General features: G+C 51.6%; 51 protein-coding genes, 1 pseudogene, 1 riboswitch and 1 other annotated feature (1 of these 54 only partly in view). Of the genes and pseudogenes, 24 read left to right on the top strand and 28 right to left on the bottom strand.

Annotation, left to right across the window (positions count from 1 at the left end; all coding sequences use genetic code 11):
- The 3 genes in view from BN54_RS07885 to BN54_RS07875 are tightly spaced (each overlapping or abutting the next) and all read right to left on the bottom strand, a layout consistent with a single transcriptional unit that may run on beyond the window.
- On the bottom strand, nucleotides 1-401 hold the 5' portion of the coding sequence (locus BN54_RS07885; RefSeq protein ID WP_019206646.1) for a Fur family transcriptional regulator. It extends 37 nt beyond the left edge of the window; only the first 401 of its 438 coding nucleotides appear in the window; it begins with the start codon at nucleotides 399-401; the stop codon falls past the left edge of the window.
- Nucleotides 402-971 carry a guanylate kinase gene (locus BN54_RS07880; protein ID WP_019206645.1) on the bottom strand — a complete coding sequence of 190 codons (570 nt, stop codon included), beginning with the start codon at nucleotides 969-971 and terminating at the stop codon, nucleotides 402-404.
- On the bottom strand, nucleotides 964-1389 hold the full coding sequence (locus BN54_RS07875) for a bis(5'-nucleosyl)-tetraphosphatase (protein WP_019206644.1): 426 nt from the start codon (nucleotides 1387-1389) through the stop codon (nucleotides 964-966). Before BN54_RS07875 ends, BN54_RS07880 begins: the two co-directional genes overlap by 8 nt.
- A 193-nt stretch (nucleotides 1390-1582) precedes the next feature.
- On the opposite strand from BN54_RS07875, the gene BN54_RS07870 reads away from it, so the two are divergent.
- From BN54_RS07870 to BN54_RS07860, 3 genes are all read left to right on the top strand, one after another.
- A complete protein-coding gene (locus BN54_RS07870; protein ID WP_019206643.1) occupies nucleotides 1583-2977 on the top strand; it encodes an APC family permease in 1395 nt (464 codons plus the stop codon).
- A 73-nt stretch (nucleotides 2978-3050) separates the two neighbouring features.
- A complete protein-coding gene (locus tag BN54_RS07865; protein ID WP_019206642.1) occupies nucleotides 3051-5450 on the top strand; it encodes a Xaa-Pro dipeptidyl-peptidase in 2400 nt (799 codons plus the stop codon).
- A gap of 64 nt (nucleotides 5451-5514) precedes the next feature.
- A complete protein-coding gene (locus BN54_RS07860; protein WP_019206641.1) occupies nucleotides 5515-6426 on the top strand; it encodes a proline-specific peptidase family protein in 912 nt (303 codons plus the stop codon).
- Nucleotides 6427-6429: 3 nt separating this feature from the next.
- Here the strand turns inward: BN54_RS07860 and BN54_RS07855 are convergent, their stop codons facing one another.
- Nucleotides 6430-6633: a hypothetical protein gene (locus tag BN54_RS07855; RefSeq protein ID WP_019206640.1), complete on the bottom strand. Its 204-nt coding sequence runs from the start codon at nucleotides 6631-6633 to the stop codon at nucleotides 6430-6432.
- Between the two features lie 274 nt (nucleotides 6634-6907).
- Here BN54_RS07855 and BN54_RS07850 point away from each other — a divergent pair, with 274 nt between their 5' ends.
- Complete coding sequence (locus BN54_RS07850; RefSeq protein ID WP_019206639.1) at nucleotides 6908-9034, top strand: LTA synthase family protein; 2127 nt, start codon at nucleotides 6908-6910, stop codon at nucleotides 9032-9034.
- 34 nt (nucleotides 9035-9068) lie between these two features.
- Here BN54_RS07850 and BN54_RS07845 read toward each other — a convergent pair whose 3' ends face one another.
- Nucleotides 9069-10067 (bottom strand): NAD(P)/FAD-dependent oxidoreductase, encoded by a 999-nt coding sequence (locus tag BN54_RS07845; RefSeq protein WP_019206638.1) that lies wholly within the window; start codon nucleotides 10065-10067, stop codon nucleotides 9069-9071.
- Nucleotides 10068-10237: 170 nt separating this feature from the next.
- On the opposite strand from BN54_RS07845, the gene BN54_RS07840 reads away from it, so the two are divergent.
- From BN54_RS07840 to BN54_RS07815, 6 genes are all read left to right on the top strand, one after another.
- Nucleotides 10238-11197, top strand: coding sequence for a nucleoside hydrolase (locus tag BN54_RS07840; RefSeq protein ID WP_019206637.1), 960 nt, complete (start codon nucleotides 10238-10240; stop codon nucleotides 11195-11197).
- A 409-nt stretch (nucleotides 11198-11606) separates the two neighbouring features.
- Nucleotides 11607-11694, top strand: a riboswitch (TPP riboswitch).
- Nucleotides 11695-11785: 91 nt separating this feature from the next.
- Nucleotides 11786-12346, top strand: coding sequence for an ECF transporter S component (locus BN54_RS07835; protein WP_019206635.1), 561 nt, complete (start codon nucleotides 11786-11788; stop codon nucleotides 12344-12346).
- A gap of 2 nt (nucleotides 12347-12348) precedes the next feature.
- Nucleotides 12349-13734, top strand: coding sequence for an ATP-binding cassette domain-containing protein (locus tag BN54_RS07830; RefSeq protein ID WP_019206634.1), 1386 nt, complete (start codon nucleotides 12349-12351; stop codon nucleotides 13732-13734).
- Complete coding sequence (locus BN54_RS07825; protein WP_019206633.1) at nucleotides 13731-14384, top strand: energy-coupling factor transporter transmembrane component T family protein; 654 nt, start codon at nucleotides 13731-13733, stop codon at nucleotides 14382-14384. Before BN54_RS07830 ends, BN54_RS07825 begins: the two co-directional genes overlap by 4 nt.
- Before the next feature lie 55 nt (nucleotides 14385-14439).
- Nucleotides 14440-14805, top strand: coding sequence for a hypothetical protein (locus BN54_RS07820; protein ID WP_019206632.1), 366 nt, complete (start codon nucleotides 14440-14442; stop codon nucleotides 14803-14805).
- Between the two features lie 61 nt (nucleotides 14806-14866).
- Nucleotides 14867-16804, top strand: coding sequence for a cation:proton antiporter (locus BN54_RS07815; protein WP_019206631.1), 1938 nt, complete (start codon nucleotides 14867-14869; stop codon nucleotides 16802-16804).
- 65 nt (nucleotides 16805-16869) lie between these two features.
- Here BN54_RS07815 and BN54_RS07810 read toward each other — a convergent pair whose 3' ends face one another.
- A complete protein-coding gene (locus BN54_RS07810; protein ID WP_040470074.1) occupies nucleotides 16870-17835 on the bottom strand; it encodes an alpha/beta hydrolase in 966 nt (321 codons plus the stop codon).
- A gap of 121 nt (nucleotides 17836-17956) precedes the next feature.
- Between BN54_RS07810 and BN54_RS07805 the strand changes: the two genes are divergently transcribed.
- The 7 genes from BN54_RS07805 (at nucleotide 17957) to BN54_RS10605 (ending at nucleotide 25181) form a co-directional block, all read left to right on the top strand.
- On the top strand, nucleotides 17957-18370 hold the full coding sequence (locus BN54_RS07805) for a helix-turn-helix domain-containing protein (protein ID WP_040470099.1): 414 nt from the start codon (nucleotides 17957-17959) through the stop codon (nucleotides 18368-18370).
- 3 nt (nucleotides 18371-18373) lie between these two features.
- Nucleotides 18374-19219, top strand: coding sequence for a hypothetical protein (locus BN54_RS07800; RefSeq protein WP_019206628.1), 846 nt, complete (start codon nucleotides 18374-18376; stop codon nucleotides 19217-19219).
- Nucleotides 19220-19466: 247 nt separating this feature from the next.
- A complete protein-coding gene (locus tag BN54_RS07795; protein ID WP_019206627.1) occupies nucleotides 19467-20468 on the top strand; it encodes a PTS sugar transporter subunit IIB in 1002 nt (333 codons plus the stop codon).
- Between the two features lie 11 nt (nucleotides 20469-20479).
- Complete coding sequence (locus BN54_RS07790; protein ID WP_019206626.1) at nucleotides 20480-21283, top strand: PTS mannose/fructose/sorbose transporter subunit IIC; 804 nt, start codon at nucleotides 20480-20482, stop codon at nucleotides 21281-21283.
- 19 nt (nucleotides 21284-21302) lie between these two features.
- Nucleotides 21303-22226, top strand: coding sequence for a PTS system mannose/fructose/sorbose family transporter subunit IID (locus BN54_RS07785; protein WP_019206625.1), 924 nt, complete (start codon nucleotides 21303-21305; stop codon nucleotides 22224-22226).
- Between the two features lie 84 nt (nucleotides 22227-22310).
- Nucleotides 22311-22694 (top strand): DUF956 family protein, encoded by a 384-nt coding sequence (locus tag BN54_RS07780; RefSeq protein ID WP_019206624.1) that lies wholly within the window; start codon nucleotides 22311-22313, stop codon nucleotides 22692-22694.
- Nucleotides 22695-22889: 195 nt separating this feature from the next.
- Complete coding sequence (locus BN54_RS10605; protein ID WP_019206623.1) at nucleotides 22890-25181, top strand: amidase family protein; 2292 nt, start codon at nucleotides 22890-22892, stop codon at nucleotides 25179-25181.
- An 83-nt stretch (nucleotides 25182-25264) separates the two neighbouring features.
- Here BN54_RS10605 and BN54_RS07770 read toward each other — a convergent pair whose 3' ends face one another.
- From BN54_RS07770 to BN54_RS07740, 7 genes are all read right to left on the bottom strand, one after another.
- The gene (locus BN54_RS07770) at nucleotides 25265-25678 is read right to left on the bottom strand and encodes an AzlD domain-containing protein (protein WP_019206622.1); all 414 of its coding nucleotides are present in this window, start codon (nucleotides 25676-25678) and stop codon (nucleotides 25265-25267) included.
- Entirely contained in the window at nucleotides 25678-26472 is a 795-nt protein-coding gene (locus BN54_RS07765) for an AzlC family ABC transporter permease (protein WP_081583837.1), read from the bottom strand. Before BN54_RS07765 ends, BN54_RS07770 begins: the two co-directional genes overlap by 1 nt.
- 191 nt (nucleotides 26473-26663) lie before the next feature.
- The gene (locus BN54_RS07760; protein ID WP_040470095.1) at nucleotides 26664-27806 is read right to left on the bottom strand and encodes a sensor histidine kinase; all 1143 of its coding nucleotides are present in this window, start codon (nucleotides 27804-27806) and stop codon (nucleotides 26664-26666) included.
- 23 nt (nucleotides 27807-27829) lie between these two features.
- On the bottom strand, nucleotides 27830-28519 hold the full coding sequence (croR, locus tag BN54_RS07755; RefSeq protein WP_019206619.1) for a response regulator transcription factor CroR: 690 nt from the start codon (nucleotides 28517-28519) through the stop codon (nucleotides 27830-27832).
- A gap of 793 nt (nucleotides 28520-29312) precedes the next feature.
- Complete coding sequence (locus BN54_RS07750; RefSeq protein WP_019206618.1) at nucleotides 29313-30467, bottom strand: RNA-guided endonuclease InsQ/TnpB family protein; 1155 nt, start codon at nucleotides 30465-30467, stop codon at nucleotides 29313-29315.
- Nucleotides 30468-30741: 274 nt separating this feature from the next.
- The gene (locus tag BN54_RS07745) at nucleotides 30742-31206 is read right to left on the bottom strand and encodes a hypothetical protein (RefSeq protein WP_019206617.1); all 465 of its coding nucleotides are present in this window, start codon (nucleotides 31204-31206) and stop codon (nucleotides 30742-30744) included.
- Complete coding sequence (locus BN54_RS07740; RefSeq protein ID WP_019206616.1) at nucleotides 31203-31607, bottom strand: hypothetical protein; 405 nt, start codon at nucleotides 31605-31607, stop codon at nucleotides 31203-31205. The genes BN54_RS07745 and BN54_RS07740 overlap by 4 nt, the downstream gene beginning before the upstream one ends.
- Nucleotides 31608-31711: 104 nt before the next feature.
- Between BN54_RS07740 and BN54_RS07735 the strand changes: the two genes are divergently transcribed.
- On the top strand, nucleotides 31712-32164 hold the full coding sequence (locus BN54_RS07735; RefSeq protein ID WP_019206615.1) for a universal stress protein: 453 nt from the start codon (nucleotides 31712-31714) through the stop codon (nucleotides 32162-32164).
- A 59-nt stretch (nucleotides 32165-32223) separates the two neighbouring features.
- Here BN54_RS07735 and msrA read toward each other — a convergent pair whose 3' ends face one another.
- The 5 genes from msrA to BN54_RS07710 all read right to left on the bottom strand — a co-directional run bounded on the left by msrA (nucleotide 32224) and on the right by BN54_RS07710 (nucleotide 38900).
- Nucleotides 32224-32748, bottom strand: a complete 525-nt coding sequence (msrA, locus tag BN54_RS07730) for a peptide-methionine (S)-S-oxide reductase MsrA (protein WP_019206614.1) — start codon at nucleotides 32746-32748, stop codon at nucleotides 32224-32226.
- A 61-nt stretch (nucleotides 32749-32809) separates the two neighbouring features.
- Nucleotides 32810-33664: a MetQ/NlpA family ABC transporter substrate-binding protein gene (locus BN54_RS07725; protein ID WP_019206613.1), complete on the bottom strand. Its 855-nt coding sequence runs from the start codon at nucleotides 33662-33664 to the stop codon at nucleotides 32810-32812.
- Between the two features lie 353 nt (nucleotides 33665-34017).
- Entirely contained in the window at nucleotides 34018-34629 is a 612-nt protein-coding gene (locus BN54_RS07720) for an NAD(P)H-binding protein (protein ID WP_019206612.1), read from the bottom strand.
- A gap of 149 nt (nucleotides 34630-34778) precedes the next feature.
- Entirely contained in the window at nucleotides 34779-37172 is a 2394-nt protein-coding gene (locus BN54_RS07715) for a phosphoketolase family protein (protein ID WP_019206611.1), read from the bottom strand.
- 318 nt (nucleotides 37173-37490) lie between these two features.
- Nucleotides 37491-38900: a Na+/H+ antiporter NhaC family protein gene (locus BN54_RS07710; protein WP_019206610.1), complete on the bottom strand. Its 1410-nt coding sequence runs from the start codon at nucleotides 38898-38900 to the stop codon at nucleotides 37491-37493.
- Nucleotides 38901-39433: 533 nt separating this feature from the next.
- Between BN54_RS07710 and BN54_RS10600 the strand changes: the two are divergent.
- The 3 genes and pseudogenes from BN54_RS10600 to BN54_RS07695 form a co-directional block, all read left to right on the top strand.
- Nucleotides 39434-39796 (top strand): annotated as a pseudogene (locus BN54_RS10600) ((deoxy)nucleoside triphosphate pyrophosphohydrolase); the annotation flags it as partial.
- A 60-nt stretch (nucleotides 39797-39856) separates the two neighbouring features.
- On the top strand, nucleotides 39857-40252 hold the full coding sequence (locus tag BN54_RS10595) for a YbgC/FadM family acyl-CoA thioesterase (RefSeq protein ID WP_040470091.1): 396 nt from the start codon (nucleotides 39857-39859) through the stop codon (nucleotides 40250-40252).
- A 79-nt stretch (nucleotides 40253-40331) separates the two neighbouring features.
- Nucleotides 40332-41516 carry a pyridoxal phosphate-dependent aminotransferase gene (locus tag BN54_RS07695; RefSeq protein ID WP_019206608.1) on the top strand — a complete coding sequence of 395 codons (1185 nt, stop codon included), beginning with the start codon at nucleotides 40332-40334 and terminating at the stop codon, nucleotides 41514-41516.
- A gap of 67 nt (nucleotides 41517-41583) precedes the next feature.
- Here the strand turns inward: BN54_RS07695 and BN54_RS07690 are convergent, their stop codons facing one another.
- The 4 genes from BN54_RS07690 to BN54_RS07675 form a co-directional block, all read right to left on the bottom strand.
- On the bottom strand, nucleotides 41584-42738 hold the full coding sequence (locus BN54_RS07690) for an ArgE/DapE family deacylase (RefSeq protein WP_019206607.1): 1155 nt from the start codon (nucleotides 42736-42738) through the stop codon (nucleotides 41584-41586).
- Between the two features lie 86 nt (nucleotides 42739-42824).
- Entirely contained in the window at nucleotides 42825-43526 is a 702-nt protein-coding gene (locus BN54_RS07685) for a methionine ABC transporter permease (protein WP_019206606.1), read from the bottom strand.
- Nucleotides 43523-44566, bottom strand: coding sequence for a methionine ABC transporter ATP-binding protein (locus BN54_RS07680; RefSeq protein ID WP_019206605.1), 1044 nt, complete (start codon nucleotides 44564-44566; stop codon nucleotides 43523-43525). Before BN54_RS07680 ends, BN54_RS07685 begins: the two co-directional genes overlap by 4 nt.
- Nucleotides 44567-44594: 28 nt before the next feature.
- Entirely contained in the window at nucleotides 44595-45446 is an 852-nt protein-coding gene (locus BN54_RS07675; protein WP_019206604.1) for a MetQ/NlpA family ABC transporter substrate-binding protein, read from the bottom strand.
- Nucleotides 45447-45543: 97 nt separating this feature from the next.
- Nucleotides 45544-45782, bottom strand: a binding site (T-box leader).
- 172 nt (nucleotides 45783-45954) lie between these two features.
- Here BN54_RS07675 and BN54_RS07670 point away from each other — a divergent pair.
- Complete coding sequence (locus BN54_RS07670) at nucleotides 45955-46350, top strand: hypothetical protein (RefSeq protein WP_019206603.1); 396 nt, start codon at nucleotides 45955-45957, stop codon at nucleotides 46348-46350.
- Nucleotides 46351-46411: 61 nt separating this feature from the next.
- Nucleotides 46412-47164, top strand: coding sequence for a flavodoxin family protein (locus tag BN54_RS07665; protein WP_019206602.1), 753 nt, complete (start codon nucleotides 46412-46414; stop codon nucleotides 47162-47164).
- A 79-nt stretch (nucleotides 47165-47243) separates the two neighbouring features.
- On the opposite strand, the gene BN54_RS07660 is transcribed toward BN54_RS07665, so the two are convergent.
- The 4 genes from BN54_RS07660 to xylA form a co-directional block, all read right to left on the bottom strand.
- Complete coding sequence (locus tag BN54_RS07660; protein WP_040470089.1) at nucleotides 47244-48068, bottom strand: histidine phosphatase family protein; 825 nt, start codon at nucleotides 48066-48068, stop codon at nucleotides 47244-47246.
- 216 nt (nucleotides 48069-48284) lie between these two features.
- Complete coding sequence (locus BN54_RS07655; RefSeq protein WP_019206600.1) at nucleotides 48285-49439, bottom strand: RNA-guided endonuclease InsQ/TnpB family protein; 1155 nt, start codon at nucleotides 49437-49439, stop codon at nucleotides 48285-48287.
- Between the two features lie 333 nt (nucleotides 49440-49772).
- Nucleotides 49773-51281 carry a xylulokinase gene (gene xylB, locus BN54_RS07650; RefSeq protein WP_019206599.1) on the bottom strand — a complete coding sequence of 503 codons (1509 nt, stop codon included), beginning with the start codon at nucleotides 51279-51281 and terminating at the stop codon, nucleotides 49773-49775.
- A gap of 301 nt (nucleotides 51282-51582) precedes the next feature.
- Nucleotides 51583-52932, bottom strand: coding sequence for a xylose isomerase (gene xylA / locus BN54_RS07645; RefSeq protein WP_019206598.1), 1350 nt, complete (start codon nucleotides 52930-52932; stop codon nucleotides 51583-51585).
- A gap of 374 nt (nucleotides 52933-53306) precedes the next feature.
- Here xylA and BN54_RS07640 point away from each other — a divergent pair, with 374 nt between their 5' ends.
- Nucleotides 53307-54686 carry a sugar porter family MFS transporter gene (locus BN54_RS07640; protein WP_019206597.1) on the top strand — a complete coding sequence of 460 codons (1380 nt, stop codon included), beginning with the start codon at nucleotides 53307-53309 and terminating at the stop codon, nucleotides 54684-54686.
- Between the two features lie 70 nt (nucleotides 54687-54756).
- On the opposite strand, the gene BN54_RS07635 is transcribed toward BN54_RS07640, so the two are convergent.
- Together BN54_RS07635 and BN54_RS07630 are read right to left on the bottom strand one after the other, a co-directional pair.
- Nucleotides 54757-55164 (bottom strand): hypothetical protein, encoded by a 408-nt coding sequence (locus tag BN54_RS07635; protein ID WP_155818347.1) that lies wholly within the window; start codon nucleotides 55162-55164, stop codon nucleotides 54757-54759.
- Between the two features lie 417 nt (nucleotides 55165-55581).
- Nucleotides 55582-57671 (bottom strand): mucin-binding protein (locus BN54_RS07630; RefSeq protein ID WP_191976455.1); only part of this gene is annotated, 2090 nt, incomplete at its 5' end.

Below are 57671 nucleotides of genomic sequence, written 5' to 3'. Positions count from 1 at the left end.
CCATACAATTCAAAATTATGGCCGGTAATCTTGGCCCCCGGTAATTGTTGCTCATAATAGCTGGGATCCCACTTCGGCATCTGAATCTCCAAGACCCGCCCGCACGTCTGGCAGATAAAGTGGTGGTGGTGGGGCCGCTCACAGCGAAATTTGACGGCCTGACCGTTGGACCGCCGCGTAATCTCCACTAATCCTAAGGCCGCAAACTCCGCCAAATTGCGGTAGATCGTGTTGTGACTGACCCCGGCAAAAGCTTGGCGCATCTGATCATCTAAGGTCGTAATATCGATGTAGTGTTCCGATTGCGCTGCCAACAAAGCCAACAAGTGGCGGCGTTGCTTAGTAATCCGGTAGTTGGCCTGCTTTAATGTCTGCAAAGCCGTTGCGATTGATTCACTCATTTATTTTCCCTTCAATCCCCATTGGGTGGCATACCGTTCTAATTGGACGACCGTGGCGGCCCAATCATCATTTCTTAAGATCAGGGCCTGGGCTTGTAAAGCTGGCGGCAGGGTCAAATCACGCTGAAATTCTTCGCTGGCCAGCCGGGAAGCGATCGCCGCGGGGGCATCCCCCCGGTGGGTCAAACGCTGCCGGAGTTGCTGGTGATCCGTCACCGTTAAAAAGAGCACCTTTACCTGATCCCCAAGCGCTTTTCGATAGGTCACGGCCCCTTTGGTATCCAAGACCATCACCGCCCCCGGATGATCAGCCAAGGCCCGTTGCAGGCCTTCTTGCGATGAACCATAGCGATAGTGATCGTACTCCACCTGCTCAAATAAGTGCAATTTGGCCATGGAAGCCGGCGTCTCAAAGTAATAGTCTTGCCCGGCCACTTCACCGGGGCGCGGCGGCCGGGTGGTGTGCGTGATCACCCGGGCTAAGTTAAAGCGCTGGCGCAAGTACTGCTGCACCGTCGTTTTCCCGGTTCCCGCCGCCCCACAAAGGATAATTACCGGTGGCTTAGGCATTGATTTGCTCCCTTAAATGGGCGTGGGCTTGATCTAAGAGTTGTTTCAAATTTTGATAGGTTAACCGTTGCCGCGCTTGTTCGTAAGGCAGCCAAGCAGCATTTTTGATTTCCGCCGCTTGCAGTTGCAAGGTCGTCTCCGTTGGGACCAGCGCGGTAAACAACGTCATTTCCTTGCGGTTGCCATTGGGCAAGTCGTACTCCGTGTAGACCGAAAAGGCCGGGTCGACCGTTAACGCGAGGCTGGTTTCTTCTTTGATTTCGCGGGTGGCGGTCGTAATTAAATCCTCGGCGCCTTCGACGTGGCCCTTCGGAAAGCCCCAAAAGTTCCCCCGGTTGGTGCTTTGTAACAAGAGGTATTCCAATTGGCCATCTTGCACCCGGTACACGACAGCGCCGCTGGTTTTTTCAATTGCCATAATTTCATTTTCCTTCCTGATTGTTGTCAGTTTGTCTTCGCCCTCTATTGTCAACGGATCGGCTTTAAAAAGCAACCATTCCGTTCAACCCCATAAAGAAGCGGTTTCACAAAACATTCTAATTGACTTCTCATTTAATTTTAAATAAAATTGGATTAGCAATTATCGCAGAATACCCACGGAGGACTTTCCAATGAAATTGAATATCATGCGTAAAGAAAGCCTCGATCGCTACTTGGGAACGGATAAAAACTTCGTCAAGTCGCTATCAGCTTTCGACTTAATGGCGCTCGGGATCGGGGCCGTCATTGGGACCGGGATCTTCATTTTGCCCGGGAACGTGGCCGCCGTTGATGCCGGTCCCGGCGTGATCCTATCCTTTTTACTAGCCGCCATTGTCTGCGCCTTGGCCGCCATGTGTTACGCCGAATTTTCTTCTGCCCTGCCCGTCGCCGGGAGTGCTTACTCCTACGGGAACGTGGTCTTTGGTGAAATCATCGGCTGGATTTTAGGCTGGGCCTTGATCTTGGAATACATGCTGGCCGTCGCCGCCGTTTCGACCGGGTGGGCCGCCTACTTCCTATCCTTGCTGGAAAGTTTTGGAATCCGGCTGCCCCATGCTTTAACCGGTCCCTTTGACCCGGCCCACGGAACGTACATCAACCTGGTGGCCGTTTTAATTGTCCTGGGGATTACCGCCATGTTGGCTCACGGAATGAAAGCTTCGGTCCGGGTCAACAACCTGGCCGTCCTGGTGAAGATCATCATCATCGTCGCCTTCGTGGCTGTCGGGGTCTTCTTTATCAAGCCCGCCAACTACCACCCCTTCTTGCCTTACAAGTTGGGTGGGGCCTTTACGGGGGCCACGACGGTCTTCTTTGCCTTCCTTGGCTTTGACGCCGTTTCTTCGTCAGCCGCTGAAGTGAAAAACCCTAAGAAAAATATGACCTTTGGGATCATTGGGACCTTAGTCATTGCGACCGTCCTTTACATGGCCGTTGCCGCCGTCTTGGTCGGAATGGTCAAGTACACCAAACTAGACGTCGCCAACCCGGTTGCCTTTGCTTTAAAGAGCGTCAACCAAGGTTGGTTGGCGGACCTGCTGTCCATCGGGGCCTTGGTGGGGATGTTCACCATGATGTTCACGATGATCTACTCCAGTTCCCGGTTGGTCTACTCAATCGGCCGGGACGGGATGTTGCCGACCTTCTTGGCGAAATTAGATCCTCACACAATGGTTCCCAAAAATGCCCTGTGGGTCGTGGCCGTGATCATCGCCTTCATGGGCGGGCTGGTCTCCTTAGATAACCTGACCAGCTTGGTCAACATCGGGACCCTGCTGGCCTTTACCTTCGTTTCCTTTGGGATTATCCCGCTGCGCAAGCGGACCGACATTGACAATTCGCAAGGCTTCAAGGTGCCGTTGTACCCGATCTTGCCAATTCTTTCCGGGATCGCTTGCTTGGCCATGATTACCCTGTTAAAACTGGAAACCTTCATCGGGGCCGGAATCTGGTTTACCTTTGGCTTACTGCTGTACTTTGCCTACGGTTACCAACACAGTAAATTGAACAAAACTGAAAATTAAGTTGATCATTACCCCCATTATCCGCGAACGTGCGATAATGGGGGTAATTATTTTAAGTTGAGGTGTCAGATCCATGCGAAACCATCAATTTGCAATCCAAGCGACCGACTTGGCAACCCAAGTCGCTGAATTAACCCGGCTAAAGTTCCTGCCAACGAATTGGGAACAACTTGCCCCCAAAGCCCTCTTGGGGCAATTATTGCTGAACAGCCACCCCGCTGCCCAGAGTGCGCCAGCCGGACAGCAATGGCTAGCCGGCCTGGCGATTGATCCGGCCACTTCGGCAGCTGATTGGCTTGCCAGCGAGCAATCCCTGACCACGGCGGCTTTTCACCTCTTAGCCCTCCAACTATTGGGCTTTGAAGCTGACGTTGATTATCAAGTCGAAGCGCCAAGTGCGGCCGTTGCCAAAATCAACCTCCCCCTGCCCAGCCCGACCAAGTGGACCGCTAAAGCCGTGGTTACCGCCTTCTATGCCCTGCTGGTCAGCCGAACCAAGCACGGATACCGCTACTTGGACCAACTGGCGACCCAAGGGGCCTTGGCTTGGACCTACCAACTGCCGGCCACTGAAAAACCCCTGACCTTCAACGGTCAGCCCATCGCATGCTTTGACCCGGCCCGCTTCATTCGCGAAGTCGTCTACATTGAAACCGACCTCGATACCGACTTTGACGGGCAAGCAGACCTCGTCAAGGCTGAAATTATGCGGCCGGCCGAATCCGACCAAGGACTGGCCGTCCCAGCTGTCTTTACGGCCAGCCCTTACAACCAGGGTACCAATGATCACTGGGGCCAACAGTTGACCCACCCAGTCAATCATCCTTTGACCCATAAGGAAGCTACCTTTCAGGCCCCAACCGAAATGGAATTTCCGGCGCCCAAGCACTACCGCACCGTCACCGGTGAAACCAGTCAAGCCAGTGAAACCTTTAGCGAAACGCCGGCTTACAGCTTAAACAACTATTTAGCAGCCCGTGGCTACGCCATTGTTTACGCCGCCGGGATTGGTACCAAGGATTCCGATGGGTTGCAAACCTGTGGGTCGCCTGAACAAACCGCCGCGATGAAAGCCGTGGTGGAATGGCTCCATGGCGACCGCCGGGCCTTTACCGACCGGACCAGCGGTCAAGTGATTAAAGCCCACTGGTGCAACGGTAACGTCGCCATGACGGGCCGTTCTTATTTAGGCACCCTGGCAACCGCGGTGGCCACGACCGGTGTGGCCGGCTTAAAAGCCATCATCGCCGAAGCCGCAATCTCGAGCTGGTATGACTACTACCGGGAAAACGGCTTGGTAATGGCGCCCGGTGGTTTCCAAGGGGAGGACGCCGACGTTTTAGCGGCCGAGACCTTTAGCCGGACGGGCAACTTAGCCGACTACCTCAAAATCAAACCAACCAACGACGTTTACCTCAAAGTGATGGCCGCCGCCCAGGATCGGCAAACGGGGAATTACAATGCCTTTTGGGCCAAACGCAACTACCGCCCCGCGATCAAAAACATCAAGTGTGCCGTCATGTTGGTCCACGGTCTCAATGATGACAACGTCAAACCCAACCAAGCCAAAGCCCTTTACGATGGTCTGATCGCCCAGGGGGCCCACCCGAAAGTGATTCTCCACCAAGGCCAACACATCTACATCAACGCCTTTCAGTCCCTGGATTTTGCAGAAATGGTCAACCTCTGGCTGGCCCACCACCTCTGGGGGCTGGCCAACGGGGCGGACGAATTATTGCCTAACTTCCTGGTCCAAGACAACCGCCAGCCGCAAACTTGGCACCCGGCGGACCAATGGGACGGTGCCGCCACTACCACCTACAACCTGGGTACCGGGCGTTTAACCCCCCACGCCGTTGAAGCTACTACCCAATTCTTTACCGATGGTCACCCTACTGCCACCTACCAAAAGTGGTGTCAGGATCCCGCGCAATGGCAACAAGCCCTCTTGGCCGATGATGGTACCTTTGCTGCTCATTTCCTGACCCCGCCGCAAACGCAACCACAAGTCTTTCAAGGGACCCCGGTCGTCCAAGCCCGGGTCAAGGTCAATGCCGACCACGGGCTGTTATCCGCCTTTTTGGTTGACCGGGGACAGGCCAAACGCTTAACGACCAGTCCGGTTGTCATCGCCCCGCGAAGTCTGCGGGCCGGGTGGCACTTCGGTAGTGATGACCTGCGGGAATTTGAACTGGCTAAGCAGCCGACGCCAGCCAAAGTGATCGCCTTTGGCCATATCAACCTGCAAAATCGGCATTCCGCCAGTCAAGTTGACGAATTGCGTCCCGACCAATTTGTCGACGTCACCTTCCCGCTGCAGCCGATCTACCACCACTTAGCTGCTGGTCACCAGTGGGAATTGATCCTCTTTGCCACCGACTACTTAATGACCTTGCGGGGCAATGAAGCCTTGACCTACACCCTCGACCTGTCCCATTGTCACTTGACTTTGCCCCACGCGGGACGGGATTAATTGTCGTTTTATGGTTTGAAGGCGTATACTTAATTTTATCGGGCAAAAGAGAGGATGATAATTTATGAAAACAGGGACAACCATTTTAACTTTGGATAACGGCTATCACTTGTGGACCAACACGCAAGGCGATGGCCCGATCCACTTACTCGCCTTGCACGGCGGTCCCGGGGGCAATCACGAGTACTGGGAAGATACGGCCCAGCAATTACAGGCCCAAGGCTTAGACGTGCAAGTTCATATGTACGACCAGTTAGGTTCGTTATATTCAGACCAACCGGATTACCAAGATCCCGCCATTGCCGCCAAGTATTTGACTTACGAATACTTTTTGGATGAAGTCGAAGAAGTCCGGCAAAAGCTGGGGATCGACAATTTCTACTTAATCGGCCAAAGCTGGGGTGGTTTGTTGGTCCAAGAATACGCCGTTAAGTACGGGCAACACCTCAAAGGGGCCATTATTTCTTCGATGGTTGATGAAATCGACGAATACGTCGCCCACGTCAACCAATGTCGGGAAGCTCTGTTGCCTGCCGCCGAAGTGGCCTTTATGCAGGAATGCGAAGCCAACAACGACTACGCCAACGCGCGTTACCAAGCCAACGTCCAAGCCTTAAACGAAGCTTACGTTGACCGCAAGCAGCCATCGAAGCTTTACCACTTGGCCGACATCGCTGGCTCAGCGGTTTACAACGCCTTCCAAGGGGATAATGAGTTTGTCATTACCGGGAAGCTAAAGGACTGGCACTTCCGCGACCAACTGAAGAACATCAAGGTGCCAACCTTGCTGACCTTCGGGGAACACGAAACGATGCCGTTGGCCACAGCCCAAACCATGGCTGACTTGATTCCAAACGCCAAGTTGGTCACGACGCCAAATGGTGGCCACCACCACATGGTCGACAACCCGGCCGTTTACTACCGGCACCTCGCTGACTTCATTCGCCAAGTCGAAGCCGGCACCTTTAATCAATAACCTTTACCTACCGTCATCACCAGCCCGGGGGGCTTGGGATGACGGTTTTTTTATGTCGGCAGCCGCGGTTGCCGCCTGCAAGCAAGCGGTATGTTCACTTAGCAAAAAGCCACCCCATTTCATTACCCCCGGGTCTTGGTAATCATGACCGAAAAACTGGGTCGCCATCGCGTGCGCTTGTTGATCATCATAAATTTTAATTTGCATTGTTGCACTCCCCCCGAACTAATTTTTATCAATATCATCATTTTACCACTAAACATCAACTTATGTTCGACTTCACCAACGTTGTCCCGCTGTTATTTTCTTTTTCCGGCTGCAAACCGTTAATTTTCTGCTACAATCCCCGCCGGACCCGACCAGCAATCTAGAATGTGATAAAATGGGGGACGTTGAACTATTTCCCGGGAAATCCCCGGTGAAAACTAGTGCCGCTCGGCCGTTCCCCGGCCGAAATTTAATGTTTGTGAGGATACCCGAAATGCGAAAACTAGGGAAATTCGTCAATACGCGGACGGGCTTTTTTGCCCTGTTGGTGGGCCTGTTTTGGCTCAAAACCCTGTTTGCGTACGTGATGGACTTTAAACTCGGTGATACCAGCTTTATCCAGGGCGTAATTACCTTTTTCAATCCCCTGGCCACCACGATCATCCTGCTGAGTATCGGCCTTTATTTCAAGCGTTCGCGCTTCTTTTACCCGGTCACCATGGGGCTTTATATTGCCAATACGGTCCTCTTGTACCTCAATGTGATCTACTTCCGGGAATTTACTGACTTTATGACGATCGCGACCATGACCGGTTATTCCAAGGTCAACCAAGGCCTGTCCGGTTCCTCGTTAGCCTTAACCAATGTCCACGACCTCTTGTACTGGGTGGACATCGTCATTATTTTGTTACTGATGCTAGGGAAAAAAATCAAGTTTGACCCGCGGGCCTTGGGCCACCGGCTGGCCTTTGCCGTTACTTCGGTCGGTCTCTTGATTTTAGGACTCAACATCATGGTCGCCGAATTTGATCGCCCACAGTTGTTAGGGCGGACCTTTGACCGGACCTACATTGTAAAATACCTGGGGATCGATACCTTTACTGGTTACGATCTGGTACGGTCCCAACACACTTACAACATGCGTAAGTCGGCTACGAAAGCCCAGCTGGAAAAGGTAAAGAAGTTTACCGATACCAACTACGCCAAACCCAACGACCAACTGTACGGGATTGCTAAGGGCCGAAACGTGATTGTGATCCACCTGGAAAGTTTCCAGCAGTTCTTAATTGATAAAAAGATCAACAACCAAGAAGTTACCCCCTTCCTAAACTCGCTCTACCACAGCAACAGCACCTACGCCTTTGCCAATTTCTTCCACCAAGTCGGTCAGGGGAAGACCTCCGATGCCGAAAACATGCTGGAAACCAGCACCTTTGGCCTGCCACAAGGCTCCCTGTTTGCGACGCTGGGCAACGACAATACCTTCGAAGGCGCGCCGGCCATCTTAGAGCAACGGGGTGGGTATTCGACTGCGGTCTTCCACGGCAACGTCGCCTCCTTCTGGAATCGTAATAACGTCTATAAGAACCTGGCTTACCAATACTTCTTCGACGCTTCGTATTACGATACTTCCGGCGACAAGGCCACCGGGTATGGCTTGAAGGATAAGTTGTTGTTTGCGGATTCGATTAAGTACTTGGAACACTTGCAACAACCGTTCTACGCCAAGTACATCACCGTTACCAACCACTTCCCGTACGAATTGGACAGCGAAGACAAGGACCCGAACTTCACGACTGTTGACACGGGTAATACCGCCGTCAATGACTACTTTGTCACTGCCCACTACCTGGACCAGTCGCTCAAGGAATTCTTTGCTTACCTGGACAAATCCGGCCTGGCAAAGCACTCTTTGATTATGATCTATGGGGACCACTACGGAATTTCCAACTCTGAAAACAAGTACCTGGCCAGTGTCTTAGGGCGTTCCAACGAAGATTGGACCGACTTCGACAACGCCATGCTGCAACGGGTTCCCTTGATGTTTGTCATCCCCGGAACCGACCAGGGGAAGATCTACCAAACCTACGGAGGCGAAATCGACGTCTTGCCGACCTTGCTGCACCTCTTGGGGATTTCCACCAAGCGCTACATTATGTTTGGGACCGACCTCTTCTCCAGTCAACACCGGCAGTTGGTGGCCTTTCGCAATCAAGACTTTGTGACACCAAAGTACACCAGCGTCAACGGGACGATCTATGATACGACCACGGGGAAGATTGCCCACTTAACGGCCAAAGAACAAAAGCAAGTCGAAGCCGACCAACGCTTTGTCACTAAGGAATTGCACCTCTCGGATGCCCTCAACCAAAAGAACCTCTTACGTTTCTACACGCCGAAGGGCTTTAAGAAGGTCAACGCTAGTGATTACAACTACTCCAACGGGTTGCAAAAACTGGAGCAAAAGGACCGCAAGCTCGGCAATAAATCCACCAGCCTCTTTGCGCAAAACGGCCAGAAGACAACCGCCGATCTCTTCTCCACCGATGCGCCAGAGTTGAACCACTCGTCAACCAGTTCCAACCGGATTAAGATTACCAACCCCGATGGCAACAATTAAGGCATAGAAAAAAGCCCCGCGGCGGGGCTTTTTTCTATGCCTTGATCTTCATTGATGAACTGTGCATCGCCAGGCGCTTATCGGGATAGAGCGCTTTGGCCAGGGCCGTTACGGCCACTGGCGCTTCCCCAAAGCCGTTGGCAATCAGCGCAACTTTCCCCGGGTAGGTTACCCCGTCCCCAATGGCGTACACGCCCGCCACACTGGTTTGCATCGTCGAATCAACCTGAATCAAATGGTGTTCACTCGCCAGGTCTAATTGCCAGTCCTTGAGGGCGGCATTATTGGAGGTAAAACCGTAATTGACCAACACCCGATCCGGGGTAAGGGTCAATTCTTCTTCGCTCTTCATTTTCTTGAGGGTCAAACTAACCTTGCCATCTGCTTGACTGCTGATTTCCTTTGGCAAATAGGGCGTTAAAATTTCTACCGCTGACGTTTGCAAGTCCGACACCATCTTAGGCAGCGCCCGGAACTGGTCGCGCCGGTGAACCAACTTAACGCTTTTGGCTACTGGTTCCAACATCAAGGCCATGTCGATCGCGGAATCCCCACCGCCGAGAACCACTACGTCTTGCCCCGCAAAATCGGCCTTCTGCGTGACAAAGTAGCTCAACTGCTGGTCATCAAGTTCAGCGGCACCCGGCAGCGCTAAGGACCGGGGGGTAAAAGCGCCCTTGCCAAGCGCCACTAAAACGGCTTTGGCCCGGTAGGTGGCTTGGTCGGTCGTAATCGTAAAGCAACCATCCGGATCTTTTTGCACGTTGGTGACCATCTGGCCGACCACCGTGTCCACCGGGGCAATCGCCATCTGGGCCGCTAAGTCCGCCGCAAGTTGGCGCCCGGTCACCCCCGCCTTACCGGCTACATCCCAGATTTGTTTTTCTGGGTACAGCGCGGCGGGTTGGCCCCCTAAGGTTGGCAAGGCTTCGATCAGTTGCGCGTTTAATTCGTGCAGCCCACAGTAAAAGGCCGCAAACATCCCCACTGGCCCGCCACCGACAATGGTGACGTCATACATCTTTTCGGTCATCTTTTTTGCCTCATTTCCGCTAATTTTCAGTAGTTTTATTGTAGCATTGGCCCCCCACCGGCGCAAAAAACCGCAATTGCCAATTGTATTCCCTTTCATGATTCGGTATGATTAAGGAGTAAAACGTTACTACTTGAACAAACGCATAGAAAACATTTGGAGGGACTAATATGGCTCAAAAGAAAATGATTCTCGACTTAGATACTGGGGTGGATGACGCTTTAGCAATCGCTTACGCCGTGGCCGCTCCCGACGTAGATCTGATCGGGATCGTTTCTTCTTACGGGAACAACTTGCTTGATGTTTGTGCAGAAAATAGCTTGAAGCTGTTGGAATTGTTAGGCCAAGAAGATGTACCGGTCTTCTTAGGTTTGCCACATTCCAGCACCAGCGATCACTTTGAGGTGATGCAAGTTTCCAAGGACATTCACGGTGACAACGGGATCGGCGACGTCGACCTGCCGGCCCCAAAGCGCCCCTTAGAAGAAATGTCTGGGGTGGACTTCTACATTGAAGCCGCCCACAAGTACGGCAAGGACTTGATCATCATCCCAACCGGCCCAATGACTAACTTAGCGGCGGCCTTAAAGAAGGATCCGGAAATTGCCCACTTGATCGGCAACGTTACCTTCATGGGTGGGGCACTGACTGTCGAAGGGAACGTGACGGACGTGGCGGAAGCCAACATCAACCAAGATGCCAAGGCTGCCAACGACGTCTTGACCAGTGATTTACCATTGACGATGGTCGGCTTGGACGTTACTTTGCGAACCCTCTTGACCAAGAAGGAAACCCAACAATGGCGCGACCTTGGCACGAAGGCCGGTCAAGCCTTTGCCGACATTACCGACTTCTACATCGATGCCTACTACAACTTAGACATCGACAAGAATGGTTGTGCTCTGCACGACCCACTGGCGGTTGGGGTTTCTTTGGACCCATCCTTCGTTCAAACGATCAGCCTCTTTATGAAGGTGATCTACGATGAACACAACTACGCCCGCACGATTGGGGACAAGGACCGGCTCAACGAACCGAACCCGAATGTGCAAGTCGCAGTCAACGTTGATAAGGACCGTTACCTGGCCACCTTTATGGACTTGTTGACTAACTTGTTCAAACAACACTAATCTCCGCTGAATCATCACAAGCTGAGCAATTCCCGCTCAGCTTTTTCTTTTGTCGTTAAAGTCACGGAACGTGGTATCAGCAGACGGGATATTTTCCCAGCCAATTTTTTAACCACATTCCGTGGTTTTGAAATTGGACTGATGGTTATAACTTATCCCCAACTTATCCCCAAAGTAACCGACTTATCCACCAAATCTTGGGGATAACTCCCACCTTTTCCACACCTTGCAAATAGCCTATCATTCTTATTATCCTCAATCCTTCACCATGTTGTCCCCAAATTTATCCACAGTCTGTGCATAATTGTCCCGCCGCTTTTCCCCAATTGCGTTAAAGCCCCGGTTACCACATTTAGTAGCTCCCTCGGCTTGATCTTTCCCGGGTGATTCGCTACAATGAAGGCATCAATTACCATGTCTGGGGTGCCTTTGGCTGAGATGATACCCATTAACCTGATCTGGTTAGTACCAGCGTAGGGAGTTACATTCGGTAGATCTTTGAAGACGAATTTAACCCGCGCTCCCAGACGAATGCTTGGGAGCGTTTTTACATGGGATTGAAATTTCTTTTTCCCAGGGGGAAGTATTATGTCGACACGTTATCACTTAAAGGATATTATCCTACTGGCGCTAATCGGGATCATCTTCGGGGTGATCTATTACGCCGGGGACTTTATCTACAATGGTTTTTCCATTCTCTTAACGCCCGTTGGTTTAGGCCCCATGGCCAATGATTTAACCATGGGCCTGTGGTGCATGGCCGGTCCGATGGCAGCCATGCTCTTACGCCGGCCCGGGGCGGCCTTTCTCGGTGAATTTCTCGGGGCCGCCGGTGAAATGTTTTTAGGTGGCCAATGGGGGGCCGCTAATCTGATCTCCGGCTTTGTCCAAGGGGTTGCGACCGAGCTTGGGTTCGCCGTTACGCGCTACAAGCATTACGATTGGCTCGGGCTGGCTTCATCAACTTTCTTTGCGACGCTGATTACCTTCGGGTGGGACTGGTTCCGGAACGGTTACGCCCACTTTAGCCTGGGGCTCAACTTGATCTTGCTAGTCGCACGCTTTATTTCCATGTTTGTCTTCTGCGGGGTGCTGGTTAAGTTGATTGCCAACTTACTGGAACGCGCCCACGTCATTAAACCCGCTTAATTATGACTGACCCAATTACGATCCAAAACGTGATCTTTAGTTACCAGGCCCACCAACCAGTGCTTCAGCTCGCCGACCTGACCATTCCCCGGGGCAGCTTTACCCTCCTTTATGGCCCCTCAGGCAGTGGCAAGTCGACCCTGTTGCGCCTCTTGGCCGGGCTGTTGCCAAAATACGGCGGTCACTTAAACGCGCAGGCCGCGATTAACTTGGCCCCACAAGAAACGGCGATGCTTTTTCAAGACCCGAGTCTCCAGTTTGCCCTGGATACGCCCCAACACGAGGCCGAATTTGCCCTCGAAAATCTGCAAGTTCACCGGCACCAAATGCGCCATCGCATCCGGGACGCCTTTGCGACCGTGGGCATCAGTGACCTGGCGGACCGCCAGTTTGCGACCTTGTCCGGGGGGGAAAAACAACGGGCGGCTTTAGCAGTCGTGATTGCTATGCACCGGCCCGTCATCTTATTAGATGAGCCCTTCGCCAGCCTCGATGCCAAGAACCGGGCCTTATTGTTAGCACAATTACAAGCCCAAGTGGCCGCTGGTAAAACGGTGATTATTGCCGACCACGACCTGGCCAATTACCAAGCGGTGCAACCACAAATCATCCGCTTTGACCGGGCCCATCAAGCAACCCAGCTGCCTGAAGCGGCGGCGCAAGCCCTCTTAACGGCCGCCGCTCAGCCGATTGCCCTGCCCACCCAAGCCGCAAGGACCTGGCCGGCCGCGATCGTGGGGCGCAAGCTGGTCCTTGAGCGCCCCCACCAACGCTTATTAGACCAGGCCAACTGCCAAATTCCGGCTAACAAAATTACCCTGCTGACTGGCGAATCCGGCAGTGGCAAATCGACGCTCTTAAAGTGCCTGGCCAAATTAGTTCCCTACCAAGGCGAATTAACCCTGCAGGGGCGCTCGTTGCAAAAGTATCGGCCCCGGCAATGGGGCCGGCAAGTCGGCTTGGTCTTCCAGCACGCCGCTGACCAATTCCTAAACGTCACCATGGCCGAAGAATTAGCCCTCAGCCAAGCGCAGGGACGCCACCCCTACTTCACCCCCGCCAACCTAACGGCAGCCATTGACCTACTAGGACTCACAGGGTTAGCAGACCGGGTCGTCTACTCCTTGTCCGGGGGGCAGCAAAAGAAGCTCCAATTATTAGTCATGCTGATGATGGGCCAACCGGTCCTATTGTTAGATGAACCTTTTGCCGGGCTGGATGCCGCCTCGGCCCAAGCCGTCCGGCAGTTAATCACGGCTTGCCAAGCCGTTCAACCGGCCACCATCATCGTGGTTTCTCACCAGTTGGCTGGCTTGGCGGGGTGGGTGGATTGTCACCTGCACTTAAGCCACCAGCAGCTCCAAGATCTTGCCGAGGTACGCTCATGAACCCAAGTCTCAAGTTATTATTAGTCCTGTTACTCTCGTTAGAAATCTCCTTTACCCAAAAATTGGTTGTCAACCTCCTATTGATCGCCGTGGGGCTCGGATTAGTCATCGCCACGCGGCCCGGGCTGCTAACCCTGCTGCGCTTACTGGTCGTGCCGGCCATTCCGGCAGCAACGCTCTCAATCACCATCGGGCTGTTTACCCCGGGGCACGATTGGTTTTTTGCGGCCGTATTGGCCAGCCGGGTCTACGTTTACGTCCTCTTGGGCAGCGCCGTGACCCTAAGTACCCCGCCCTTACGCTTGGCGCGGTCGCTCGAACAAAACGCTCACTTGCCAGCGAAATTTGCCTATGGCACCTTAGCGGCGATCAACTTATTGCCCCGGATCGTAACGGCGGTTAAAACGATTAAAGCCGCCGGGCAAATGCGGGGCGTAACCCTGAGTTTTTGGTCGCCACGTTTGTATTTCAAAGCAATCCTCAGCGCGATTACCTGGTCGGAACAATTAGCCCAAGCAATGGAATCGCACGGCTTTGTGGAAAATCAACCACGGACGGTGGCCCAACCGATCCCGCTTTCAAAAATTGATTGGTTGCGCTTTGTGGGGAGCTTCGGTTTGGCTCAGGTCGTCTTAATTGCCTTTCCATAATAATTTCGGTAAGATAGGAGTAGTTACTTTTATCACCCGAATTTTGGAGGCGCCAATGAAGAACCAACCTGTTATCATGGACACCCCCACGAAATTGTTGGCCTGCTTGAGCTACTTCAGCATCCTGTTTATGCCGGTGCTGTTCCCGTTAATTGCCTGGCTGGCAGCCACCCACATCCAGCAGCCCAACCTTGCGATTGCTTACCACGCGAAGCGGGCCTTTTGGTCGCAATTATTGCCAACTTTATTGGGCATTGCTGTCATTATCATCATTGCCGGTACCGGTTTGGCCGTTGGTGACCAGGGCTTTGGGCAAGTCGCTTGGCTCTGGCTGCTCTTATTAGGGCTCTTATTATTCGCTGGCCTGCTCTTTTGGCTCTACAATATCGTGATGGGGATTATTGTTTTATTGGATCGTTAACCAAAACGGCCGGGAAGTTCCCGACCGTTTTTCGTACATAATTACTATAAGGAGGATTTTAATGTCAACCATTTTTGGGGTCTTGACCCTGATTGTCGCGGTGGTCATTGCCAATATTGCCCACCTCTTTTTTCCCCGCCTTCCGCTGGCCTTTTACCAAATTTTCGTCGGGATTTTTTTGGCTCTGTGGCCAAGTATCTCGACCTTTACCCTGGAGCCGGAAACCTTCCTGCTCTTAATTATTGCCCCCCTCTTGTTTAATGATGGCCAAAACGCCTCCTTCCGGGCGATTTCGCGCAACGTGAAGCAAATTATTTCCATGACCGTTTACCTGGCGATCTTTACCGTCTTGGTCGCCGGGATTGGCCTGCACTTCGCCGTCGCGGCCTTCTCTTTACCATTGGCCTTCATGCTGGCGGCCATCATTACCCCAACGGATGCGGTTGCCGTCAAATCGCTAACCACTGGCGTCGCGATGCCTGCCAACGTCCACCGGACCTTAGAGCACGAATCGTTGTTTAACGACGCTTCCGGCTTGGTCCTGTTTAGCCTGGCCGCGTCAACCTTGGCCTCGGGACAATTTTCCTTAGTCCATGGTTTAACCACCTTCCTGTACGTCTTCTTAGGCGGGATTATTTTCGGGGCCCTGGCCGGCTGGCTAATGATTGAACTGCGCCTCTTTTTGATGCGGACCAACGTCGACATCGGTCAAATTGTCATTCCCTTGAACGTCATGACGCCGGTCATCGTCTACTGGTTGGCCGAAGAACTCCACTGCTCGGGAATCTTGGCTGTGGTAGCCGCTGGGATCATGCACAGTCTGCTCAACGACCGGTTGCGCTTAACGTCGGCCAAGGTCCAAATTGCTACGACCACCCTGTGGCAAATCCTCAGTGATACCTTAAACGGGATCGTCTTCGTCTTTTTGGGGTTAAGTCTCCCCGAAGCATTAGGCGCTACGACCCCCCAAAGCCTGGGTAACCTGACCTTGATCGCCATCTTCCTCTACCTGATCACCACGGGGATTCGCTACTTATGGGCGCGGCTGAACTTTGTCGATCTTAAAGGGTCCACCGAAGATCAGCGCAAGAATGCCCTCGTCTTAGCCCTGGGAGGGATTCACGGGACGATTACCCTGGCAATGGCCTTTTCCATTCCGACCCTCATCAACGGTCGGCCCCTGGCCCTGCGCAACACGATGATCTTGATTGCTGCTTTAGTGATTTTAATCAGTATCATCAACGGGGCCCTGCTCTTTCCTAAACTGTTGCCCCCTAAGCGCAATACCTACACGGCGACGGAATTTGCCAATGGTTTGATTGCCGCCGTCCAAACGGCGATTGGGCGAATTGAAGAAGCCGCTGCTCACCCCCGGGAACGCGCCGCGGTCATTGACCAACTCAGCTCGCAAATGACCTTAACCTACCAAGTGAACTCCGCCACCTACCAAAAAATCTTGGCTGACTGCCATGAGGTTGAAATGCAACTGATTGATGAACTCAGCCAGGAAGGGCAGATCGATCAGTTCTTACTTGATTTCTATCAGCACTTGATCACCCAAAGCGTAGTCAACCACACCAACCATGGCCTCCGTTCCTTTATCCGGACCTTTTATCACCGGTGGAAGTGGCGCCGCATTCGCCACAAGTTGCGCCAAGTCCAAGTGACGACCGCCACCGATGCCGTCCAAAAAGAAATACGGAATCTCTTGGCGCGGACCACTTGGGCGGTCAACAACCACTTAAACCAGGTTCAAACGTCAACGAATGTCAATGAAGTGGCAATGGTCCGTCGGCTTTACCTCAACCGGATTCGGGCCCTCAGTCGCCAACAGCGCTTGGACCAAGAGGTAATGCACCAGCTCTTCGTCAGCGCCTTCCAGGATGAACATAGTTTCATTCAACAAGCCCTCGCAGCGGGTGACATTAACGCCGATCTGGCCAAAGCCCTCAACGAACACATTTCGATTGATGAATTGGTCTACATGCAATCCAACTAAGCAAACGGGACGCTCCACCAACCTGGTAGGAGCGTCCCGTTTTAAGTTCCTTATTTCCCGGGAAATTATTTTACGTAACGAGCTAAGAAGGCTTGCAAGTGGGCCCGGTAAGCTGCCGGGCTCGTCGCATAGGCTTTGGCATGGCCCGCGTGCGGGACGACCCAAATTTGTTTAGGTCCCTGGGTGGCCCGGTAATTTTGCCACACCATCTTAGTTGGCACGAAATCATCAGCGGCCCCGTGGATCAATAGTAAGGGCCGGTGATTGTGATGAAGGGCCCGCGTGCTGGAGGCGCTTTGGGTAAAGAAGCCATTGGCCACCCGGTTGATCACACTTAAGGCCCCTTCAACCGGAATTCGAACTAACATTGGCAAGTGATACAAATGACCCGCTTGATAATCCAATTCTGCTTGCAAGCTGCTGTAGCCGCAGTCCGCGACCAGCGCCTTGACTTGAGCTGGCAGTTGCAACCCACTGGTCATCATCGTCGTGGCGCCACCCATGCTGACCCCAAAAATCACAATTTGACTTTTCGGGCCATGGTCGCGAATCAGTCGCTTGGCCCACTTACGGACGTCGTAGCGTTCCGGCCAACCATAACCAATGTAGTGGCCCTGGCTTTGCCCATGCGCCCGTGCGTCCGGTAACAAAACGTTGTAGCCTAACTGGTGAAACAGCGCCGCGTAGGCCCCCATGCTTTCCTTATTTTGCATAAAGCCATGTAAGATAATCACACTTTTCGTCGTTGGCTGCGCCGCCGGGAGGTAAGCCGCCACCAAGCGGGTTTTTCCGTCGGCCGCCGTCATCGTCCACTTTTGCTTAGTCGCTTGCTGAAACCAACGCTTTTGTTGGTAGAGCGGATCGCTCTTTTTAATCACCGTCGTAGGGTTGCTGACAAAGGATTTATGGCTCGGCACCATCGCCACGTGGAAAAAGTAGGCCCCCGCGGCCCCCCAAGCTACGAGCAGCATTCCCACTAGCGCCAGCCCCCAGCGCCACCACGAACGTTTCTTTTTATCTGTCTTATTCATAAACAACTACACTCTTTTCTCTCAAAATCTTAGTTAGTTTACCACATTTGGGAAATCGACGCGATTTGCCACGCTCCGTGGTGAAAAATGTTAAAATGAATTGGTAAAGGATGTGAGGATGATGTTCCCAGAACGACTACGGGCCTTGCGCCGCGGGCAAAAAATTACCCTGAAGGCGCTGGCCACGGAATTAAATCAAAACTTAGGGCCGAATGAAAAACCCAACACGGCCTCGCAAATCGGCAATTGGGAACGGGGCATTCGGACCCCGTCGTATGTGGAAGCCCGCAAATTGGCCGAATTTTTTGACGTTAGTCTCGACTACTTGACCGGGAAATCAGACCGGAACGATTACGATCTGGCGAAACTTTTCTTTTCCAGTCGCGACTTACGGTTTAACAATACGATTTTGTCCAGTGAAGATCGCTACGAAATCTTCCAATTAATTGACGGCTACCTCAAAGGTAAAGACAACCGGCGGGAAAGTGAACCGACCCAAAGTCAACAAGAAGAATTGAACCTCAAATTTAAGTAAGTTATGAAGAAAAAACAACTCAAAAAGCTAAAACAACGCGTTAAAAAGCACCGCCCAGCGCCTTATATCGCGCAACTGACCCAGTATGGGGAACTGTTTGATCCATTCCCGGTCATTAAGTATTTGGTGAATAACGTTTTAGAGGCTGACCGGCTCTTAAAGCGCGGGTTGATCCCCCAGGCCCTGCCCAAATTGTTGCTCCCTGATGACATTCAAGATCAAATTTTTACCGCCGTCAACGCCCAATACCCACGGGGGGATCGGCAAGGCGACCGCTTGTGGGAACAATATTCCAATGCTTTACCCAAGTTAGACCGACTCTTACGCAACTTTCGCGATTACTTAGAGACGACGTACGGGATGTGGTCTTACACCAACACTTCGTTTATCAGTGCCCTCAGTGACTATTTAGCTGGGGCGCCGGTGTTAGAAATCATGGCTGGCAACGGCTACCTGTCCAAAGGTTTGCGGGATCACAATCCCCTGCAAACGATTTTCACTACGGACAGCCAAGCCTGGGTTAAGGAAAACGAAACCGGCAAGCACCCGGTCACGACCATTGAAGCCCTTGATGCCCTGGCCGCCATCGAAAAATATGGGGACCAGGTCGACTACGTCCTCATGTCCTGGGCTCCGGATAAAGATGAAAACGATTATCAAGTGCTGGAATTGTTGCGAAAACGCTTCCCGGATGTTCGCCTTTTAGTCATCGGTGAACGCGACGGGGCCACCAATTCGCCGAAATTTTGGCACCTGGCCCAATTAAGCCAACCCGCTGCTCTAGCACCGGTAAATGCCGGTCTAAAGAGCTTTGACTTGATTGACGAACAGGTATACCTAGCGGAATAACGCCGTCGCATTGCATCTCGCTAAACCAACGAACTAAAATTTGGTTTAGCGAGATTTTTTTCGTTTTCAAAAATTCAAAAGCTGACCATTTGCCGATGATTTTTTTAATTTCCCTGCATTAATTCCCTTGTTTTGCGGTTTTTTATCCAAATTCCAGTCCATCGTTTAACAAATATGGTATACTACCTAATGTATTCGCTTCCATCACGAAAAGGATACGCTATCCATTCTCATTAAGGAGGACAACATGGTAGGAATTGTTTTAGCCAGTCATGGGGCCTTCGCCGATGGGATTTTCCAGTCCGGGGAAATGATCTTTGGCGAACAACCCAATGTGGCACACGTTATCTTAAAGCCTGATGAAGGGCCTGAAGACATTCACAAGAAGATGGAAGATGCCGTCAGTACCTTAGAAGATCAGGACCAGGTCTTATTCTTAGTTGACCTGTGGGGCGGGACGCCGTTCAACCAAGCCAGCGACCTCTTTGACCAACACAAGGACTCCTGGGCAATTGTTTCTGGGATGAACTTGCCAATGGTCATCGAAGCCTATGCTTCCCGTTTCTCCATGAACACGGCCCGGGAAATTGCGACCCACATCGTCGAAACGGCTAAAGAAGGGATCAAGACCTTGCCAGAAGAATTGATGCCTCAAGAAGAAGCGACCTCACAAGCAGCCGCCCAACCAGCGGCTCCGCAAGGGGCGATTCCTGAAGGCACGGTCATCGGCGACGGTAAGATCAAGTACGTCTTAGCTCGGATCGACACCCGACTCTTGCACGGGCAAGTTGCCACCGGGTGGACTAAGGCCACTAATCCCAACCGCATCATCGTGGTTTCTGACAATGTGGCCAAGGACAAGCTGCGCAAGAACATGATCGCGCAGGCCGCTCCGTCCGGGGTACACGCTAACACGGTGCCGATCAAGAAGATGATCGAAGTGGCCAAGGATCCCCGCTTTGGGAATACCAAGGCCATGCTGCTGTTTGAAACGCCGCAAGATGCCCTCGCTGCCATCAAGGGTGGGGTCGACATCAAGGAACTCAACGTTGGTTCGATGGCTTATAGTGACGGGAAGGTCAACGTCAACCAAGTCTTGGCCATGGACCAAAACGACGTCGATACGTTCAAGGAACTGAAGCAATTAGGCGTCACCTTCAACGTCCAAAAGGTCCCATCCAGTGGGAAAGAAAACATGGATGAACTGTTGAAGAAGGCGCAAACGCTGATTGACCAGCAAAAGAACTAAAGGAGATTATTATGTCTGCGATTTCAATGATTTTAGTTGTGATTGTAGCGTTCTTAGCCGGGATGGAAGGGATCTTGGATGAATTTCAATTCCACCAACCCCTGGTTGCATGTACGCTGATCGGTTTAGTTACCGGCCACCTGATTCCCTGTGTAATTCTCGGTGGTTCACTGCAAATGATTGCCCTGGGGTGGGCTAACATCGGGGCAGCCGTCGCCCCAGACGCTGCCTTGGCTTCGGTCGCTTCTGCTATTATTTTTGTTCAAAGTGGGGCCGCTACCAAGAGCATGGGGACGGCGACGGCGATTGCCATTCCCCTGGCCGTAGCGGGATTATTCTTAACCATGATTGTTCGGACGATCTCAGTTGCAATTATTCACATCATGGATAAGGAAGCTGCCAAAGGGAACCTGCGGGCCATTGACATGTGGCAAATCGTTGCCATCTGCTTACAAGGGCTGCGGATTGCTTTGCCAGCCGTTGCGCTGTTAATCATTCCAGCTGACCAAGTGCGGGCCGCTTTAAGCGCGATGCCAGCTTGGTTAAACGAAGGGATGACCATCGGTGGTGGGATGGTTGTGGCCGTTGGTTACGCCATGGTTATCAACATGATCGCCAACCGGGAAGTTTGGCCATTCTTTGCCATCGGGTTTGTCCTCGCCGCTGTTACGCAATTGACGCTGATCGCCATCGGGGCCTTAGGTTTGGCCTTCACCCTGATTTACCTGGACTTGGAAAGTAAGGCCGGGAACGGTGGTAACGGCGGCAACGGCGGTAGCGGTGATCCGCTCGGTGATATCTTAAACGATTACTAGAATTTGGAGGCAAAGACTAATGGCTGAAAAGAAAATTACGTTAACAAAGCGGGACCGTTGGAGTGTCTGCTGGCGTTCAACGTTCCTCCAAGGTTCTTGGAACTACGAACGGATGCAAAACGGGGGCTACGCCTTCGCTTTGATTCCCGCCATCAAGAAATTGTACAAGACGAAAGAAGACCGGGCAGCGGCTTTAAAGCGCCACCTGGAATTCTTTAACACCCACCCTTACATTGCCTCGCCAATTCTGGGGGTCAGCTTGGCCTTGGAAGAAGACAATGCCAACGGGACGCCGATTGACGCCGCCACGATGTCCGGGGTTAAAGTTGGGATGATGGGCCCATTGGCTGGGGTTGGTGACCCCGTCTTCTGGTTTACGGCGCGGCCAATTATCGCTGGGTTAGGGGCTTCTTTGGCCATCTCTGGGAACATCCTTGGTCCAATCCTGTTCTTCGTTTTGTGGAACATCTTACGGATTGCCTTTATGTGGTACACCCAAGAATTTGGTTACCGAACTGGGACCAAGATTACCGACGACGTATCCGGGGGCTTGCTGCAAAAGGTCACCCGGGGGGCCGCAATGATGGGGATGTTTGTCTTAGGGACCTTAATCGAACGGTGGGTTACCATCAAGTTCACCCCCGAAGTTTCCCGGATCAAGCAATCTTCTGGGGCTTACATCGACTGGGACAAGCTGCCTAACAACCCTACTGCCATCAAGACCGTCCTGGAACAATGGAACATGGGCAAAGGGATGTCCTTAACGGAATACAAGGTCACGACCTTGCAAGACAACCTTGACTCCCTGATTCCAGGCTTAGCGGCCTTGCTGCTGACGCTGTTGTGCATGTGGCTGTTGAAGAAGAAGGTTTCCCCAATCGTAATCATCTTAGGCCTCTTTGTGGTCGGGATTATCGGTCGGGTCATCGGCTTGCTCGGCTAAGCTGATTCCTTAATCATTAATGCGCCAGTACTTCATTGGGAAGGACTGGCGTTTATACATATTTCAGTCAGAGAGGAAGATTTTATGGTTGAATCATTGAACAAAAAAGCCGAATTAATCGCCAAGGGGACTTACTTTACCACTTTTAGCGCCTACGGTCAGATCATGATTGGCGACGAGGGGTTCGAATTTTACGAAGACCGCAACGTCCAAAACTTCGTCCAAATTCCGTGGGATGAAATTGACTTGGTGGTGGCTTCACTTCTGTTTGGCGGCAAATGGATCCCCCGCTTCAAGATCCAAACCAAACGCAACGGCAGCTTTATCTTTGCCGCCCGCGAACCCAAGCGGGTCCTAAAGGCGATGACCAACCATATCGATCCGAACCACGTCGTCCGCGCCCTAACCTTTACCCAGAACTTGACCCGGAACCTCAAGACCCTCTGGCACCGGCGCCAAAACAAATAATTTTCCCCCCGGTTCTCACGCACGTGCAAAACTGCGCAAGGACCGGGGCTTTCTTTATCCCCCGGCTGGCAATTAACGCCTCTGCTCGTGAGTTCCTGCACCATTCCACCGGCAAAAAATCCTGATCAGGTGATTGAAAACGCTTTCTAAAATAGTATAATTAAGCTAAAAATGACTATTTATGGGAGACTTATTATGCACAATCACCGAATTCGTAAATTATCCGCAGAAGCCTTAGCCGCCCTCCTGGTGGCCAGCGCCCTCAGCGGTTTTCCGCTGGCCGCCCACGCTGCCACGGCGAATGCCACCGCCCCAGCGGTAACGGAAACAACGTCGGCCCCGGCCGCAACGGCAAGCACCGCTCTCAATGATTCAAGTGAAACACCGACCCCAACGTCAACTTCGCCAACTGATCAAACACCCCCACCAAAGGACCCAAGCCCGGCACCGCAAGCTCCAACGCACACGCCCGCTGAACTCAAGGCCCTGACCCAGGGCAAATCCGCCACGGAAATGGCCGCCATGATCAAAACCGGTCAGGTGAGCGCTCAGGAACTAGTTGAGCAAGCCTTCCAGCAAATTAAGACGGAAAATCCCGCCCTCAACGACGTCATCTATACTGATCCGACTGGGGCGGCCGCCCAGGTGAAAGCAGTTGACCCCAACGCCCCCTTCGCTGGGGTCCCAATTCTGATCAAGGGCTTGGGCCAAGCGATGAAGGGCTACCCGGGGACCAACGGGTTAACCTTTGAAGCCGATAATAAGTACACCTACACCAAAAACTTCGTCCAACAATTACAAAAAATGGGCTTCATCATCCTCGGCGAAACCAACTTCCCAGAACTGGGCTTGATTAACGTAACCCAGTCTAACTTAAACGGGAATGCCGGCAACCCTTGGGACGCCACCCGGAATCCGGGCGGTTCCTCTGGGGGTTCGGCAGCCGCCGTCGCGGCGGGGTGGGTCAGTTTAGCCACCGGGAACGATGCCGGCGGTTCCTTGCGCATCCCCGCTTCATGGTCCGGGGTTATCGGCCTCAAACCAACGCAGGGCCTGATTCTTGGGGATTCGACCACCCCATCAGTGGTTAACTTTGCCGAAACCCGCAGTATTGCTGACACTCAAGCCCTTCTCACTGGCTTAATGAATCCTGCCCACCGGGACATGTTACAGCCAGTCCCGCAAGATTTAACCCAATTAAAGATTGCTTATTCCACCACTTCACCGGTCGGGACGCCAGTCAGCCCGGACGCTAAAGCAGCCGTCTTACAGGCGGTGGCCTTTTTGCGCCAGCAGGGTTTCCAGGTCGAAGAACACCCGGCTCCGGTTGATGGCGTGCAGCTGATGCAAGCCTACTTCTTAGGCGCCTTGTCCAATGGTTCCACCGCCAACTACCTGGCCAATCACTTCTTGCACCGCAATCTAACGGCTGATGATGTTACCAATCACGTCATCAGTCCGATGACCTACGCCCTGTACGAAGCCAGCAAAAAAGCCCCTCAGACCGTTGGGGCTGCCTTTAAAGGTGAATTGGCCTTAGTCAAGCAAGCGATGGATGCGTTTCACCAAGAATATCCGCTCTACTTAACTCCTACTACCGCCGTCGTAGCACCTTTAAACGCAGATCCGGCCTTTCTGCCGGCTGACGTGGAAAAATTAAAGGCCAGCGGTGACCTGCCGTTTGATCAACAGATGCAATTAATCTACGATGCTTGGCTCCACGGGTTAACCAAGACCCCGTTTACCCAGTTGGCTAACTTGGCCGGGGAACCGGCCCTCAGTCTGCCAACCTACCTTTCTGCGGCCAACTTACCCCTCGGGATTCAACTGCAAGGCGCCAAGGGCAGCGACCAGACCTTGCTGGCGGTCGGAAAGCTCTTTGAAGACCACCACCAATTCAAGTTGCTGGACCAACAGGTAAGCAGTGACGCTGATCAACCCACAACCAGCGAGGAGCCTCAACCACCAGCCACCCCTGCTGACCAAACCGTAACCGACACAAAGCAGGCGCAAACACAAACCGAACCTAGCCAACCGGCCGCAGAACAGCCTGGAACCACCCCTGACGAACCGCAAATTGCCACCCCAGTGGATCAACCGGCCACCACGGGACCAAAGTCAAGCAATGACCTGGTGTCAACCGGTCAAGCAAGCCAACCAGCTGATCACGAGCCGGCCATTGCAGTTAGCGAACAACCGACCCCAACTCTCACGGATCAGTTGGCCACCGCAGCCCAGCAGCCTGAGCGAATTGCCACTAAGCCAAATGTGACTGGAAGCCAAACCGAAACGCAAGGGGAAACCCTTGCCCGCAAACCGGCTGCCCTTACCACTGGGCAGCAGCCAAGCCGCACCCTGACCCCGGCAAGCGCAGTCCGCTTGCCACAAACCGGGAACCGGATCAGTCACCTGGCCTGGGCCCTGGGGAGCCTTGGTCTCTTCGCAGTCCTTAGTCACTGCTGGCTGCGCCGGCAACTTCGCCCCTAAGCTTTCCTTACTGGACTTTAAAAAGCGGCTGACGAGCCTTCACCACGCTCGTCAGCCGCTTTTGCTGGTTCATTCATTAATTTTTAAAGCACAAAGGTTAACAACCAGACGGCCACCAAGCCGACCACCACCGATGACAGCATCGAGCGGGTAAAGTAGGCCACAATTGCCACTAAGACCGCCGCAATCAAATAGCTGGCATGGCCAAAGACCGTTACATTCGTCCCCAGGGCATTGACCTGATCAAAGAAGTACTGGTACTTACCGTCCAAAAAGAGGGCCTTGACCACCAGCGCCGTAAACAGGCTGACGGGCACGTACTTCATCCATTCATTAAACCACTCCGGAATCTTCCGGTTCGTAAAGAACCGCATGGGGAAATACCGGGGTAAAAAGGCGGCCACCGCGGCCACCACAATCACAATCAAATGGTAGACCGTATTATGATGGCTGGGGACAAGCGACGCCACCGCTAAATTAGTCACAAACGTATCCATTACTCTTCTCCACTATCATTTGCTGCTTCTACTTGGGCGGCCTGTTGGGCCTTTTTTTCACTCAACATTTGCCGATCCTCGACGGTATGCCGGGTCATCGCCGGCCTAAAGAGCCGCTTTAAGACCCACGCGTTCTTCGGATCCTTGCTGTGCTTGCGGACCCAATCTTCAATGGCAAACCCAATCAAAGAGGCAATCAAAGTGGCAATAATGATCCCCAGGGTGCTCTTGGTTAACGTTAAGAAGAACAAGGAGAGGGCCGTTGAGGTCAAGCAAATAATCAAACTCAAGTGACTCCGCATCTGCATCACGATCATGTAAATGAATAAGGCCGTTAACGCAAAATCAACGATTTCTAAATCAATCGTGACCGTACTGCCGATTAAGCCCCCAATCAGGTTCCCACTCGCCCAAGAAATCAGCGAATAGTGCTCCACCATTAACGCATCTTGGGGAGTCCACTTCTTATCGGTCGCAAACTTCAGATAGTTAACCGCGTAGTTTTCATCGTTCATTGACGCTGAAAACAAGAGGACAAACTTCTGGCTTGAGGACCGGAAGTACTTGGAAAGGCTGGACCCCAGCAAGGCATACCGCAATTCTAGGAAGAACAGGGTCATAAAAATCGTACTGATTGGGGCGTCAATTACCAACAACGAGGCCAGGATAAATTGGGCCCCACCAGAGAACACCATAATCGAGATTAAAAAGGTAAGGACAAAGTTCATCCCCGCCGCGTGCAGCAAAATCCCACACGCGACCCCGATTGGCAGGTAACTCAAACACAGGGGCATCGAGATCCCCAAGACCTCCAGCCACCGCTGGTTCCCTGGATTGAATTGATGTGCTTTCTGTTGCAAGAAGATATTCCTCCAAATTATGTTGAAGTCGTCAGATTGCGGTAACCTTTTTACCGCTCACCTTCTATGGTAACATATTTAATTTTCGGTGAATATCTTCAAACACAATTCGCGGCGAACTTTGCTCACACTTGCGCAGCAACGGCCGTTTGGTGCAACGGCAAAATGACCGTAAAGGTCGTCACCTGCGGTGTGGACGTCACTTCGACTTCCCCGTGGTGCAAGTCCACGATACTTTTGACGATCGCCAAGCCCAGGCCGGTCCCGCCAGTATCTTTGGAACGCGAGGATTCGACCCGGTAAAACCGCTCAAATAAATGCCCCAAGGACGCGGCCGGAATCTGGGTCCCATCATTGGCAACTTCGATCACTACTGACGCACCGACCTGACGGGCATCAATTTTGATATAACTGGCACCATTGCCGTACTTTAGGGCATTGGCGACCAGATTGCTAAAAACCCGGCCCAACTTTTCGGGATCCGCATCCACCAAGAGCGGGGTCGGCTGCGTTGCCGAGCTAACCTCAATCCCCCGCTTTTGTCCTTCCAACTCAAAGCTGGCACTGACTTGCTCCAACAACTGGGAAAGATCCACGGTCATCATATTCACCGGCGCCCCGTGTTGTTGCACCTTAGTGTATTCAAACAGGTCATCCACCAGGGTTTTCATTTGTTTGGCCTTCTCGTAGGCAATATGGGAATATTTAACGATGTCTTCTTCAGAATGGTACTGCTTATCTTCAATCAACCGCAAGTAGCCGATAATGGAGGTCAACGGCGTGCGTAAGTCGTGACTGACGTTGGTAATCAATTCATCCTTGGATTTTTCAATCTGGCGTTCATCATTCATCGACTGGACGGCACTGTCGACCAGGGCATTGACACTGGTGATTACGTGTTGCTCACTCCCCTTCAAGCGAAAAGGAATCCGGTGATCCAAGTGGCCTTGGGCAATGTAGTGCAACTCGGCAATGATGTGATCCATTTGGTATTGGTGATAGCGCCGCTTGAGTCGCCACCAGACAACCCAACCGTCTAACAGCATCAACAGGCCGATCACGATCCGCTGATAGGACCAAATTTGGGTATGGTAAGGCCCAAACCACAGTGACTGCTTAATGATAAAAATCCCACTGGCCAGCCCCGGATTTGACTGAATGACCCCCTGAATGATCCCAATTACCGCCACGTTAATCAAGATCAGGAGGGCCACCGTCACGACGCCTTCAAAAAAAAGCGCGCTTTTTTCGCGCCCCGTTAGTTTCAACATGGTCTTCCTTTCTGCCTAGGCTAGTGCGCCGCAACCTTATAGCCAACGCCCCAAACGGTTTCAATCACCTTTTCGCCCCCGGTTGCCGCTTCGATCTTATCCCGCAGATGGCTCACGTGAACCATCACCGTCTTGGCTGACACGACGCTTTCTTGTTGCCAGACCCGTTCGAAAATATCATCCGCCGAAAAAACGCGGTTGGGATGACTGGCCAGCAAATACAAGATGCCAAATTCTAGAGCCGTCAGTTGGATCAAGTCCCCCTTTAAAGTCTTGACTTCGTGGGAATCCTTGTTGATTTGCAGTGGCCCGACGTTTAACACGTCCGGCTGGTCGTTGGTGACCGTTCCTTCGCTCCGCCGCAACAACGACTTGACCCGCGCCATTACTTCGAGCGGATTAAACGGCTTGGTCACGTAGTCATCGGCCCCGGAAATCAGGCCTTGAATCTTATCCATGTCCGCGGTCTTAGCTGATAAGATCAACACCGGAATGGCTGAGTCCTTGCGTAATTGCTTGATTACTTCCATCCCGTCCATCTCCGGCATCATCAAGTCCAAGATCACCAAGCCAATGTCGGGCGTCGTATTAAGCTTGGTCAAAGCTTCTTTGCCATTGTAGGCTGCCACGGGTTCGTAGCCTTCATTTTTAACGTAGATTTCCAAAAGTTGCACAATTTCTTTGTCATCATCGACCACTAAAATCTTCATTTTTGGCCACCCCTTTACGAAAGTTCATATTTTTATTATACCCGCAATTCGGGGGAAAACGGTCCTTAGCCCGGAGCTTTAAACAAAACTAAAAAAGCACCCGCCCCAGCTGGTGCTGGTTTGGGTGCAGTGTCTTGATCAATTTTTGATCGCAGGGGTGAAACGTCGTCCACTACGTTTCACCCCGAGCCCCCTGCAATCCGGCAGGTTATGGGCCCCACGAGAGTTTTACCGCGAATGCGGGGTTGCCATTTGGGTGACAACCAAACCTCTCAGCTCATCGCAACGTTTAATTTAACATATTTTGGGCGCATGGTAAAGTTCTACGCCCGCAACTGGTACCAAATTCCCACCGCCAACAAGCCGGTCCCGCAAAAGAAACCCGCCTGCAACGTTTCACCTAAGACCAGCCAGCCGAGCAGTGCTCCGACCAGAAGATAATTTATTATCTGAGATGTTGTTACGCTGGCCCTATCTAGGTAAATTGTAGCTAGTAACTCATTTAGCGATGAGCTGATGGGTGAAGTCTACAAGCCCCCGAATTTTATTCAGGGGTAACTTGACAGAACGGTGCGTAAAACACTTTCTGCTATATAAAATGTAGAACAACATAGAAGAGTAACTCTTTTATGCTGTTAGAAAGAATATAGTTTTCCTTTCTTAGATTTTATTCATCATCGTTAAAACGCCAGTATTCCCGCTCACCCAACTTGAGGTCAACGACAGGGACTGACTAGAATGACATCCAGGGGAAGTTACTTCCCCAGAGCCAATAGCCCGGCTCCATTCCAACTTAAAGCAAAGCTAATAAATTAGCGACCGCATTTGCATCGCGGTCCAACGTCGCGCCGCACTGATAACAGATATATTCATCATGCTTCGTGTGATACTTGTGATTACCAGCTAAGGTGACCTTATCATCACCTTGCTTGATATGGCCACAAACGGAACAGCGTTGGGTACTCGGGTAGAAACGATCCGCTACAAGCAAGGCTTTCCCGTACCAAGCACATTTGTAGGTCAGAACCTGGCGAAAATACCCAAACAGCGACCGATGTAAGCCTTTCGAAGCAACGTGACTCATTTGCATCTTTTTAACCGCTAAGTCCTCAATCACGATCTGATCGTAATTGCTGACCAATTGGGTCGTGAATTTTTGCATCAAGTCGTGCTGGACATTTGCCACCCGGCGGTAATCACGCTGCAACTTGGCTCTCATTTTGGCGTAATTTTTGCTTTGGATGGCTTGTTTGCCGTTGACCTTGCGCTTGCGAGCTAATTGACGTTGGTAATGCTTGATTCGCTTGTAGATTTTTTGCAAGTGACCAGGCAAGGTATTAATCCGACCAGCGGTGTAATCAAAATGGCCAACATTAACATCAACCGCTGTCTTGACCCCGGTTTTCGTTTTTTCCGGCACCATAACTTCAAAGGGCAGACTCGCCCAGTACTGACCGTTTTCCCGGTAAATCGAAACCACCTTTAACTCACCAGTCAAATTGCGGGCCCCTTTGAATTTGATATCAAACCACGGCGTCTTAACACCGAGCGGTTTGTCGAGCCGTAAGCGACCATTGACCAGCTTGGCCCGGTCGGTCTTAAAGCCCTGGCGGGGGGCTTTTTTCGACTTGAAGTGCGGCTTGCCCCAATCCGGTTGGGCCCGGTCAAAAAAGTTCTGCCACGCTTTACCCAGATCAGAAATCGCCAACTGCAGACACCGCGCCGACAGTTGATACTGCCAGTCGGCCTTATTAGCAACCAATTCATCCCGAACCTTGCGTTCGTTGGGCCGCTGCTTCTTATCAGCAAGAATCACTGAAGCATCATACATGTCATTCCAAAGGGCCAGCCCTTGATTCCAACAGTAGCGCCGGTAATCGCATAAATCATCGAGCACCTTTTTCATCGTTTGGTTTGGATATAACTTCACCTTTTGCGTGCGCAACATCACCGTCCCCACCTCTCAAACAGCCAACTTAGATACGTGTGAGCGATAAAGATCTAACAAAACGATCAAGAAATCGCATTGTTAACGCTTTAATCATCTCACTGTTCATTTTGTTTAGCAAGTTTTTCGCTGGCATGACGATGATAAATTTCTGTTAGCTAGTCCCCGAATACTCATGCCACATTTTGTCTTTCTCATAGACATTCGGGAAGGTTATTCAACATTATTCGACATTTTTATTAACAGTTATCTCCTCCCCACCTTTCGCTTAAAATTATTCCGCCGTGCGATTTTCCATCGTTTGCGCTAATTGCGCGGCGACCCACTCTTGCAAGCCCTTCACCAAAGTTGCCGGACTGGCGGTCGCTAATTGCGCCTCATCCGCCAATACATCAATTCGCAGACCGGACTTATTCAGCTCGTCGCCTTCCGCGACCATGTATAAGTTGACGCCGTAGGTGGGCTCGTTTTCCAACAGCTTGCCATCCAAGCGGGCGGCATCCTTAACCGGCACGTTGATCAGATTCATTTCTAAGCGAATGCTGACCGGCGTCCCCTTGCGCAAGCGCACGATCCACTCGTACTGGCCTAAGTAGCCACTGTTGAGCTGGTCCAAAACAAAACTCAGCCCCCGCTTTAAAGTCGCAGGCTGTTGGACTTTGGCGCCCGTGGTGGCTTCCTGTTGACTTTGCAGATGGGTTTCTAGTTGTGCTAAATATTGATCCTTCGTTAACTTCATTTCAATCGTTCCTTTAATTTCCGCGCGGTATAATTCTTGCGTTGGATAATCCCGTACCAAACACCAGCCAAGCTAGCTAAAAAGCCGCCGATCGCTATCAATTGGATCGCCAGGCCCCCCGGGCTCAAGCGGTCAGTGACCTGGCTGAAACCGCCAAAATTGGCCAAGGCACACAGCAACATGCCGACAATCGTAACGTAGCCATCAAAGCGCCAGTCGGCCAGGGCCAAGCCAATAATGAGCCCCACCAAAACCACCATAAAGGCGATCCGTCCCCAGACGGTCCCACTGGTTAAACTCACCCCGACCTGGTGGTACATAAACAGCTCAACGATGATCGTGGCCAGCCCCGCCAGCGTCGCCGCACCGATCACCTTCAGCGTATTTTCGTTTGTCTTCACTTTTCTCCGTCCTTTATTTTCGTTTTTTTCTCATTCTACTAGACTCACCGCCGAATGTACAATTTTGCTATAATAAAGGTAGCAAAACAGGGGAGGAAATTATCATGCTCAGTAATTCCTACAAACGAATCTTAGTCCCAATTGACGGCTCTAAAGCGACCCCCAAGGTCATGGAGACCGCGATTCAAGTCGCCCGGTTAAATGATGCCCACCTTGATATTTTAAATGTCGCCCAGGTCAACCAACTGGCGGATGGTTACGCCGATATTCTCGCGTTAAGTGAAGACCAAACCTTTGATTTGGTCCAATTGGTCACGGCCCGCCTGCGCGATTTAAAGGAAGAAGCCTTACAAGCCGGCGTAAAGTCCGTGGACATTCACGTCCGTTTTGGTAATCCCAAGCAAGTCATTGCCAAAGACTTCCCCTTGGATCACCAACCCGACTTAATCGTCATGGGGCGGACCGGTTTGACCGCCTTGGAACGGGTCCTTGTCGGCTCGGTTACCGCCTATGTGCAACGCTTTGCTCCGTGCGATGTCTTAACCGTCCGCATTTAACGCAACAAAAAACAGTGACGTCCGGGCGTCACTGTTTTTTTGTTGCTTATTTAGCTTGATCATTGCCCCCAGTGCTGGGCGATGAATTGGGCCCGGCCACCAGCTTCTTCTAAGGCGAAGCGTTCCGGATTCTTCTTATAAAAGTCCTGGTGATAATCTTCGGCCACATAAAACGGTTGAGCGTCTTCAATTTGGGTAACGATGGGATCATCACCAAACTCGCCGCTGGCCTGTAAGGCCGCCTTGGAAGCTTGGGCAATCCGCCGTTGCTCTTCGTCCTTGACAAAAATCACCGGCCGGTAATTATCCCCCCGGTCTTGAAATTGGCCGCTGGCATCGGTCGGGTCCGTTTGGTGCCAGTAAATTTCGACTAATTCCTGGTAGGAAACTTGGGCGGGATCAAAGGTAATCCGCACCGCTTCGGTATGACCAGTCGTGCCGGTGCAAACTTCTTCATAGGTTGGGTTGGGCACGTGACCGCCCGTATAACCAGATTCAACCTTTTCAATCCCGGGATAGGTATCGAAGGGTTGGACCATGCACCAAAAACAACCACCCGCAAAAATCGCCGTTTCTAAACTCATCTTGATAACCTGCCTTTCAAATTAGCATTGCTTAAAAAATTGTTGCTCCCGCTAAAAACCCTTAGTTGCGCCCAAACTTTGGCCACGCCGCCACTTGGTAGCCGTGGTAAGTTTTTTCGATTGCTCGCTTGGTTGCCTCCGTTTGGTAGGCTTTGACAATCTTTTGGTAGACCGGGTTATCCTGGTCCTTTTCTCGCACCGCAATAATGTTAACGTACGGTTTGGTTGACTTGTTCACCGGTTCCAAGTAAATGGCCTGCTGCTTAGGATTCAACTTAGCGGCTTCCGCGTAATTCCCGTTAATGATCGACGCATCGACCGATTTCAAAGCCCGCGCCGCCGTGGCCGGATCGACTTCCTTAAACTTCAGGTGCTTAGGGTTGCTGGTAATGTCATTTAACGAGGGCTTGATCCCCGCGTCACCCTTCACCTTCAAGAGACCCGCCGACTGTAGTAAGTTTAAGCCCCGGCCGAGGGTCGTCGGTTCATTAGGAATCGCAATCGTCGCCCCATCAGGCAAGGCAGCCAAGGAGTGGTACTTCAATGAGTACAGGCCCAATGGGGAAATGACGGTATTGCCAATCGCCTTTAAGTGGGCGTTTTCCTTCTTGTTGTACGCCTCAAAGTAGTACCGCGTCAAACACGAGTGCATGTCAATCTGGCCATCCTTTAAGGCAACGTCTGGTTGAACATAGTCGTTAAAGGTCACGTATTCCAACTTAATGCCTTGTTTGGCCAAGCGGTGCTTCACATTGTTCCAGACTGGTTCCGAATCAGTTCCCACCAAGCCCAATTTAACCGTTGTCGTTTTCGGGGTCGTCGCCTGGTGATAGAAATAAGCCCCGAGCCCCCCAAGGATGACAATCAAGGCAATGATTAAGGCCCACAATCGCCGTTGTCGTTTTTTCCTGCGCATCTAAAGTTCCTCCTTATTCAGTAACGATGCCACCAAGCAAAAAAGCGCCCCTAGAAATACTAATGTACTTCTAGGGACGCTGCCGCGTGTTACCACCCAATTTCAGCCCGCCTGGGCCCTCTTTCCCTGCTCAAACTTACAGGGTGACCTGGTATCGGTAGTCACACCGGCTTGGGCTCACCACTTGCTCACCCGTACTTGATTGGTCGAGACCATCTTCACCCGGCCTCCTTGACTGACTTCCACCATCCGTCAGCTCGCTGCGCAACTCAACCGGGATACTCATCTCTCATCGTTCTCTCATTTAATTGCCTTTAATCTTACAAAAAGTCAGTGTTCTTGTCAAGCCTTTCTCATCTTTTTATCAGCGGCGTATGGATCCCGAAATTGGCATTGTGGCCAAACTCTGGTTCCGTGACCAAGCGCCGGACTAGATCGGCCACGCTGGCCATGGAAACATGATGACCGCCAACGGCTTCCCCCTTGCGCGTTAATTCATACGCCACGGGTCCTTGGGTAAACCACCCTGGTCGAATGATCGTGTAAATGACGCCAGTCGCCCGTTCAATCAAATCAGCCGCCGCCCGGTACGGCGCCAACGCAGCATTTTGCCGCAGATTGGCTGCGGCATCGTCCGCCACCTCATCATAAATCCCCATCGCCGCAATAAAAATCACCCGCGTCACCCCGGCCTTTTGCATCGCCGACAAAATGGCTTGGACATAAGCGGGTAAATCACCCCGCAACGCTACGAAGACAAAGTCTTGGCCCGCCATGGCCTGGCTTAATTGCGCCTCATCCAAGACGTCGCCCTTAACCAAAGTGACCCGGTCTTTTTCGACGACCCGCCACCGGTCAACGTGGCGCGAAAACAAGGTTAAGTGCGCGGTCGTCCGCCCCAAGAGCGTCTGCGTCACCACGCGCCCCAAATTACCCGTTGCCCCAATAATCAACCCCTTTTTCATTTTTTCGCCTCCTTGATCCGCTAAATGATTGATTAGATTGTACTCATTTTTGTCTCAGAAGACAATGATTTTGATTGCAAAAAAGGGAATGGCGACATCCATCACCATTCCCTTTTTCATTTAATTTATGACGCGTTTGTCAGTAGTTATTACTTAAGACCCTTCCAAGTCCAGTCCTTAACTTCAGGCATGTCATCGCCGTAAGTCCGGATGTAGTGGTTGTGCTTAGCCACCATGTCATCCATCTTTTGGGCGAAGGCCGCACCCTTTTGTTCGTAACCAGCCACGCTCAAGATTGCATCCTTAGCCAGGTGGTAACGGTCAAGTTCGTTCAATACCCGCATGTCGAATGGAGTCGTGATGTCCCCGTTTTCGATGTAGCTGTGGATGTGAACGTTGCGGTTGTGACGTGGGAAGAAGAGGCTTTGAACCATGTCACGGAAGCCGTGCCATGCAAAGACAACTGGCTTGTCAGCCGTGAAGTAACGGTCGAAGTCAGCGTCAGACATCCCTTCAGGGTTCTTGTCTAACGTCATCAACTTCATTACGTCAACCACGTTGATTACCCGGATCTTCAGTTCTGGGAAGGCGTCGTGCAGCAGTTCAACTGCAGCGAAGACTTCTTCAGTAGGTTCCGTACCAGAAGCAGCAAAGACAACATCTGGTTCTTCACCTTGGTCCGTAGATGCCCAATCAACGTAGCCCAGCCCGTTAGCAACCAATTCAGTAGCTTCGTCAATGGAGAACCATTGTTGACGTGGGTGCTTGGAAGTAACCAGCACGTTGATCTTTTCCTTTTCACGGAAGATCTTGTCAGATACAGCCAACAGGGTGTTGGTGTCAGCTGGCAAGTATTCACCGATCATGTCTGGACGTTCCTTTTCGTAAAGGTGCGTCAACAGACCTGGATCTTGGTGCGTGTAACCGTTGTGGTCTTGTTGGAAGACCGTGGAAGTATCAACGAACGTCAAGGCTGGGTAATCGTTACGCCAGTATTGTTCCTTAGCCTTGCGCATCCACTTCATGTGTTGCGTCAGCATGGAGTCAACTACCCGACCGAAGGATTCGTAAGTAGCAAAGTAACCGTGACGACCAGTCAGGGTGTAACCTTCCAAGAACCCTTCTGCTTGGTGTTCAGACAATTGTGAGTCGATGATCCGACCGTTTACGGCGAGGTCTTCGTCGTTTGGTTCGTGAACATCGGCCGTCCAAGTCCGCTTGGAACCATCCAAGGCAGCGTAAAGCCGGTTGGACTTGGATTCGTCAGGACCGAACCCACGGAAGTTGTTCGGGTTCAGTTCCATCATCTTAGCGATGTACTTACCCCATTCGATCATGTCTTGGTGCATGTTCCCATCGCGTACTTCAACGGCGAAGTCACGGTAGTTTGGCATGCGCAGGGCCTTTTGGTTTGCCCCACCGTTGGTTTCAGGGTTGATAGCCATCCGTAATTCAGCAGCTGGCACGTTAGCCCGTACGGCGTCAACTGGGTAACCAGTTTCGTCGAAGAGTTCTTCTGGCTTGTAGGACTTCATCCAGTCAACCAACATGTCCTTGTGTTCCATTGCGTCTTGGGCAACCGGAATTGGAATTTGGTGAGCACGGAAGGAGTTTTCGATTGGGTTACCATCCAAGTCCTTAGTTGGGCCAGTCCAGCCCTTTGGTACCCGGAAGATGATAACTGGCCATTGAGCCATTGAACCATCGTTGTCTTCGCGAGCCTTCTTTTGGATTGCTTGGATTTCTTCGATCGCTTCGTCCATGACCTTAGCCATTTCCGCGTGAACTTCCATGTGGTCCTTCAATGCGTCGAAGTCGCCGCCCTTGTATGCAGATACAAAGTATGGCTTCCAGCCTAACCCTTCGAAGTACTTCGTAACTTCTTCGTCGCTCATCCGGGCGATCATCGTTGGGTTAGAAATCTTGAACCCGTTAACTTGCAGGATTGGCAATACCGCCCCGTCAGTAACTGGGTTGATGAACCGGTTAGAGAACCATGAAGCAGCCAGTGGGCCAGTTTCGAATTCCCCGTCCCCGATTTCAACAGCAGCGATTTGGTCTGGGTTGTCTAAGATCGCACCCACCCCGTGTGAGAGGGCGTAACCCAGTTCCCCACCTTCGTGCAGTGAACCTGGCGTTTCAGGTGCCGCGTGAGAAGCAGTCCCACCTGGGAAGGAGAAGTGCTTGAACAGCTTAGCCATCCCGGCTTCGTCTTGGGTAATTTCTGGGTAGATTTCCGTGTAGGAACCGTCAAGGTATGAGTTGTTAACCATCACTTGACCACCGTGACCGGAACCTTCGATGTAGAACATCTTAACGCCGTACTTCTTGATAACCCGGTTCAAGTGAGCGTAGATGAAGTTTTGTGGAACAATCGTCCCCCAGTGACCAATTGGCTTTGGCTTAACGTCTTCTGCCTTCAAGTCCCGACGCAACAGTGGGTTGTTCATCAGGAACAGCGTACCTACTGAAAGGTAGTTAGCAGCACGCCAGTAAGCATCAACATTTTCCAAGTATGCCTTGGAATCGTAATCTACTGCCATTAAATTTACACTCCTTTTTAAGTAAAGAAATAACTACGTGTTTGACTTAATATAACGCATCGTAAATCGGAATCAATTTACGATTATCATGATAAAGCATTTTGCGAAAAAGTCAACCTTTTTGAAAATTGATACGGTCCAATTTGGTTAACGCTTAGCAAATTACTGGTAAATCAAGCTTTATCCTCCCTACCAATTATTGATTTTACCCAAAGAAAACGTTTTCTAAAAATGATCTGCTCAGAATTTTTGCAAAATTTAATTTTGCATCCACCAAAAAGAGCGGCCCCGACCAGACCGCTCATCCTCATCCGAAACTTAATTAAAGACCAATTCATCCCGGCTCGTGGCCTGCGAGGCCCGGGTCGAAAAACCAGCAATGATACACGAGATCGTGACCAAGGTCGGGAAGACGGCAAAGGGAATGTAGGCCAGGGTGGAGACCTGCAAGGTCGTGGCAATAAAGACCCCGGACACACTCCACGGTACGATCGCATTAACGGCCGCCCCCGCATCGTTTAGAATCCGGGTCATGCACTGGCGCGGCAAGTGGTGGTGATCAAAGAATTCTTTAAATGATTCCCCGGGTAAGATAATCGCCAGGTAGTGTTCACCCACCAGTAGGTTGACCCCAATTGCCGTCAAGGCCGTGGCCACCGTTAAGCCGCCAGCCCCCTTGACGATTTGTTCCACCTTTTCAATAATGACCCGGATGATCTTAAATTCGATCAGCAAACCGCCCAAGGTCAAGGCAAAGATGATCAAGGCTTCCGACGTCAGCATACTGCTGATGCCCCCTTTCGACAGCAAAGCATTAATGACCTTGTTGGGGGTGTGAGCCACGTAGCCATTCATAATCAAGGCGCTGATTTGATTGATCGTCAGCGTGGGATGGTGCATCCAGCCCAAGGCGGTAGCAAACAAGGCCCCCAACCCCAACGACGGCAAGGCCGGGACCTTGAAAAAGGCCAGGCCGACTAATAACAAGACCGGCAGCAGGGTCACCGGCGAAATCCAAAAGCCGGCTTTTAATCCCGCCATCATCTTTTCAATCGCCACCAAACTGGCCGACCGCGTATTCAATCCCATAATCGTAAAGAAGACTAACGACAAAAACCACGCTGGCAAGTCCGTCCACAGCAGGGCTTTAATGTGCTTGTAGATGTCAATTTGGCCCGTAGACGCCGCCAGATTCGTGGTACTGGACAAAGGCGAAATATTGGCCCCACAAAAGGCCCCCGAGACAATCGCCCCGGCCGTCAGTCCGGGATTGATATGCAAAGTTGCCCCAATCCCGATGAAGGCAATCCCCATCGTGGAGACACTGGTAAATGAGCTCCCGCAGGCAATTGCCACCAGGGTACAAACCAGAAAGACCGTGGGTAAAAAGAACTTGACCGAGATCAATTGAAAGCCAACGTACATGATAGTCGGAATCGTCCCCGAAAAAATCCAGGTCGCAATCAAGACCCCAATCGTTAGGAAAATTACTAACGGGTCGACCCCAGCCCGCAGCCCCGTCCGGACCCCAGCCATAATCGTATTCCAACTAAAGCCCCGCAAGCGACCGTAAACCATTAACAACACAAAGGCGATCAATAATGGCGCTTGGGGTTCTTGGTGTTCGATGATGATTAAAAAGCCCAACAAGCCTAAAATTCCTGCCAAGACCAGTAAACTTTCCCATAAGCTAAAGACCGGTTCCGACCGGCGAATTGATTTTTTCATTGTTTATCTCCTCTTTGGTAACGTGCGTGATCAAACTTTGCCCCGCGGCAGAATAAGGATCCGTCCCACAATAACCAAAGCGACCGTACCAATTTAACCGCATTTTTCTTCCCCCTCAAAACAAAAAGCCCGCGCCTGATAATTCAGACGCGGGACGAAATGATTCCGTGGTACCACCCAGCTTCATGCGTGTATGCACCTCTTGGCCGTATCGGAGGCCAGCGTGATTCATTTTGGGTTTGGAGTGTAATTCGCAACCACGCTGTGGGTCAGCTTCCAGCTTTGCTGACTCTCTGGGCCAGGGAACGCGCTTGCTACTGGGGTTCCAGTGAATCATTAGAAAGGTTTAATTAAGTTGTGGTTATTAAACCATGATTCCCGCTCTTCGTCAACTAATTAATTAGAAATTTTTAATTTTATGATTCATGACCCACGGCTCAACCTGACTAAGGGATTACGCCGCCCCAGCACCGTTAACATCCCCCACCCTTTCTGCTATCATTAAAGAAAATTGAGAAAAGAAGGGATACCTGATGAAACAAATCCACGTTGCGGCCGCGGTGATCGTCAATCACGGGCAAATCTTAGCCGGTCAACGCGCCAGCGGCCGCCTTGGCGAAGGGGCGTGGGAATTCCCCGGCGGCAAAATCCATCCCGGTGAAGATCCCCGGGAAACCTTACAACGCGAAATTAAAGAGGAACTCGGGGTCGCGGCCGTAATTGGCGAACGGGTCCTGCCCACCATTGTCCATCCCTACCCTTGGGGGGAAGTCCACCTGCAAGTCTTCTACGCCCGCTTGCGGCAAACCACTTTGACGCCCAACGCACACGATCAGTTCAAGTGGGGAACGCCCCAAGCGTTGGCCGATTTGGCTTGGTTGCCGGCGGCGCGTCCCGTGCTGGCCGCGTTGGCCAAGGTTGACCTCAGCCAATTAACCATCGATGACCCCGCGCAATTGTACACCCACACCGTCGAATACTACGAGACCGATCGGATGGGGATTACCCACCACTCTAATTACGTCCGGTGGATGGAAGCAGCCCGCACCCGCTTTTTGGCTGCCATCGGCTGGGACTACCGCCAATTTGAAGCGCGGGGCATCATTTCGCCCGTCGTGGCGGTCAACTGCCGCTATAAACACCCCACCACGTTTGGGGATCAAGTTGATATTCGCCTCCAAGTCAAACAACTGGACCGGATTCGTTTGACCCTCAGTTACCAGATGACCTGCCAGGGGCAAATTGTCTGCCTAGGCGAATCGGAACATTGCTTCACCAAAGATCAACAGCTGTTGCGGCTTGATCGCGATTTAACTGATTTCGCGGCCGCACTGCGCCAGTATCAAGCCTAACCAGTCAGAAAACGTGGTACAATATTCATAGCTTCTGCCGCCATTGTTCGGCAAATCAACCAAAAAGTGAGGAACGATCATGAAATTATCCCACCGGGTCTTAAACATTACCCCGCCAGCAACCCTGGCGCTGTCCGCTAAGGCCAAGGAAATGCAAGCCGCGGGCATTGACGTCTTGAACTTAACGATCGGGGAGCCCGACTTTAATACCCCCACCCATATCCGCCAAGCCACCATTAAGGCGATCGAAGCTGGCCAGGCTGATTCTTACACGGCCGCCACGGGGATCTTACCGTTGCGCCAAGCCGTGGCCGAATTCACCAACCACCAGCACCACACGGCTTTCTCTGCTGCCAACGTAGTGGTAACCACCGGTGGTAAATTCGCCCTTTACGCGCTCAGCCAAGCCCTCTTAGAAGCTGGCGATGAAGTCTTAATTCCCGTCCCCGGCTGGGTCAGTTACAGTGAACAAGTTAAGTTAGCCGGCGGCCAGCCCGTCTTAGTGCAGCCCGCCCCGGGCCAGCTAAAGGTCACCCCCGCCGAATTAGATGCCGCTTGGACCCCCAAGAGCAAGATCTTAATCTTAAATTCCCCGACCAATCCAACCGGTGAAGTTTACACCAAGGCCGAACTGCAAGCCATCGGGGATTGGGCCGTGGCTAAAGACTTGATGATCATCGCTGACGATATGTACGGGGCGCTGGTTTACAACGGCACCCAATTTACGTCCCTCTTAGACTTAAGCCCAGCGATTCAGACGCACACCATCCTGGTCAGTGGCCTGTCGAAGGCCTATGCGATGACTGGTTGGCGCGTTGGCTATGTCGTCGCCAGCGAAGAGTTGATCAAGCCGCTGGCCGCCTTCATTGGTCAGGCCACGTCCAACTTAACGGCGGCCAGCCAGTATGCCGCGTTAGCCGCCTTAACTGGCGATCAAGCCTGTGTGGAAGAAATGCGGGTCACCTACGAAGAGCGGCTCAATACCATCCAACCCCTGGTCGAAGCCATCCCGGGCTTCCACTTGGAAAGCCAACCGGCCGGTGCCTTTTACCTCTTCCCGAACGTTGCTGAGGCCGTTGCAGCGACTGGCTTTGCCACGACCGATGCCTTCGTCGCCGCCCTGTTGACCGAAGCTCACGTCGCCCTCGTTCCGGGGAGCGCCTTTGGCATGGATGGTCACGTCCGCTTAAGTTATGGGACCGATTTGGCCACTTTAAAGGAAGCCATCCACCGGATTCACGAATTTGTCGTCAGTCACCAATAATTTTCCGGAATTAACAAAACGCCCCTGCCCGCGCTGGCTATTACACCGGCGAAGGCAGGGGCGAATTTTATGCGTTGGCAAAGTTGGTAATCAACGTCTTGTAGGCCTCAATCACCGCCAAATACGATGAGATCGTCGTCCACTCGTTTACCTGGTGGGAACACTCCCACGCATCTGGCCCGAGGACCACCACCGGTAAGTCTGGGTTTACCTTGGCAAAGACGCTGGCGTCCGTGGCGCCATTGATCGTTTCTAGCGTCGGCACCGGGCGCCCCGGCAAGGTGGCAAAGGCCTGCTTGGCCGCCGTCAAAGCTAACTGGGCAAAGGCTCCCGTTGGCGCTGAGGCCACCGGATAGAAATCGTGGAGCACTTCAAGTTCCAAACTGATCCCTGGCGTTGCCGCATCCAATTGCGCTGCTAAGCGTTGCAAGCGTTCAATCACCACCTGATTAGGCACCGCCTTGGTCGGGCGCACGTTGCCCAATAACTCAGCGGTCGCGGGAATCGAATTCACCTGCTCGCCCCCCTTGATGACCGTCACGCTGTGCTTAACTGGGCCGAGTAAGGGATCAACCGCGGCCTCATCAAAGAGGTGTTGTTCCTTGGCAAAGAAGCTGACCAACGGGGCCAGGGCATTAATGCCCCGTTCCGGCGTCGAGGAGTGGGCCGCCTTCCCCTGGCTGGTCAAGCGGTAATTGATACTCCCAGCGTGTGCATAGACAACGTTGCCACTGGTCCCTTCCCCCACCAGCAAGGCCGCTAAATCGGTCGCTTGTCCTTGCGCCGCTAAGCGGTTGGCTCCGGGGGTCCCAAACTCCTCGCCGGCCGTCGCTAAAAAGCGGACATGGCCTGGAAAGGCGCCGGCTTGGGCTAATTCAATCAGCGCGATCGCTTGCGCCGCCAAGCCACTCTTCATATCAGCCGCGCCCCGGGCGTACACTTTATCGCCAATGACCGTCGCCCCAAAGGGCGGGTGGTGCCAAGCAGCTTCATCACCGACCGCCACGGTATCCATGTGTCCGGTTACCCCCAGCACCCGGTCGCCACTGCCGACTTCCAAAATCAGGTTCGCCCGTTGGTTGCCAAATTCATCCACCGTGGCCGTAAGCCCGTATTGGGCAAATAAGTCCTGTAAGTAGCGAGCAACCGCGACTTCATTGCCATTCACGGAATTGATCTGCAAGAGCTCCTTTAAAATTTGTAGTTTGGTAGTTTTATCCATCCTAAACGCCCCTTCCCAATATGCAGAAAGGAGGCGGCGTGCAGCTTGTGCACCCCAGCCCCTTTAAAATCATCAAGCATTAACCCTTAACGGACTTGGTGGTTCAACTTCTTGGCCAGCCAGTCCCCGACTAATTGCACAATCAGGACCAAAATCAGTACCAAGAAGGTCGCCACGACCGTCACATCATTGTTAAACCGGTTGTAACCATAGGCAATGGCGGTGTTCCCCAAGCCACCAGCACCAATCGCACCGGCCATCGCCGTTAAACCAATCAGGCTGATCAAGGTCACCGTGGAGACCCGGACCAATTCGGAACGGGCTTCACTCAGGTAAACATCAAAGATGATATCCCAGTTGGTCGAACCCAAGGCTTGGGCGGCTTCAACCTTCCCGCGGTCGACACTTTCCAGGGCTACTTCGACCTGGCGGGCAAAGAAGGGAAAGACCCCCAATGACAGGGGCACTAACGCCGCCGTGGTCCCAATCTGCGTCCCGACCACCAACTGGGTAAAGGGCGCGATGAAGGCCAAGAGGATAATGAAGGGAATTGCCCGGAAGAAGGAAACAATCTTGTCGCACAGGTTAAACCAGGCCCGGTTGGCTAAGATCCCACCGTCCTTGGTTAATACCAAAGCCAAACCAAAGATCAACCCTAACAGTCCGCCAATTACGGCTGGCCAAAAGGTCATGAAGATGGTTTGAAAAAGTGCCGTCCCCCAGCCACTGTCACCGGTCCAGCCTAAGTTGGCCACGTTCGGCAGGTACTTTGAAATCAATTCACTCATGCTAAGATCCCCCCATCAACTTTGGTTACTTCGACCTGGTAGCTCTTCAAAAGGCTTTCCACTTGGGCTTGTTGCTGCTCGTCTCCCGTGACCAGGATGAACATGGTCCCAACTGGTTCGTCACCCAAGACTTCAATGTTTCCGTAAAGCATGGAAACATCAACGCCCACTTGCTTGTAGAGCTCTAAGATCACCGACTTCGTCACCGTTTGAGCACTGAAAACGACTTGGTATAATTGTTCATTCTCACCTAGCGTCCCTAGATTAAAGGCCTTTAAGGTTTCGGCCGCGGCCAACGAGCCCCCAACAAACTGCCGGGTTAATTCCGCCTTCGGCCGCAGGTAAACGTCGCGCAGTTTGCCTTGTTCAACGACTTGACCGTGCTGCATGACCGCAATTTTATTCGCAATCTTTTTGACCGCGTCCATTTCGTGGGTAATCAAAACAATCGTTAAGCCCAGCTCCTTGTTCAAACGCTTTAACAAGTCCAAAATTTGGTTGGTATTTTGGGGATCCAGCGCGGAGGTCGCTTCATCGGAGATCAAGATTTCTGGATCATTCGCTAACGCCCGGGCGATCGCCACCCGTTGTTGCTCCCCACCGGAGAGTTGGACCGGATAGTTTTCGGCCTTGGCTTTCAAACCGACGAGATCCAATAATTCGTAGCATTTGGCTTCAATCGCATCGTCATCTAAATCGCTGTGTTTGAGCGCAAAGGCCACGTTGTCAATCACCGTTGCTTCATTTAACAGGTTGAAGTGCTGGAAAATCATCCCGATATTCCGGCGCTTTTCCTGAAGTTCTTTACTGGTCACTTGGGCCTGGCCGTCTTTAAAGAGGGTCGTCCCCGCGACTTCAATCGTCCCCGCGGTGGGTAACTGCAGGAGGTTGATGGTCCGCACCAAAGTGGATTTCCCCGCCCCGGAATAACCAACGACCCCATAGACATCGCCCTTTTCGACTTTGATGGTCACGTCGGAGACCGCGTGAAGATCGCCAAAGGTTACTGAGACGTGATCCAAATCAATGATGTATGCCATAAACGTTCCTCCCTTGCCGTGTTGCGTCTTACTTGAGGTTCAAATCCCAAGCCGTAATTTCTTTGTCACCGTAGTACTTGTGGATCAGTTGCTTAACTTCCTTGGTTTGGTAAGCCTTCACTACGGCCTTGTAAGCATCCTTGTTCTTGTCCTTCTTGTTAGCAACAATCACGTTGATCCATTGCTTGGAATCCTTGTTCACCGGTTCCGTGTAAAGAATGTCCTTATCTGGTAACTTTGCGGCTTGCGCGTAGTTCGTGTTCACCACGGCCGCATCCACGTCAGATAATGCCCGGGCAGTTTGTTCAGCCCCTAATTCCTTAATCTTCAAGTTGTGGGGGTTGGACTTGATGTCCGCCACCGTGGCCAAAGTGCCGGCCTGCTTCTTCAGCGTGATCAAGCCGGCGTTCTTCAGAACAAACAGGGCCCGGCTTTCGTTGGAAGCATCGTTTGGCACGGCAATCGTCGCTCCATTTGGTAATTGCTTTAAGCTGGTGTACTTTTGCGAGTACAGGTGAATTGGCGTAATGAACGTCTTACCAATTGGCGTCAAACTACCCTTGTTAGCCTTGTTCCAAGCGTCCAAGAAGGCATAGTGCTGGAAGGCGTTCAAGTCAACGTCCCCGTTGGCTAAGGCCTTGTTGGGTTGGGTGTAGTCAGTAAAGCTCTTCAGCTTTACCGTGACCCCATACTTGTCCTTAGCGGTCTTGGCAATTTGTTCCCAAATCTTTTGTTCCGCGTTGGTTTGGGTCATCACCCCCACGGTAACGGTTTGGGCCTTTTGCTTTTGGGAGTGGGCAAAGCTAAAGATCCCACCCACAACCACAACGACGGCTAAGATCAGCCAAATAATCAAGTTTCTTTGTTTGCGCTTCTTCATGTTTCACAACTCCCTTTCTTAAAACCACGCCCACTTAGTCGGCAGCCTGCTGCTGGCGGGGAAAACAAAAAATCGCCCCTGACCGAAGTTTGCTTCGATCAAGGACGATTGCTCGTGTTACCACCTTTGATTCATCTCACCCTCACAGGTGAAATCTTGCCGAGTTACTCAAAATTGAATAACCCTGCATTGGTAACGGGTGCAAACCCGTCACTGACTAATGAATCGCCAGTGCCATTCCAAGCCCATCTTCACCAATCTAAGCCAACTTCTTTCCACCAACCAGAAGCTCTCTTGGTAGCCGCCATCAGTTACTCTGCTTTTCTAAATGTTTGTTTCGCTCATTTGATTGTCAGAATCATATCATTGTTTTCTAATCTTCGTCAACCCTTTTGCCTGATTTTTTTACAAACTTCTCAGAATGAGCTTTTCTGGGGGCAGCATCGCGTAACCCCACCCAAATGTGTTAAAATTAATAAGTTAACTTAAATCATAAGGAGGCCCGCCAGTGCAAAACCCATTTGGCAATCAAAATGACAACCAGGATTTCTTAAAAAATGTCCCCGTCCCACCGAACTACGCCAAAGTGATCAACGACGCTGGTGACATTCGGATCGCCAAGGTCGGGATTTCGTGGACCACCTTCTGGTTTGGCCCCCTGCCCGCCGTTTTCCGGGGGGACTGGTATAACTTTGCGCTAATGTTGGTTTGGGACGCAATTTACGTCTTATTTGCCCTGACCTTCCATTTCAGCGCTTTGTTGACCTTCCCATGGCCAGCCGTGGTCTTTACCTTTTTCTATAATATGATGTACTTCCGCCACCTGTTCACCAAGGGTTACCGGCCAATGGACCAACGTTCCAAAGCCCTGTTGGTCCAAAGCAAGTACTTAAAAGAAAAGTAAGTTCGACCGCAACTGCCCTCGGGTGTTGCGGCCTTTTCATTAAAGCGAGGTATTTTCTGTCATGCAAGTCTTAGGAATTTTTGCGGGGACTGATCCAAGCGGGGTAACCGCCCAAATGTTGCAAACGGTGCTGGCTGGGGTCAAAGCCCCCCACACCACCGTCACGGTCAACTTAAATGAGTATAATCTCCACTTGGCAGCCCCGCGCCACCCAAACCGCGATCTGGGCCAGCTCACCCAACTATTGATCCAAAGTGACGTTTGGGTAATCGCGACCCCTACCTACTGGGGACACGAAAGCGGCTTATTAAAGCAATTCTTCGATGCCTTGCGCGCCCACTTAGTCCGCGTCGACCAAGCCGGCGGCATGCACCCGGGGCGCTTTAAAAATAAGCACTACGTGACCTTGACCAACTGCTACCAGGGGAAATGGACCAACCTCTTTAGCCCAGTCACCGACGCCACGTTCCAAAGTGTTGATCAAGTCCTGGGGACGGCTGGCCTGATTAAACTGGGCGAAGCCGTCCAGACTGGTACTTGGCCGACGCCGACTTTGGCACCGGAGAAAGTGGCAACTTTGCAAAAACTGAGTCAAAAAATCAACCGCAGCCAACGAAAGGATGATCAAACCATGAAACGCTACTTGCAACTCTTCGTCGTGGTCGCTTTAATGACCCTGATCACCATGGGCCTCCAACAGTTACTGCCCCACGGTGGCTTTTGGTGGACCTATGGCTCCTTTGTCATCATCTTCTTCGCCCTTTTAGCCACGATTTTGCACATTATGACCGTGAAATTACACGCTAGAAAATAACAGCGGCTAGTGAGTCCTCGCGCGGATTCACTAGCCGTCGTTATTTTAAGCACTAATTTGGGGTTGATTGTCAGCGGGGCTACTTGTGACTTTGTGCCCCCTTGTTTACATAGTGCAACGAACCGATCGCCCCTTTGATTTGGTAATGGCCATTATGATAGACAATCTTCGTTACTGAGGCATTCTTCAACGGTGCCCCTTGGTACTTGTTGCCCGGCAGGGTCGACAAGTATTCATTAATCGACATCCCCGAGCTGACCATTAACACCTTATCATTGTTCTTGCTGTTTTTGACAATCGTGGCCATTTCACTTTGCATCCGCTTTTGCACTTGGTGGGCACTTTCCGCCCGGTCGGCCTGGGCTAACTTCGTGTTCGGTTCGTTGCTTTGATCGAGCTTATAGTAAGCATCTTGCAGCTTGTTCCAATAATCCTTGCCGGTTTGCTTTTGGAATTCATCGCCGCTTTGGTAGCCGTAAACCCCGGCAATCTTTGCGTTGTCAGCCGCAATGCTGTCACCCTCAAAACTGCCGTAGCCGCCTTCCCGCAGCTTATTAGTCGTCGTCAGTTTCACGTTGCCGTTGCCCGACTTATCCAGGACGGCCCGGGCGGTCCGTTCCTGGCGGGTCAAGGTCCCACTGTAGGCATGATCAAATTTGATCCCCTTCAGCCCGTAACCCAAATCGTTGGCCACCATAATCCCATTCTTGGTCAACGGAAAGTCACTCCAACCTTGCACCCGGCCCATGACGTTCCCGGTCGTTTCCCCGTGGCGCGTTAAGTAAATCGTCACGGTCTTGTCAGGCGCGGCGGTCGCTTGGGGTTGGTGCAGTGCGGTCAAGCCAAGGGCGGCACTGGTCGTTACCGCTACGACCGCTAAACTTAATTTTTTGAATAAATGCATTGGTTTCAAACTGCTATATAAAATGTAGAACAACATAGAAGAGCAACCCTTTTATGCTGTTAGAAAGAATATAGTTTTCCTTTCTAAATTTTATTCATCATCGTTAAAACGCCAGTATTCCCACTCACCCAACTTGGGGTCAGCGACAGGGACTGACTAGAATGACCTCCAGAGGAAAGAGCTTCCCCAGAGCCAATAGCCTGGCTCCATGACAACTTAAAGCAAAGCTAACAAATTAGCGACCGCATTTTCGTCACGGTCCAGCGTCGCGCCACATTGGTAACAGATATATTGATCATGCTTCGTGTGATGCTTGTGATTACCGGCTAAAGTGACCTTATCATCGTCTTGCTTGATATGGCCACAAACGGAACAGCGTTGGGTACTCGGATAAAAATGATCCGCCACCAGTAAAGTTTTCCCGTACCAGTCACACTTGTAGGTAAGAACCTGACGAAAATACCCAAACATGGAACGTTGGAGCCCTTTTGCCGCAACATGACTCATCTGCATCTTTTTGACGGCGAGGTCCTCAATCACGAGCTGATCGTAAGTGTTGACCAATTGGGTCGTGAATTTTTGCATCAAGTCGTGTTGGACGTTAGCCACCCGCCGGTAATCACGCTGCAACTTGGCTCTCGTTTTGGCGTAATTCTTACTTTGGGTGGCCAACCGACCGTTAACCTTGCGCTTGCGAGCTAGTACTCGTTGATAATGCTTGATCCGCTTATAGATTTTTTGCAGGTGACTAGGCAAGGTGTTGAGTCGGCCAGCCGTGTAATCAAGATGGCCGACGTTGACGTCGACCGCTGTTTTCGCACCGGTTTTCGCTTTCGGGCCCATCATAACTTCAAGAGGTAAGCTGGCCCAGTACTGGCCGTTTTCCCGATAGATTGAAACGACTTTCAATTCACCAGTTAAATTACGGGCACCTTTGAACTTGATGTCGGGCCACGTCTCCTTAACCCCATGCGGTTTGTCGAGTCGTAAGCGACCGTTAACCAGTTTGGCCCGGTCGGTCTTAAAGCCCTGGCGGGGGGCCTTTTTCGACTTAAAGTGGGGCTTGCCCCAATCTGGTTGGGCCCGGTCAAAAAAGTTCTGCCACGCTTTACCCAGATCAGAAATCGCCAACTGCAGACACCGCGCCGACAGTTGAAACTGCCAGTCGGCCTTATTAGCAACCAGTTCATTCCGAACCTTGCGTTCGTTGGGCCGCTGCTTCTTATCAGCGAGGATCACTGAAGCATCATACATATCGTTCCAAAGGGCCAGACCCTGATTCCAACAGTAGCGTCGGTAATCGCACAGGTCATCGAGTACTTTTTTCATCGTCTGATTTGGATATAACTTTACCTTTTGCGTGCGCAACATCACAGTCACCACCTCTCAAGCCACCAATTCGGATACGTGAGATCGCCAAAGTACCAAAAAAACGATCAAACAATCGTGTTGTTGACACTTTAATCATCTCACTGTTCCCTTCGTTTCGCAAGTTTTTCGCTGGCATGACGCTGGCTATTTTGGTTAGCTAGTTTCCTAATATCCATCCTACATTTTGTCTTTCTCACGGACATTAGAGAGCGTTATTCCACATTGTTCGATATTTTAATTAACAGTTATCTCCTCCTTTACAATTTTGTCAAACAATCAACCCTCAGCATTGTAACCGTTACCATAAAAATTATCAAATTAACTAATTTTTAATTATTCACCATGCCGGCGGAAAGCCATCAGCTCATGGGTTAAGCCCTTGGTTTGGGCATAAACTTGGTGATAAATTTGGTAAAGTTCGTTATAACGCGCCACGTTCGCCGGTTGGGGTTGGTAGGTCTGGCCAAAGTGCACAAAGGCCTGCGCACAAGCTTGCAAGCTGTCAAACCACCCCAGGCCGACTGCCGCAATCATAGCGGCGCCTAAGCCCGGCCCTTGTTCGTTGGTCAGGGCCACGACCTTTTTATTGAAGATGTCAGCTTGCATTTGCAACCAAAAATCACTCTTGGCGCCCCCACCGATCGCCACGACCGTATCAAATTCTTGCCCGTTTTGATCATAGATATTTAAAATATCACGGAAACTAAAGGTGATCCCTTCCATCACGGCCCGGGTAAAGTCAGCCTTGGTTTGCATACTGTCAACGCCGATAAAGCTCCCGCGAATATCCGCATCAGCATACGGGGTCCGTTCCCCCACCACGTACGGCGTAAAGAGCAGCCCGTTGGCGCCTAAGGGCCGTTGGCTGGCTTTTTCCACCATTTCATCAAAGGCTTCCTCACTGGCAAACTGGTGCTTAAACCAGTTCAGCGAGTGCCCCGCCGCCAAAGTGACCCCCATCGAGTAATAGGTATCCGGAATCGCGTGGCATTCGTATTGAATTTGACCGTGGTAGTCGACGTCGGCCCGTTCTTCATACTTTAAAACCACCCCGGACGTCCCAATTGACGACATAACCATATTCGGTTGCAAAATCCCGGCGCCAACTGCCCCACACGCGTTGTCACCCCCACCGGCAAAGACCTTCGTCGCCGTACTCAAGCCCGAGAAGGTCGCGTAAGCGGAGGAAATCGTGCCGGTTTGGTCAATCGACTTGAGCAGTGGCGGGCACATACTCATCGGAATGCCAAAGGTATCGGCAATTTCTTGGCTCCATTGTCCCGCTTTGATGTCTAGTAGCACCGTCCCGGTCGCGTCGGAGTAGTCCATCCCCAGCTCGCCGGTCATGCAGAAGCGGACGTAATCCTTGGGCAGCAAGAAGGTCTTGGCTTGGGCCCAAATTTCCGGTTCATTTTCCTTGACCCACAGCAATTTTGGCAGGGTGAACCCTTCCAAGGGCCGGTTCCCCGTCAGTTCGACAAAGCGGTCGCCCATTTGCGTGGTAATTTCTTCACATTGCTTGGTCGTCCGGGTATCGTTCCATAAAATTGCGGGCCGCAGGACTTGATTGTTTTCATCCAACAAAACCAAGCCGTGCATTTGGCCAGAAAATGAAATCCCCGCTAAGTCCTCCTTGGCCAAGCCATCCTTTAAAATCAACCGGTCCAACGCGATCGTCGTCGCATAGAGCCAGTCTTGGGGATTTTGTTCACTATAGCCCGGTTGGGGTTGGCTCAGCGGATAATCATAACTTTGTTGGGCCACGACCTGCCCCGCCTTGTCCATAGCTGATACCTTGACGGCGCTGGTTCCCAGGTCGACCCCGATGACGTACTTACTCATTTTGCTCCCTCCAAAATCATTTTGCCTACTGGGCAAGAAAAAAGGATCCGCACCCAATTATGCGGTGATGCGAATCCAAATTCCATGTATTTTGCAATTTATTCCCTGGCGGCCCAGGCCTTGGCTGGACCGCCAATTTGTCTATGCCAGATTTCCATCACGAATCTGTCGCTTGAGACCATTCCCACCGTCTCAAGTGATTAGCCTTTGTTTCCAGTTTGGTGAACATTGAAAATTATGCGTGTGATTAGATTAAGTGTGTGATTGATGATTCGTTACGACTTGAACAACACCGGCTGGCTTACTTGGCCAACGTTTGGACAATGTAGTGGTTCAACGTGTCCTTGATTTGTTCTAAGTGATCAGATTGGGTTGCGGCCCGCAGTTCACTTTGTGGTACGTCAAGCAGCTTGGCTTCCAAGCTCTTGAAGTCTTCCTTGCCATCTTCGATATCCTTGCCCAGACCTTCGTCCCAAGAAGCGTAACGCGTCTTGACAACGTCGTCTAAGTAGCCATCTTCCTTCAGCGCCGCAGCAACCCGCAGCCCAGCAGCAAAGGTGTCCATCCCCACAATGTGACCGTAGAAGAGGTCTTCGGCCGTCCAAGAAGTCCGACGTGGCTTGGAGTCAAAGTTCAGCCCCCCGCGTGGTCCAATTGAACCCGCTTGGACAACTTCCCACATTGCCGCCGTCGTTTCGTAGAGGTTGGATGGGTATTCGTCGATATCCCAACCAATCAGCTTGTCCCCTTGGTTTGCGTCCAAGGAACCTAACATGTTGGCTTCGCGCGCCACGCAAATTTCGTGTTGGTAAGTGTGGCCCGCCAGGTTGGCGTGGTTGCCTTCCAAGTTCAGCTTGAAGTCCTTGTCCAAGCCAAATTCGCGCATGAAGTTCAAGGTCGTGGCCGCATCAAAGTCGTATTGGTGCGTCGTTGGTTCCTTTGGCTTTGGTTCCAACAGCATTTGGGCGTCAAAGCCAATTTCGTTTGCGTAATCCTTGGCCAAGTGGAAGAGCTTGGCAATGTGTTCTTGTTCACGCTTCATGTCCGTGTTCCAAAGGGATTCGTACCCTTCACGACCACCCCAGAAGACGTAATTTTCCGCGCCGACGCGCTTCCCGACTTCCAGGCTGTGCTTTAATTGCGCTGCGGCATAAGCGTAAATCTTTGCCGATGGTGCCGTGCCCGCCCCGGATAAGAAACGTGGGTTAGTGAAGAGGTTGGACGTGTTCCAAAGTACCTTCATCCCCGTTGACTTTTGGTATTCAACGATCTTGTCGATGACCTTGTCTAAGTTGGCGTTGGTTTCACGCAGGGTGTTGCCTTCTGGGGCCAAGTCACGGTCGTGGAAAGCAAAGTAGTCAACGCCCAACTTGTTGTAGAATTCAAAGGCGTAGTCGACCTTGGCCAAGGCATTGTCCATTGGGTCCGTGTACTTGTCGTATGGCCGCGTGGCCGTGCCGTCCCCAAATGGGTCCACCAGTCGTTGGTCAAAGGTGTGCCAGTAGGCAACGGAGAACCGCAGCCAGTCCTTCATCTTCTTGCCCAGAATTTCTTCTTCTGGGTTGTAGTATTGGAACGCTAATCCCGACTTCTTACCATGTTGTGGTCCAACGTATTGAACCTTGTCAATTCCTTGCCATAAATCACTCATGTGAATAGCCTCCTACGGAAAATCTTAAATAGTTTGTTTAGACAACTAACTTACGAGTCATATACTAGTCCCTTTAGCCAAATTTGTAAACCCTTTCCCGGAAATTTCTGGTCATTTTTTTCGGAGCCCCACTTGGCTAGCGAAAATTCCCGCCCCGCTTTTCCGCGCTATTAAATGAAAGTTTTAATTTCGATCGTTGAGCAGAGTTAAGAAAGCGCTTTACCGAACCGACGAATTATGTTACACTTCTCACGTTGGTTGATTTACAAAACCAACTCATTTGACAGCTAACTTGGTTCTCTTTTCAAATCATACATGTCCTAACGATTCTGTGAAGCACGTTGGGGCCTTTAAAAAAGGAGTTGTCACTAATCATGAAGAAAGTTTCTCCTGGCTTTATTTACTTCTTCGGGGCCTTAGGTGGCCTGCTCTTCGGGTACGATACCGGGGTTATTTCCGGGGCGATCCTGTTTATCCAAAAGCAAATGTCACTCGGTTCTTGGGAACAAGGTTGGGTTGTTTCCGGGGTCTTACTTGGGGCCATGATTGGTTCCGTCGTAATCGGGCCCAGCTCCGACCGTTACGGCCGGCGGAAATTATTGCTATTATCTTCCTTGATTTTCGTGGTTGGGGGCCTGGGCTGTGCCTTTGCCCACAACTTCATCGCCTTAGTCTTGTTCCGGATCATCTTAGGGTTGGCCGTGGGGGCCGCCTCCTCAATGATTCCAACTTACCTGGCTGAATTGTCCCCAGCGGCGAAGCGGGGGACGGTCTCAGCCCTGTTCCAACTGATGGTCATGACCGGGATCTTCTTGGCCTACGTTGTCAACTGGGGCTTTGAAAACCTCTACACGGGGTGGCGTTGGATGTTAGGGCTGGCTGCTTTGCCTGCCGCAATCATGTTCTTCGGGGGGCTGTTCTTACCCGAATCCCCGCGTTACCTGGTGAAAATCGGTCGGGATGCCGATGCCCGGGCTATTTTGATGAACATCAACAACAACGATACGGCCGCCGTAGACACCGACATGGCCAAGATCAATGAACAAGTCCACATGCAAAACGGGGGCTTGAAGGAACTCTTTGGGACGATGGTGCGGCCATCCCTGGTCGCCGCGATTGGTTTGACGATTTTCCAACAAGTGATGGGATGCAACACGGTGCTGTACTACGCCCCAACCATTTTTACCGACGTTGGGTTCGGGGTTAACGCTGCCCTACTGGCCCACATCGGGATTGGGATCTTTAACGTGATTGTCACCGCCATTGCCATGGCGCTGATGGACAAGGTCGACCGCAAGAAGATGCTGATCTTCGGTGGACTTGGGATGGGGGTTTCCCTGTTTGTCATGAGCTTTGGGATGCACTTCTCCGGTGGTTCGCGAACGGCAGCCATCATCTGTGTCTTGGCAATGACGATCTACATTGCCTTTTTCTCCGCAACTTGGGGTCCCGTCATGTGGGTCATGCTGGGGGAAATCTTCCCGCTGAACATCCGGGGCTTAGGGAACTCTTTTGGTTCGTTTGTCAACTGGACCGCCAATTTGATCGTTTCCTTGACTTTCCCAGCGTTGCTTGACTTCTTCGGGACTGGGAGCCTCTTCATCGGTTACGGGGTCCTGTGCTTCTTGGGGATCTGGTTTGTTCACGCCAAGGTCTTTGAAACCCGGGGTCGTTCACTGGAAGACATCGAACAAATGCTGCGGGATCAAGCTCCGGACGAAAATTCGGCTGCGGTTCACGCACCCGTTAAATAACGGTTACGCTTAAGTTGCTGTCAGATTCAAACATCATCAAACTAAATGCCAAACCGGCGCGCCTGAGGGTTCAAGCGCGCCGGTTTTTTCGTGATTTAGTTTGATGATGTTTGGCCGGAAAGAGGCTGGGAAAAAAGTCCCAAGACTCAAAGACCGCTTGGATCTGCCGAAAATATCGAGGACCATCATCAACATTTTTCGGGGTAATTACGAATCCTTTGTAGTTTTTCGGATATTCAATATCAAAGATCCCCACGCCTACTGTATAAGGTCCGTTCATTTTTCCGGTGGCCTTAACAATTCGTGAAAATTGATTGGCAGCCAGGTTATGAAACTCCTTGAACTTAACAGCACCCAGGCCTGGTGCAAGATCTGGAATTAGGTGACCAGCTTCTGAATAGGCTGAACTCAAATCCCAGTCACGCTTCTCACCATTTGCTGGAAGTACGCCAGTCCGATGAACAACTGATTCGGCCAACAACTATCGGACGCAAAAATTACTTATTTGCGAAAACCGAAGCTGGGGCTGAAGCGAACGCCATTTGGTATACCTTCATTCAAACGGCTAAGTTAAATCAGCTCAAAGTACGTGAGTACTTAGAACATCTCCTATCAGCCTTCACATGGACTGAAAGTCCAGTCTGGGAGGCTTATTTACCGTGGGATCCAGAAATTCAACGTAAATTTGGAACTCAATAGACGCAAATAGCGCTCAGAAGTTGTCCTTCCTTCAAGGATACTTCTGAGCGCTATTCTGCTAAATACGGTCTATTATGCCGTGCTTACAAAAAAGCCCGCGAAGGTGGCATTTCTGATCTGCCATCTCGTGGGCTTTTCGTTTCGTTAACGATTAGTTACGAAACTCGCTGATTACCACAATTAGCTTGTGGAATCATTATTGGTCTTCGCGCTTCTTCTTTTTCAGTCCAAGCAAACCAAAGATACCTGCTAAGGCAGCTAAGCCGACACCGACAACTGACTCAGCATTGTGGTCAGTATTACCAGTTTGTGGCAATTGGTTAGCCTTTTGGTGATTATCGTTGGTAGTTGCCTGTCCAGGGGTAACGACTGCACCCGGAATGTTGGTATTGGCACCAGGTGTGGTTGGGTTAACCGGTGCCGTTGGCATGGTTGGACTCGTTGGTGTTGACGGGCTTGTTGGTGTCGACGGACTCGTTGGTGTTGAAGGACTCGTTGGCACTGATAGGCTTGTTGGCGTTGCAGGTGCGGTCTTAGCGGTATAGGTAACCGTTTTGACCACACTACTGCTTTCTGGGTTAACTACCAACTTATCAACCACCGCAACATCGGGTGTATAACCCTCAATCGTTGGTGAATCAACACTAGCAAAATGTCCAGCTGCTGGCATCCAACCTTGCCACGTTGTCACGCCATCTACCAAATCCGTCGTTCCGGACCGCGTAAAGCGAACAGTCTGAACTTTATCACCAACGGCCGGGGAGCCGTTAGCGTAAGTATAGTGGATGATTTCAGTGACCGTTTTCGTATCACTGATCGGCGTAGTCGCATGCTTGAAGTGAACCTCAAACCGGTTCTTTTGGTTATCAGCCTGATACTTATTGTCCTTAAATATATTACCTACTAGGATATAGTGTTGGCCTTCATAATCACTAATCCGCTGACTTGGTGCCACTTTAAAGGCAATCGCCTGACCAAACTTACCTTTAGCAGTATCTGTTATCAGCGTCGTGCCCGTCGTGTCATCGATGTAGGTAATCGTAGCCGTCTGGTCGTTGGCGGTGTAAGTAACCATCTGGGTAACGTTATCGCTAGTCGGGTTAATCGTAATGGCGTCAACACTGGCACGGTCTGGTGTGTAACCAGTAATCGTTGGTGATTGAACCGCCTTAAACTGCTGGTTTGCTGGTTTCCAGGCACCCCACTTGGTCTGATTAATAACCAGATCCGTCGTCCCATTTCGCTTAAAATCAACGCTGACCGTCTTCAGATCCGCAGCCTGACTACCATCAGCGTAGACATACCGGATGGTTTCCTTAACTTTCTTCACATCCCTAACCGGTTTAGTGGCGTGTGTTAAGTGAACTTCATAAACCTGGTTGACTCGATCATTATGGTCAAAGGTTAGTCCCTGTCCCTGTGTTTCATCAGAAACCAGCAGATAGTGTTGGCCAAGATAACCAGCAATCGTTGGTTGCGTCGTGTAGTTAGCGGAAGTATCAGAAGCCCCAGTTAAGGTCTTAGATTGTAACGTTTGCCCGGTCACGTCATCGATATAGTTGACGGTGATTTGCTGCTGGTTAGCCGTGTACTTTACTGTACGTTTGACATCCGGGTCACCATAACGAACCGCAATGGCCGGAATCTCAGCCTCACTCGGTGTGTAGCCAGCAATCATTGGCGAATCAACACTAGCAAAATGTCCAGCTGCTGGCATCCAACCTTGCCACGTTGTCACGCCATCTACCAAATCCGTCGTTCCGGACCGCGTAAAGCGAACAGTCTGAACTTTATCACCAACGGCCGGGGAGCCGTTAGCGTAAGTATAGTGGATGGTTTCAGTGACCGTTTTCGTATCACTGATCGGCGTAGTCGCATGCTTGAAGTGAACCTCAAACCGGTTCTTTTGGTTATCAGCCTGATACTTATTGTCCTTAAATATATTACCTACTAGGATATAGTGTTGGCCTTCATAATCACTAATCCGCTGACTTGGTGCCACTTTAAAGGCAATCGCCTGACCAAACTTACCTTTAGCAGTATCTGTCATCAGCGTCGTGCCCGTCGTGTCATCGATGTAGGTAATCGTAGCCGTCTGGTCGTTAGCTGTATAGCTAATCTCAACAGTTGTATCCTGAGTATCCTCGTTCACAGTAGTTTCAGCAATTTGAGCCGGGGCTGGAGTGTAACCTTTAAATTCTGGAGCTGAGTATGTTTCCCACTTAGCAGTAGACCATTTACCCACAGATTTGATTTCCCCAGTAGTTGCATCAAGAATCCCTTTCC

The sequence above is a fragment of the Limosilactobacillus ingluviei str. Autruche 4 genome (assembly GCF_000312405.1).
GTDB classification, from domain to species: domain Bacteria; phylum Bacillota; class Bacilli; order Lactobacillales; family Lactobacillaceae; genus Limosilactobacillus; species Limosilactobacillus ingluviei.
This window is presented reverse-complemented; position numbering and strand designations above follow the sequence as displayed.

Excerpts from the sequence above, each read along its gene's own strand:
- BN54_RS07880 (WP_019206645.1), bottom strand. The coding sequence starts at position 971 with ATGCCTAAGCCACCGGTAATTATCCTTTGTGGGGCGGCGGGAACCGGG.
- BN54_RS07875 (WP_019206644.1), bottom strand. The coding sequence starts at position 1,389 with ATGGCAATTGAAAAAACCAGCGGCGCTGTCGTGTACCGGGTGCAAGAT.
- BN54_RS07870 (WP_019206643.1), top strand. The coding sequence starts at position 1,583 with ATGAAATTGAATATCATGCGTAAAGAAAGCCTCGATCGCTACTTGGGA.
- BN54_RS07865 (WP_019206642.1), top strand. The coding sequence starts at position 3,051 with ATGCGAAACCATCAATTTGCAATCCAAGCGACCGACTTGGCAACCCAA.
- BN54_RS07860 (WP_019206641.1), top strand. The coding sequence starts at position 5,515 with ATGAAAACAGGGACAACCATTTTAACTTTGGATAACGGCTATCACTTG.
- BN54_RS07855 (WP_019206640.1), bottom strand. The coding sequence starts at position 6,633 with ATGCAAATTAAAATTTATGATGATCAACAAGCGCACGCGATGGCGACC.
- BN54_RS07850 (WP_019206639.1), top strand. The coding sequence starts at position 6,908 with ATGCGAAAACTAGGGAAATTCGTCAATACGCGGACGGGCTTTTTTGCC.
- BN54_RS07845 (WP_019206638.1), bottom strand. The coding sequence starts at position 10,067 with ATGACCGAAAAGATGTATGACGTCACCATTGTCGGTGGCGGGCCAGTG.
- BN54_RS07840 (WP_019206637.1), top strand. The coding sequence starts at position 10,238 with ATGGCTCAAAAGAAAATGATTCTCGACTTAGATACTGGGGTGGATGAC.
- BN54_RS07835 (WP_019206635.1), top strand. The coding sequence starts at position 11,786 with ATGTCGACACGTTATCACTTAAAGGATATTATCCTACTGGCGCTAATC.
- BN54_RS07830 (WP_019206634.1), top strand. The coding sequence starts at position 12,349 with ATGACTGACCCAATTACGATCCAAAACGTGATCTTTAGTTACCAGGCC.
- BN54_RS07825 (WP_019206633.1), top strand. The coding sequence starts at position 13,731 with ATGAACCCAAGTCTCAAGTTATTATTAGTCCTGTTACTCTCGTTAGAA.
- BN54_RS07820 (WP_019206632.1), top strand. The coding sequence starts at position 14,440 with ATGAAGAACCAACCTGTTATCATGGACACCCCCACGAAATTGTTGGCC.
- BN54_RS07815 (WP_019206631.1), top strand. The coding sequence starts at position 14,867 with ATGTCAACCATTTTTGGGGTCTTGACCCTGATTGTCGCGGTGGTCATT.
- BN54_RS07810 (WP_040470074.1), bottom strand. The coding sequence starts at position 17,835 with ATGAATAAGACAGATAAAAAGAAACGTTCGTGGTGGCGCTGGGGGCTG.
- BN54_RS07805 (WP_040470099.1), top strand. The coding sequence starts at position 17,957 with ATGTTCCCAGAACGACTACGGGCCTTGCGCCGCGGGCAAAAAATTACC.
- BN54_RS07800 (WP_019206628.1), top strand. The coding sequence starts at position 18,374 with ATGAAGAAAAAACAACTCAAAAAGCTAAAACAACGCGTTAAAAAGCAC.
- BN54_RS07795 (WP_019206627.1), top strand. The coding sequence starts at position 19,467 with ATGGTAGGAATTGTTTTAGCCAGTCATGGGGCCTTCGCCGATGGGATT.
- BN54_RS07790 (WP_019206626.1), top strand. The coding sequence starts at position 20,480 with ATGTCTGCGATTTCAATGATTTTAGTTGTGATTGTAGCGTTCTTAGCC.
- BN54_RS07785 (WP_019206625.1), top strand. The coding sequence starts at position 21,303 with ATGGCTGAAAAGAAAATTACGTTAACAAAGCGGGACCGTTGGAGTGTC.
- BN54_RS07780 (WP_019206624.1), top strand. The coding sequence starts at position 22,311 with ATGGTTGAATCATTGAACAAAAAAGCCGAATTAATCGCCAAGGGGACT.
- BN54_RS10605 (WP_019206623.1), top strand. The coding sequence starts at position 22,890 with ATGCACAATCACCGAATTCGTAAATTATCCGCAGAAGCCTTAGCCGCC.
- BN54_RS07770 (WP_019206622.1), bottom strand. The coding sequence starts at position 25,678 with ATGGATACGTTTGTGACTAATTTAGCGGTGGCGTCGCTTGTCCCCAGC.
- BN54_RS07765 (WP_081583837.1), bottom strand. The coding sequence starts at position 26,472 with ATGCCCCTGTGTTTGAGTTACCTGCCAATCGGGGTCGCGTGTGGGATT.
- croR (WP_019206619.1), bottom strand. The coding sequence starts at position 28,519 with ATGAAGATTTTAGTGGTCGATGATGACAAAGAAATTGTGCAACTTTTG.
- BN54_RS07750 (WP_019206618.1), bottom strand. The coding sequence starts at position 30,467 with ATGTTGCGCACGCAAAAGGTGAAGTTATATCCAAACCAAACGATGAAA.
- BN54_RS07745 (WP_019206617.1), bottom strand. The coding sequence starts at position 31,206 with ATGAAGTTAACGAAGGATCAATATTTAGCACAACTAGAAACCCATCTG.
- BN54_RS07735 (WP_019206615.1), top strand. The coding sequence starts at position 31,712 with ATGCTCAGTAATTCCTACAAACGAATCTTAGTCCCAATTGACGGCTCT.
- msrA (WP_019206614.1), bottom strand. The coding sequence starts at position 32,748 with ATGAGTTTAGAAACGGCGATTTTTGCGGGTGGTTGTTTTTGGTGCATG.
- BN54_RS07725 (WP_019206613.1), bottom strand. The coding sequence starts at position 33,664 with ATGCGCAGGAAAAAACGACAACGGCGATTGTGGGCCTTAATCATTGCC.
- BN54_RS07720 (WP_019206612.1), bottom strand. The coding sequence starts at position 34,629 with ATGAAAAAGGGGTTGATTATTGGGGCAACGGGTAATTTGGGGCGCGTG.
- BN54_RS07715 (WP_019206611.1), bottom strand. The coding sequence starts at position 37,172 with ATGGCAGTAGATTACGATTCCAAGGCATACTTGGAAAATGTTGATGCT.
- BN54_RS07710 (WP_019206610.1), bottom strand. The coding sequence starts at position 38,900 with ATGAAAAAATCAATTCGCCGGTCGGAACCGGTCTTTAGCTTATGGGAA.
- BN54_RS07695 (WP_019206608.1), top strand. The coding sequence starts at position 40,332 with ATGAAATTATCCCACCGGGTCTTAAACATTACCCCGCCAGCAACCCTG.
- BN54_RS07690 (WP_019206607.1), bottom strand. The coding sequence starts at position 42,738 with ATGGATAAAACTACCAAACTACAAATTTTAAAGGAGCTCTTGCAGATC.
- BN54_RS07685 (WP_019206606.1), bottom strand. The coding sequence starts at position 43,526 with ATGAGTGAATTGATTTCAAAGTACCTGCCGAACGTGGCCAACTTAGGC.
- BN54_RS07680 (WP_019206605.1), bottom strand. The coding sequence starts at position 44,566 with ATGGCATACATCATTGATTTGGATCACGTCTCAGTAACCTTTGGCGAT.
- BN54_RS07675 (WP_019206604.1), bottom strand. The coding sequence starts at position 45,446 with ATGAAGAAGCGCAAACAAAGAAACTTGATTATTTGGCTGATCTTAGCC.
- BN54_RS07665 (WP_019206602.1), top strand. The coding sequence starts at position 46,412 with ATGCAAGTCTTAGGAATTTTTGCGGGGACTGATCCAAGCGGGGTAACC.
- BN54_RS07660 (WP_040470089.1), bottom strand. The coding sequence starts at position 48,068 with ATGCATTTATTCAAAAAATTAAGTTTAGCGGTCGTAGCGGTAACGACC.
- BN54_RS07655 (WP_019206600.1), bottom strand. The coding sequence starts at position 49,439 with ATGTTGCGCACGCAAAAGGTAAAGTTATATCCAAATCAGACGATGAAA.
- xylB (WP_019206599.1), bottom strand. The coding sequence starts at position 51,281 with ATGAGTAAGTACGTCATCGGGGTCGACCTGGGAACCAGCGCCGTCAAG.
- xylA (WP_019206598.1), bottom strand. The coding sequence starts at position 52,932 with ATGAGTGATTTATGGCAAGGAATTGACAAGGTTCAATACGTTGGACCA.
- BN54_RS07640 (WP_019206597.1), top strand. The coding sequence starts at position 53,307 with ATGAAGAAAGTTTCTCCTGGCTTTATTTACTTCTTCGGGGCCTTAGGT.